Raw genomic sequence first — 55162 nt, 5'->3', positions numbered from 1 at the left:
ATCGTCATCTTCGTCGTCATCGTCGTCGGCGGCGGAGCTATCGTCATCGATGTCGTCGTCGGCATCGTCGCCGGCGGCAGACGAATCATCGTCACCGCCGCCGCAAGCGCCGGCCGCGAAGAAAGCGGTCAACACCGTCAAGGCCGCAAGACACGCCGGGATGATTTTCATCGCCGAAGCCTCGGAATGATCGCGTAAAGTCCCCTCAGCCGCCGCAGCAACCCCCGTCATCGTCATCGTCGTCGTCATCGCCCGTGGCCGCGTCGTCGTCGTCATCATCGTCATCGTCATCATCGTCGTCATCGTCCGCCGCGTCGTCGTCGCCGCCCATGTCGTCGTCCGCCGCGTCATCGTCGTCCGCAGTGTCGTCGTCGCCCGTCACGTCGATGCCCGTGAAACGCACCGCGTCGATCGCCCAGTAGCCGTCGCTGACAAAGCCGCTCGTGTAGTGGAAACGCACCTGCACGTCGGGGTTCGTGTCGGCCCAGTCGCCGAGCGGCGCAATGACGACCTGCTCCGTGCCGTCGTCGTTGATCGTCGGGGTGAGCGCGGTGAAGCCGTCGGTCTCGTTGCCGACGAGCACCTCGGCCGCGTCCGCCGCGTCCTTGGACAGGAACGAACTTGCGAACACAAGCTGCACCTCGCCGAAGTTCGTGCAATCGACGGCGGCCGTGGTCAGCGTCGTGTCGCCGGTGCCGTTGGCGATAACGTCTAAGAAAAAGCCCGCGTCGGCGATGACAAAACCGCCGGCGATCTGCGCCCAGCCGGCCGTGCCCGCGCGGGAGCGGGGATCGTCGTCGCGCCAGATCACGCCGCCGGCAAGGGCGTCCGCGGCGACCCAGTCCGCCGGGATGCCGCTCGTGAATTCTTCGGTCGCGATGGTCGCGGCAAACGCCGGCGCCGCGGACAGGCAAATCGCGGCCACCGCCGCGAGCATCAGAATCGAATAGACAGAACGCATATTGGTATCTCCCAAAGGTTCGGCGAATCGTAAGCGCGGGGCGCGGTTGGGGGCAAGGCTCCCAGCCTCGCGTTGCCAAAAACCGCGCGGCGCGCCAAGTTAACGCGCGTTTCCTCAAGAGATATCGCGATGCCCGAATCAAGCGACGACAACGGCCGCCCGGACGCAGCCGGCATGAACATCGCCTCCGGCGAAGGCGCGGCGACGGCGATCGATCCCGGCGCGCCGGGCGCGGCGGGGCAGGCGGCGCCGGGGCCGGACTCGTGGCTATTGCGTCAGGCGCGGATGGTCCGGCCGTGGGTGGCACTCCTTGTCGCCGCGGTGCTGCTGCTTGTGCTCGACCGTGCGATGCTCTCGCTCGAAAGCCGACCCGGCCTTGCGCTTCGCAACGAATATCAATCGACCAACGCGCTTTCCTACATGCTCGCGCGCATGAAACGCGTCGATCCGTCCGTCGCGTTTCTGGGCGCGTCCGTGTTGCAGGGCGTGACGAACACGACGCCCGAGGAAACCGCGCCGGTGCTCGTCGAGGCGATGCTTCGCGAACAGGGCATCCAGGCGCACACCTTCAACACCGCGACGATGGGCGCGAACTTCGGCGATCAATACGCCATCGCCCGCGCGGCGCTGAAATCCGGCGCGGATGCGATCGTCCTGTCAACGCACTACAAACTCTTTTCGTCGCACATCGCGGTCGGCAATCCGTTGCGTTACCGGGAATTGGCGTTCCACGTGCGCGGGGATCCGAGTCTCGGCGATTTGCGCAAGGACTACGAGATCGACGCGACCGAATGGCTGCGCATCCGCCTGCGCGGCAACCTCGAAAACGTCTGGGCGCTCTACCGCCTGCGCAGCGTTTTCTGGAATTCCGTCACCGGCTCGATGGACTCGCCGTTTGACCAGCTCCAGGACGCGTGGGCGCGGCGCATCGGCGTGAACCTAGAGGGCGACGTGGGCCGCAATGTGCTGCGCAACCTGGATCCCGCGCGCCGCGACCGCACGAACATCTGGAAGGAGATGATCGAGTTTCACCACGAGCGCGAGCGGGAGATCTACGAACAGGTGCACCTGAACCGCTACAACGTGTACCTGCGCCTTTTGCGGCGGACGATCGCCCAGGTGCACGACGCGGGCGTGCCGATCCTTGTCTATCTCACTCCGATCAATCGCGCGTTGAACGACGAGCAGCGCTACTTCACGTGGCAGAGTTTCGACAACTTCCGCGAGGTCGTCGCGCGCGCCGCGAAGGATGAGGGCGCGCGCGTCGTCGATCTGTCGCACGCGATTCCGCCCGCGCATTTCACGGACCTGGATCACCTGACGCGGCGCGGACACGCGATGCTTGCCGAGGCGCTCGCGCCGCCCATCGCCGAGCTTCTGGCGGAGCGCAAGACGCCATGAAGCTGACGAGCCTTGTCGTCATTTTCTGGGGCATCGTCCTTTATCTCGCGCTGCGTTTTCTTGTGCCCGCGCGCTTTCGGCCGAAGATCCTGCTATTCGTCTCGATCTTCGCGATCTTCTCGCAGGGGCCGATCCTGCCGATCGGCTTCGCGTTCGCGCTCGTCACGTTTTTCGTCGTCGCGGCGGGGCAACATTTCGCCAGGCGCCTCTCCGGCCGCCCGCCCGGCGAAACGCGCACGCTGTTGCGCAACGCGATCCTCGCGATCGTCGCGCCGCTTGTTTTCTTCAAGGCGATCATGGCGATCCTGCCGCCGACGTTCGTGCGCCTGGCCGATGCGATGTTCCCGCACGTGGACATCCGCTTTCTCGCACCGCTTGGCATCAGCTACCTGACGTTCCGCGTGCTCGCCTACGTCTTCGAGGTGCGCGCGGGGCGGATGACGCCGCTCCCGTTCGCGAGGCTTCTGCACTATGCCGCCTTCTGGCCGACACTGATCTCCGGCCCGATCGAGCGGCCGCGGCCGTTCGACGAACAGGACACCGCGCCGCCGATGACCTCGCCCAACCTCGCCGAGGGACTGATGCGCATCGCGTCCGGCGCGGTGAAGGCGCTCATGATCGGCGAGTTTTTCGGACGGATCGCCAAGCCGCTGACCTCGCTTACCTCGCCGGACGGGCCATTGATCCTGATCCAGACGAGCGTCGACCAGATGTGGATCTCGACGATCGCGTATTACTTCCACATCTACTTCAACTTCGCGGGCTACAGCGACATCGCCATCGGGCTTGCGCTCGTGTTCGGTTATCGCATCCGCGAGAATTTCGCCTGGCCGATTCTCGCGACGAACATCGCCGCGTTCTGGCGGCGCTGGCACATGTCGCTGACGGGCTGGGTGCAGGACTACGTGTACATCCCGATGGGCGGCAACCGAAAGGGGCCGCGCCGCGCGACCGTCAACACGTTCGCGGCGATGGTGCTCGTCGGCGTGTGGCACGGATTCGGGCTGCACTACGCGCTGTTCGGCGCGTATCACGCCGCGCTTTTGACCCTCTTCCGCTGGTGGCGCACCGGCGGCCGCGACCGAATTCCGCTTCCCGAAGGACGCGGCGGGCGCTCCCTGGCGTGGCTGTTCACGTTCATCGCGATCGTGCTCGGCTGGCCGATCTTCGTGCTGCCGCTCGACATGGCGATCCACGTTTATATGAAGATGTTCGGCCTGGCGTATACCGGGTTTGACCCCAGCGTGTTCCTCGCGCCGGAGATGTTCGAGGCGCCATGACGCTTGACGCGCGTCAAGTCCCGCAAGATTTTCGATCCGGCGTGCGCGGATGGTGGTACGATCGAATCGGGGTGAGCGTCATGATGCCGGTCGGCAACACAAGGCAAGGCGCGAAACGTAGCAACGCGAAGAGGGAGGCGCGCGTGGCCCGGGTGAACGTTCTGATCACCTGCGTGCTGGCCGCCGTCCTCGCGATCGCCATGAGCGCGGCCGCGAAAGATGGCGCCACCGGGCCCGCCGAGTCCGGCAACGCATTGACGCTCGCCCCACGCACCAACGTCGACGATCTCTACATCACCGCGCCCGGAAACTTCGACACGTTCAGCACCGATAGCGGCGCGCTTTTCAAAATGCGGCGCGAAACGCTCTATCGGCGCGGCCCGTTCGATGTCGTTCTCGACGGCGGATCGTACGGAGCATTCTCCACACGCACGCCGTTTGCCTCGCCGTTCGGCGCGCCGTTCGGAACGGACGTCGGATACACCTCCGTCACCTGGCGCTATCACGGCCTGTTCGGCGGCGTCGTCCGTCCGGTCATGCGCATGACCGGCGCGGGCGGGACCGTGGCCCTTCCCGCGGACATGACGGCGAGCGCGTTTGACACCGGGCGCTTCGGCATGCTTGTGCCGGAGGCGGGCGTGGAGATCGTCTACAAGGGCTACGGCCTCGGCATGACGGTGAGCTACCCGCTCGTCAACGCGTGGGACGGAACCGCCGCGGACGTCACCGGCCACTTCCCCGATCCGCGCGACCGGCCGGATGGGGTGAGGTGGGAAGATTTGTGGAAGAACGTCTACCTTATTGTCGAGTGATTACGAATGGGGAATTGGGAATTGCGAATTGGGAATGCCATCGCAACGGGCATAATCGGGAGTTCGCGGTTTTTTGTGACGTGACGATGAGTTGAAAATCGCCGACGCCTCGCGCATCAAGACCGTGAGTCGTTGTTCCCGCTCAATATTACGCATCGCCCCTTATCCTCCTCTTTTTGGAAGCGGTTACTCGCGACGGCATTCCCAATTCGCAATTCGCAATTCCTCATTAATACTGGCTTGGCTGTCCGCCGATAAACTCCCTCAGCACCGAATCGCGCGGCACTTCCTCCGGGAAGATCGACAGGAAAAGGTCGAGGAACTCATAAAGACGGTGCGCCTCCACCCACGCCGGATCGTCCTGCGGCACCTCGAGCAGGAAACGCTTGGCGTACGTTGTCAGCACCGCGTGCTCGTAAACGAGCGCGGTGTTGAACATCAGATCCGCGTCCTCCTGGAACGGGAAGATATACCGCTCCTCGCCCGCGCGCACCGACGCCCACGTGTGGATCGTCTGCGCCGCGGAATAGCCGCGATACAGCCGGTCGCGCACGATGCGGCGCACCAGGCGCGTGTCGGACGTGAACACGCGGTTGTGCTGATCGATCATGAGTTGCGTCAGCGCGGAGACGAAAACCTTGTACTTGCGTTCCGCCGGCACCAGCTCGTGCAGGCGGTCGTTCAGCGCGTGGATGCCCTCCATGATGAGCACCTGGTCGGATTCCAGGCGCAACGGAATCGTCCGCGTGCCGACGCGTTGTCCCGACAGAAAATCGAAGATCGGGCTTTCGACGTCCTGCCCGTCGATGAGGCGCTTTAAGTGCTCGTTGAAGAGCGGGATGTCGAGCGCCTCGATGTGCTCGAAGTCGTACGAGCCGTCCGGGTGCTTGGGCGTCAGCTCGCGGTTGACGTAGTAGTTGTCCATCGACAGCGTCACCGGGCGAATGCCGAGGATGCGCAGATACGTCGCCAGGCGCCGCGAGAACGTCGTCTTGCCCGAACTGCTCGGGCCGGCGATGAGGATGACGCGAACGCGCTTGCGCTCCTTTTCGATCAGCGCGGACGCCTCGACGATGCGTTTCTTGAATAACGCCTCCGCGCCCTCGATGACCTGGTTGATCTGGCCGGAAACGCACGCATCGATGAGCTGCGGCACGTTCGACACGCCGAGGATCTCGTCCTCGCGCCGCGTCTGGACCATGGTGTCGAACAGTTTGGCCTGCTCGCGTTCCGGCGGCGGCGCGGGCTTTCCGTTGCGCAGCGGGAAACGAACGATGAATCCGTGGCGGAACGGCTCGACGGAAAAGCCACGGATCGAGCCCGTCGCCGTTGCGATCGGCCCCCGCAGAAGATCGAAAAATCCGAGCAGCTCCACGATGGACAGGCGCGAGCGCGGCATCTGCGTCACGTACCGGACCTTCTCCATGTGCCCCATCGCCGTAAGGATCTCGACGGCCTCGTCGGCGTACACGGGCCGCGTCTCGATGCGCACGTTGTCGGCGACGATGCGCTCCATCTCCGCGCCGATCTTCCGGACGATGGCGGGCGTCGCCTTCTTGCCCGAAAGCTCGAAAAAATACCCGTGGTGGATGCTCTGTCCCGTGTGGACCTCCGCCTCGGGCCACAGGCGGCGCACCGCCGCATAGAGGATCAGGCAGCACGTGCGGCGGTAGATGAACGCGCCTTCCTTCGTGCCGTAATCGACGGTGCGCGCGGTGGCGTTGCCGCTGATGGTCCGCGCGAGGCTCTCCAGGCGGTTGTTCATGATCGCGCCAAGGGGCGCAAGCTTGCCCGGATGCGGCGCCATGTGCAGATAGTTCTCGATCCGGTCGCCGCGCCTGGCCTTGAAACGCACGCCGTTGAGCGTCACGTCGAAAAGGCGCGCCTCGGCGATCGCGCTCACGTCTCGGATTTCCTGACTCATACGCCTCCAGTTCCCGCGATCCGTGCGGGGGAATCTCGAAGCGTAGCACGAGGGCGTTCGCTGCGAAAACGCGCGGCGGATAAACGACGGCCCGGCCTTGCGTTATCGCAAGCCGGGCCGCGTTGGTTTTCGCGATCGCGCGCCGCGCGCTATTGATCCTTGGTCAGGAACTTGTGGTAGCTCGCCATCCAGTAGGCCGTGATGTAATCGACGCCCGGCCGCGTGACGAGCGGGTTGTCCGATCCGCAAGGCTCGTTCCGGTACGGGCTGCGCTGCCACAGGAAGTCCGTGGTGCACTGCTCGAGCACCGGGTGCGCGTCGATCGACTGTGGATCGACGCTGCCGAAAAGTTCCTCGAGGAACGGATACTGCGTTTGCAGGTTGTCGAGCAGCACGGAGACCGGATCGATCGGCAGGTCGGTCGGATCGACGTAATACACGGTGTTCGGCGCATCGCGGAAATCGCCGAGGTCCTCCTCGAGCTGATCCTGATATTCGGTGTCCGCCGGATTGTAGTCGCCCTGGCTCATGAAGATCGTGTTGAAAAACGCATTGTGCGCCAGGCGGTTGAACGTGTGTGTCTGCGTCTCGAACATGTCGAGAATGTTCGCGTAGTCGTCCGGCGACAGGTACACCTTCCCCAGGCGCAGCAGCGAATACATGTTCTGGTGGCCGAGGTTGTTGCCGTAGAACTGCGCGTAGCGGTTCATGAACGAGATATTCATCAGGCGCAGGAACCCGCGGCGCGAGTCCTCGACCCAGTGACGCACGACATCCGCGAAGCGCTCCTCGCCCGTGATGTGATAGCCGATGAGCGACCACGTGAGCTGCTGCGACGGCAGCACGTTCGGCCCGGCCGTCGTGGGGACGCCGTCCACGTCGGTGATCCACCAGTCCTCGGCGATCAATTCGTCGAGCACCTCGGCCACGTCGTCGGCGATCTGGTCGCGCATCGCCTGATCGTCGATGAGGTCGTACGCGGTCACCATGCCGAAGAACCAGCCGGTGTATTGGTCGCGGCTCGTGTTGCCTTCCCACCAGTCGCCCGCGTATTCGCCGGTTTCGATGTGGTGGCAGTGGTCGCGGCCTTCGCACCACGCGTCGCTCGGGTAGATCAGCGGATCCTGCGGCGCCACGTAGCGCGCAATGAAGCCCGTGCGTCCCGTGACGTGCAGATGGCGCGACAGCGAGGACGCGGTCTTGAGCGCATTCGTTTTTGCCTGCGCGTCGCCGGTGACGTGGTAGCGGAACGCCTGGCCCGACAAGTACGTGCCCGACCAGATCGAGCTGTCGCCGAAATCGCCGTGGCCGGTGATCGTCGTGTGCGTGTCGTCGCTGTAGCTCGTCGTGCCGACGGTGCTGCCGTACCAGGGCTGATGGTTCGCGAGGTGGAAGTCGTCGTAGTCGATCGCCTTTTCGCGCATGGGGCCCGCGGCCGGCGCCTCGTTGTAGGTGTCCGGCTCGATGTTCGACTGCGGCCAGTCCGCGACGAAATCGTCGGCGAAATCGTCGTCGCCCGTATCGTCATCGCCGGTATCGTCATCGAACGTATCGTCGTCGGACGTGTCGTCATCCGCGTCGTCATCGGACGTGTCGTCGTCGGCGTCATCGTCCGTGTCGTCATCGACGCTTGTGTCGTCGTCGGCGTCGTCGTCGTCAAACGACGTGTCGTCGTCCGGCGCGGCGTCATCGTCGTCATCGTCGTCATCGTCGCCACACGAACACGCGGGCAGCGCCGCCGCGACGAAAAGCATGAGCACCAAAAGCCACGGCGTGGCGGTCGCAAGTCGCATCATGAGAGTCCTTTGGTCGAACGCGCGTTTTGCGAACGGCGTTCGTGGTCGTTGAAAAATGCCAAGCCGCTAGGAAGCGGGATAGGGATTTTAGCGGAAGTGAGTCGTAACCGGAAAGAGCGGAACTTTCATGGCGAGGTTTTTCACTCAAAACAGGCGGGATCCGCCTTCGCCAAGGCTACGCCGCCAGGCCGCCTGCGCTCCCGGCCTCCGCGCTCTATGCGCCTTCGCGTGAATCCCTCAATCCTCCGGCGCGAGAAACACCGTCGAAAGCGGCGGGAGCGTGAGCGAAATCGAGTACGGGTGACCGTGCATGGGGATGGGCTCGGCCGCGACACCGCCCCAGTTGCCGGCGCCGCTTCCGCCGTAGGCGTGCGCATCGCTGTTCAGCACCTCGCGCCAGAAGCCGGCACGCGGCACCCCGATGCGATAGCCGAAACGCGGGACCGGCGTGAAGTTGCCGATGACGGCCACCTGCCGCGCGCCGTCGTGCGATGTTCGCAGGAACGACAGGATGGACTGCTCGGTGTCGTTGCAGTCGATCCAGGAAAATCCGCCGGCGTCGAAATCGCGCCAGAGCGCGGGCTCGCTTTTGAGCAGGTGATTCAGATGGCGCACCCACTCCTTCAGTCCGCGCTGGAAGTCGAATTGCAAGAGCCCCCATTGCAGTTCGCCATCGTGATTCCACTCGTCGCCCTGTCCGAACTCGCAGCCCATGAACAGGAGCTTCTTGCCCTGAAAGCCCCACATGTAGCCGTAAAGCGCGCGCAGGTTCGCGAACTTTTGCCAGCCGTCGCCGGGCATCTTTCCGAGCATCGAACCTTTGCCGTGGACGACCTCGTCATGCGAATACGGCAGCACGAAGTTTTCGTGGTGCGCGTAGATCATCGCGAAGGTCAGCTTGTCGTGATGAAATTTGCGGTGAATCGGATCGCGCGAAAAATACTGCAACGTGTCGTGCATCCACCCCATGTTCCACTTGTACCCGAACCCCAGGCCCCCGACGTACGTCGGCCGCGACACCGCCGGAAACGACGTCGATTCCTCCGCGTACGTCGTGCAGCCGGGGTGATACTGAAACACCGCCGCGTTGAACCGCTTGACGAACGCGATCGCCTCCAGGTTCTCGCGCCCGCCGTGGCGGTTCGGGATCCACTCGCCCGCCTTGCGCGAATAGTCGAGGTAGAGCATCGACGCCACGGCGTCCACGCGAAGGCCGTCGATGTGGAACTTGTCGAGCCAGTAAAGCGCGCTCGAGATGAGGAAGTTGCCCACCTCGTTGCGGCCATAATTGAAGATGTACGTGCCCCAGTCCTTGTGCTCGCGCTGGCGCGGGTCCGCGTGCTCGTAGAGGTGCGTGCCGTCGAAATACGCCAGGCCGTGCCAGTCACGCGGAAAATGCGCCGGCACCCAGTCGAGGATGACGCCGATCCCCGCGCGGTGCAGCTCGTTCACGAGATGCATGAAATCCTGCGGCGTGCCGAATCGCGACGTCGGCGCGAAATAGCCGATCGTCTGATAGCCCCAGGAGCCGTCGAACGGGTGCTCCGTCATCGGCAGCAGCTCGACGTGCGTGAATCCCATTTCCGCGACGTATGGCGGAAGCACCTGCGCCATCTCGCGATAGGTCATCCATCGGTTGCCCTCGTGCGGCACGCGCCGCCACGAGCCCATGTGCACCTCGTATATCGAAATCGGCGCGTCGAGGGCGTTTCGCCGCCAGCGGCACTCCGCCCACTCGCCGTCGGTCCATCCATACCCGGCAATATCCCACACGACGCACGCCGACTTCGGCCGAAGCTCGAACAACGTCGCGTAGGGATCGATCTTCTCCGCCGCGAAATCGTGGACGTTCGACTTGATCCCGAATTTGTAGAGCGTGCCCGCGCCGACGCCGGGGACGAATCCGTCCCACACGCCGGAGCCGCCGCGCGAGGAAAGCGGCGTCGCGCCCCAGCGCCAGCCGTTGAAATCGCCGATGACCGACACCTCGCGCGCGTTCGGCGCCCAGACGGCGAATCGCGTGCCCGGAACGCCGTCGCGCGTCGTGACATGCGCGCCGAACTTTTCGTACGAGCGGTAAAAATTCCCCTCGCCGAAAAGGTGCAGATCGTAATCGGTCAGAAACGACGGGTCGTTCATAAAACAAATCGCCGGAATCGAGCGCGTGAATCCACGTGCCTTAATGCACCGAATCGCGCATCGACACAACGCGCGACCGGGAAAAACGCGGCGGCGGGCACGGTTTTCAGCGGTTTGTCGGCCGGAGTGGGTCGACGAGGCGCGCGGATTTTATGTGTTGCCCGACGACTTCGTTCGGAAATGCGAAACGGCGGATAAATCGCCCGTTGGAATGGGGTTATGGGGGAGATCGCGTTTGAACGCGCGTTTCGCGTGAATGTCGCTGTTGATGTCGATCGCATTTGTCGCATCGAGCGCGTCGATCGCGTGCGTCGGTGGACGCGGGGTGCGATAATTCCGCCGGCAAGGCGTCCTGTGGCGACGCATTTGCCGACGCGATCGTGGAACGTTTCAACGGACGGTGTGTACCTCGAGACGCCAGGATCTGAAAATGACGGCAAAAGGCATGCGGGTGCGCGGCGATGTCGGTCGGAACCGGGAGTTGCGCATGCAGGTTCTTTCCAGGCTGTCCGTTTTCGCCCTGATTTTCGCATTCGCGCATGCCGTTTCGATTGGGTGCGACGGCGGCGACCACGGCGTGTCGCGTGACGAAACGGCGGTGGATGACAATGACGACGCCGCGGCCGCGCTACCGGAGGACCAGCCCGAGCCCGGCGGATCGGGTTATTGCTGGGACGGCGTTTGGGAGATCGTCGTCGAATGCCAGACCGTCGCCTTGATTACCGGCGCGCACGAAGTGACTCCCGAGCAGTGGGTCGAGTTGTGCGAATCCGGTGAGGAGATGATCCTTTGCATGGTCGATTGCGCGTGGGCATCCGATAATTGCGGCGACCTGGGATGGTGCGTGAACGACTGCATCCTGGAATATGCGGGAGTCGGTGAGGATATTCCGTGCGACACGGCCATGGAGATCCTTTTTGACGATTGCGGCTGGGAGTCGCCCTGGCCGAGTTGGCCGTTTGACCGCGACCAAGCCGAGGACGGGTGCTGGCAGCAGGATTTGTTCATGGAGTGCCTCGCGGGTTGCGCCTTGAATGGAGACTCCTGCGATACGGTCGAAGACTGCATCGACGAATGGTGCTGGGATCCGGATTAATCAAGGCGCGCCTGCGTTATGCCTGGAGCCGCGGCGTTGCGCGACGGACCGGCCATACGCCCGCGGTGTTGGGCGAAACGCGAAAATTCCGCTAAATTGCACAGTCGGAATGGGGCACATCGGGGGATACGCCATGAGCGCGCGTTTCGTGTGGTTGACGCTGATGATTTCGATCGCGTTCGTTGCATCGAGCGCGTTGATCGCCTGCGTCGGTGGGGGCGGGGACGACGACGACGAGGACGACGAGATCGACGACGAGTTTCCCGGTCCCGGCGGCATCGGCGGCGACGACGACGACGATGACGACGACGATGACGGCGCGGACGACGATGACGATGACGACGACCTGGGCGATGACGACGACGGCGCGGACGATGACGACGCCGTCGATGATGACGACGCGCTGGATGACGATGCCGTGGACGACGATGGGGCCGATGACGACGCCTCCGACGACGACGCGACGGATGACGACGTGTCGGACGACGATCTCTCCCCCGCCACGTGCGCGGAAATCGCCGACGACATGGTGAACGGCTGCCTGGTGGGATTCGGCGGCGAGGACGCGGCTTATCACCAGGACTGGTGCGAGGAGCTCGAAACCTGGCTGGCGCAATTCGCCAAAACGACGAGCCCCACGTGGAGCTGTTTTGACGACTGCGCGCAGACGACCTGCGAGGTCGATTGCTTCAATGCCTGCCTCGACGTGGAGCCCACGGGCGGCTGCACGGTTTCCGTCGACAAGATTTACGACTGCGGCATCGGGTTCGTCATCAACGGCACGGACTACCAGATCTTCGAGGCCGAAATGATGAAGGTCTGCGGCAAAACCGGCCATCCGTGGTCGTGCTACGAAATCTGCGCCGACACCTACTGCCCGGGCGACATCGACACGGCGATCGACTGCATGAATCTCTGCTGAGGGGATTCACCGCGAAGGCGGAAAGAACGCGAAGGTCTTTCGGAAACAAGGCATGGGTCCCTCATCCGTGCTCGTCGCATTGTCGCGGCGATAGAATTCGCTGGCAGAACCCAAGGGAGGGGTATAGTGTGACGTCGTTGCAATGATCGAGGGTGGCCATGAGTCGCTACTTGGTGCTACGGCTTCTCGTCGCTTTTTCGTCCTTGATATCCGTTCCAGTTATTGCGTCGATTGAGCGGTTCCCCCAAATATCGGAAATTTCCAGACTCTCGGACGTATTCGCCGAAAAGAACGTTAGTACGCCTGCCGACGCGAAAGCGAATCCAGGTCTGTCTTGTGCAGGGCGATACTGGGCGTTTGTCCCCATACCGGACGCCGAAAGAGCGACTTGGGCTTTAACGTCGTTTTTAGCGTTTTATGCCTGGTGTGAGACCGATTTGGCACGGACAGACTGCACTCGCGTCGCGTTCGACATGTTTCTCCTCAGTGTCGGCGCGCCCTTGTATCCAAACATTGAAACGATTTTTGACGTTGACGATATGACTTGTCGTGATTTCGCCATGGTGAACTACGAAACGAATTACGGAGAAGCTTCCGCCCATTGTAATCCCGACGATTTTCTCAACTACTTCGCGTGCACCCTTGAAGCGTCGATGACCTCGTTTTTCGAATTACCATGCGATTACTACGAGTGCGTTGGCGACTGGCCGGATTGGCTGCCCCCGGAAGGGTTTACGGTTGCGGCCGCGATCGCGTCGCCGCCGCAAATCAAGCCAGACACACGTTATTTGTTTGAATTCGAAGTCGAAAACACGAGCCCGATGGGAAACGGCAATTGGATCGACGCGGTCAACTTATTGGCGCCGGACCGGTGGCTTCTTCAGCCGGGCGACGCGATTAATCCCCCTTCGTTGCATGGCGAAGGCGACTGGATCAATTCCCTGTCTTACGATCCGCCCGCGATCCGCTGGGAATACGTGCCCTACGACTCCTCGACCGGCGGTGACGTTCGCGAAGGCGAGAAGCAGACGTTTTTGTTCTACGCGACGACCGACAGTCTTCCGGGGCGAAAATTTGAATTTACCGCATGGTCGTACCTTGGACCGTGGTCGACCGGTAATTTTTCCTTGCCTCGCGACCCAGACGACGACGCGGTTGACGACGACGCATCCGACGACGATACGCCCGATGACGATTCCGCGGACGACGATGAAATGTCCGACTATGACGATGACGACGATGCCGCGGCTTCCGGCGACGACGATTCGAGCAACAACGATTCCGCGGACGACGATGACGACGACGATGGCAACGGCGGGTTTTTCAATTGCTGATCTGGCGTTTCACCCGAACGACCGAACCTTCTCAGCGTCCTTAGCGCCTTCGCGGTGAAAACCCTGGCGCGATGAATCGCGCCCCTACGACGTCTCCACCAGCTTCCGGATGCTCGCCTCCGACGGCGGCTCGGCGACGCCGCGCTCGGTGAAGATCGCGCGCACGAAGCGTGCGGGGGTGACATCAAACGCGGGGTTCCGCGCGGCGACGCCTTTCGGCGCGATGACAAGCCGGCCGCGCACGTTCGTCACCTCGTCCTGCGCACGCTCCTCGATGGGGATGTCCGCGCCGCCTTTCGTGGCCGGGTCGATCGTCGACAGCGGCGCTGCGACGTAGAACGGCACGCCGTTTTCGCGCGCGAGCACCGCCACGGTGTACGTGCCGATCTTGTTGGCCACGTCGCCATTCGCCGCGATGCGATCCGCGCCGGTGACCACGAGGTCGACTCCGCCGCGCGACATGATGTGCCCGGCCGCGTTATCCGGGATGATCGTCACATCGATGCCGTCCGCGGCAAGCTCGAACGCGGTCAGCCGCGCGCCCTGCAGAAGCGGGCGCGTCTCGCAGGCGAACACGCGCACCTTCTTCCCCGCCTCGGCCGCCGCGCGCACGACGCCGAGCGCCGTGCCGTAGCCGCCGGTCGCGAGCGCGCCGGCGTTGCAGTAGGTCAGGATCGTCGCGCCGTCGGGCACGAATTTGGCGCCGAACGCGCCCATGCGCCGGCAGGCCGCAATATCTTCCTCGTGGATCGCGCGCGCCTCGTCGATGAGCGCCTCGCGCGCCGCGTCGGGGCCGTCACCGATCGTCCCGGCGTAACGGCGCGTCATGCGTTCGATCGCCCAGAACAGGTTGACGGCGGTCGGCCGCGTGGAGGCGAGAAGCGCCGCCGCCGCGTCGAAGGTTTCGCGCAATTTCGCCGGATCGTCCGGCCCGCGCACGACGGCCTGCGCGAGGCCGTACGCCGCGGCGATGCCGATCGCCGGCGCGCCGCGGACCGCGAGCGTGCGGATCGCGTCCGCGACCTCGTCCGTGTTCTTGCAGGCGAGATAGATTTCCTCGTCCGGCAGCGCGCGCTGATCGATCATCACCACGTCGCCGTCGTTCCATTCGATTGTCTTGACCAACGGTCGGCTCCCCCAATTTCGCGGCGTGATGTGCCGCGGACATGGACAATATGGACAGGATGGACGGGATGGACAACATATTCCGTGCCCAGGCCTTCGACATTTCCCGCGCGCGCGACTATAAGATTCACCACGTTGCCCTTGCTGCCGATAGATACGGGCCGGACTTTTTCGCCGCATTCATGGAGGTGTGCGTGGCGGGGCCGCTGAGCTTCGATCTCGTCGAGGACGACGCGGGCTTCGACCGTCTGGCTGGCGAGTGGGCGTCGCTGCTGGCCGATTCGCCCGCGGACCCGCTTTTTTCCTCGCACGCCTGGTGTCGCGCGTGGTGGCGGCATTACGGCGCGGGCCATATGCTGCGCCTCGCGATCGCGCGCGACGAGGACGGCCGGCTTGTCGGCCTCGCGCCGATGTACCGGCGCACGATGACCGCGCGCGAACTCGAGCGCGAGATGGTCGGTGACGTGCGCGTTCCGATCGCAACGCGCGGCGGGGCCTATCGCGTGCTACAAGGCCTCGGCAACGGCGAAAACTGCTCGGACCTTCTCGGCTTTATCGCGGCCAACGGGCGCGTGGACGAGGTGTGGTCCGCGCTATACGGATTTCTTTCGCGCGACGCCGGCGATTGGGACATCCTCGATCTGGCCGACGCGGACGACGAGACGCCGGGGCTTGAGGCGCTGCAATACGCGGCAATGTCCGGGCGCGTTTCGCGCTATCGCGTGCTGTACGGCGCGCCGTACGCGGACCTGCCGGGCGGCTACGACGCCTACCTAGATACGCTCTCGAAAAAGAGCCGCTACAACGCGCGCAAGAAGGTGAAGCAGATCGGTGTGTATCACAAGATCGGGCATCGCTATCACGAGGACCCCGCCACGCTGCCCGCCGCGATGACGCGCCTGTTCGAATTGCACGAAGAGCGCTGGAAAGCCGAGGGCGGCAGCGAGGCATTTGCCACGGACGCGATGCGCGCGTTTCATCGCGAGTACGCGGCGGGCGCGCTTTCGCGCGGCGAGTTGCGGCTCGGGTTTCTCGACATCGACGGCGAGCCCGCGTTCGTGACCTACGCGATCCACGCCGGCAACCGGTACTACCTCTATCAGCAGGGCGGATCGTCGAACTATCCGAAATACAACCTCGGTTACGCGGCGCTTTCGTTTTCGCTTCAGGACGCGTGCGCGCGAGGCGCGAAACGGTACGAATTCCTGCGCGGCGAGGCGGAGTACAAGCTGCACTGGTCGAACGGATCGCGGCGGCTTGTGCAATTCCTGTCGGGCCGTACGATTGCCGCCATGCGGTTTTTCGCGCGCGCGTTCATCAACACCGACCCGGCCGTGCGCCGCACGCTCAAGCGCGTGATCGAGCGAGGACGCCGTTGACGCACCCATTCCGCACGCTTGTCGCGACCTTCCTTGTCGCCGCCGCGGTGCTGGCGACCGAGATCATCCTCACGCGCGTGTTCAGCGTGGTGATGTGGTATCACTTCGCGTTTCTCGCCATCAGCGTGTGCCTGTTCGGCCTCGGGCTCGGCGCGCTTGCGCTGCACCTGTTCGGCTCACGCATCCGCGCCGGCGAAATGCCACGGCACCTCGGGCGCGCGGCGGTCGTCATGGCGCTTTCGCAGATCGCCGTCGTCGCCCTGCTGCGCACGATGAAGCTCGGCGACATGGATCTTTCCGTCGCCTTCCTCGCGAAGATGTCCGTCGTCTTTCTTGCCGCGTCCGCGCCGTTCGCGGGCGCCGGGTTTTTCCTTGGCCTTGTCTTTTCGCGCGGCGCCGACCGCATCGGCGCGATCTACCTTTCCGACCTCGCGGGCGCGGCGGCGGGGTGCGTCGCGACGATATTCCTTCTGGATGTCCTTGGCGGCGAGGCGGCGCTGCTTGGCACGGCGCTCGTCGCGATCGCGGGCGGGCTGGTCGCGTGCGCCGGTATCGCCCCGCGCGAGGAGACGTATTCGCTCGCCGGCGCGGCACTCGTGCTCGCCTCGATCATCGGCGTCCATTCGGCCACGGGATTTCTGACAATCCATCACTCCAAGGGCAACGACGAGCCGGATCCGATCGTCGTGCGCTGGAACACGTTCTCGCGCGTCATCGCGTACCACCGGCCCCAGATCGGCGACATCATGCTCGAGATCGATGGCGTCGCGCACACGCCGGTCACGCCGTACACGGGCGACGCCCAGGCGACGCAGACGCCGGACGCGAACCTGCAGCGCCTGCCGTACGAGTTTCTCGAAAACGAGGACGTGCTGGTGGTCGGCTCCGGCGGCGGCGAGCACATCCTGACCGCTCTCGCGGCCGGCGCGCGGCACGTGCTTGGCGTGGAGATGAACCCGATCATCATCGGCATGGTCGAGCAGGAGTTCGCGTCCATGGCGGGCGGGCTTTTTCAGGCGCCGAACGTGGACGTGGTGCTCGCGGAGGGGCGCTCGTATATCGCGCGCGCGCCAAAGAAATTCGACGTCATCAACTTCACGCTTGTGGACACCTGGGCCGCGACCGCCGGGGGTGCGTTCGCGCTGACGGAAAACTACCTGTTCACCAAGGAAGCGTTTCACGAGTACTTCGACCACCTGACGCCGCGCGGCATGCTCGCCGTGAAGCGCTGGCGCGACGCGCCGGAATACGTGCTGCGCATGGCGGCGCTCGGCCGCGCGGTGCTCGAGGAGCGCGGCGTGGATTCGCCGGAAAATTGCGTCTTCGTCGCCACGAACGACAAGTTCGCGAACGTGATGATCCGCAACACGCCCTTCACGCTCGACGACATCCACGAATTGCACGCCGATGCCTTGGCGCTCGGCCTTGAGATTCTCTACTCCCCGTACACCGAGACGGGACTGGCCGCCATCAAGCAGATGCTGCGCGCGCCGGTGCTGGCCGATTGGCTTCGCGCGCAGCACCTCGATCTTGCGCCGCCGACCGACAACCGGCCGTTCTTTTTCAACACGCTGCGTCTGTCGGACCTGGCCGAATCGTTCAAGCTGGCGTGGAGCGCGAAGATCCGCAATGTCGGTCTGCTCATCGTTTTCGCCCTGTTCGGCATCGCGTCGGCCTTTGTTGCGCTGCTGATGCTGGGGCCTCTTGTCGTCATCCGCCGGCATCGCCTGTTGCTTTCCGGCCACCTGCGCGCGGCGTTGTTTTTCGCGGCGATCGGCGTCGGTTATCTCGTACTCGAGATCGCGGTGATGCAGTCGTTCATCCTTTACCTGGGCCACCCGACGCTGACGCTCGCGGTGTTCCTGGCGACGCTTTTGGCGTCGAGCGCGGCGGGTTCGGGCGCGTCGTCGTTCCTCGGCAAGCGAAAACCGCGTTTGTCGCTTGTTGTCGTCGTTGTGCTGCTGATCGGCGCGGCGCTGCTATTGCGCGCCGGTTCGCCGCGCGTGTTCGCCGCGACGCTCGGGTTGCCTGTCGCGCAGCGCGCGTTCATCACCGTTTTGCTGCTTTTCCCGCTGGGATTCCTGATGGGCATGCCGTTTCCGCTCGGCGTGCGCGCGGTCAATGAAGACGAGACGGTGCCGTGGATGTTCGCGGTCAATTCCGCGGCGTCCGTGCTGGGCTCGGTGGCGGCGATAGTTCTGGCGATGTCGTTCGGCTTCACCGCGGCGACGCTCGCGGGCCTGGCCGCCTACGGTCTGGCCGCCGCGGTTTATCCCGCGGACGAGGGGTAGCGCTTTCCCTGGGTCCGCCGAACACCCGTTCGGCCGGGCCAATCGCCCGCGAGCGGCGCAGCGATTTCCCCGGGAACGGCGAACACCAGTTCAGCCTCGGAGTCCGCAAACGAAGTCGCCGCAGGCGGCGAAGTGCGCGGGCTGCAACGTCGCGGTGAAGAACGCCTCTGCCGGTGGCGCCACGAGCCCGCTCGCTGGCGCTCGCGGCCACCGACATCGCAACGCGCCTTTTGACGCGGCGGCGCGGTGTGGCGGTTCGTGGCGGACCGCTGGCTGGCGCTCGCGGCACCGACATCGCAAAGCGGCGGTTGTTTGGCGATTCAACTACGTTTCGTTGGGCGCCCCCTTGATGGTGCGCAGGGCACGGCCCAGGCGGCTGATATCGCCGTCGGCGTGCGCGGCGCAAGCCGTCAAACGCAAACGGCTCGTGCCGGGCGGGACCGTCGGCGGTCGGATGGAGCGGGCGAGGACGCCCGCGTCGGCCAGCGCGGATTCGGCCGCGACCGCGCGCGCCTCCTCGACGAGAACGATCGACATAATTGCGCCCGGCGGATCCGGCGTCTCGAATCCCGCCGCGCGCGCCCAACGCGCCATGGCGACCGAATTTTCGCGCAGGCGCGAAACGAGCGGTTCGCCTTCATCGGCCAGAATGCGCAGAGCCTCGCGCGCCGCGCCGACGGCCGGCGGCGGCAACGCGGTCGAAAAAATTGCGGGCCGGGCGGTGTTGATCAAGAGTTCGCGCAGCCGCGCGTTCCCCGCGACAAACGCGCCGAACGATCCGAGCGCCTTTCCGAAGGTGCCGACGACCGCGAAGACCGCGCCGGAAAGCCCCAGCCCGGCGACGCGCCCGCGGCCATCGTTCGTCACGCCAAGGGCGTGCGCCTCGTCGACCACGAGCGCGGCGTCGTGACGCCCGCATAGTCCGGCGATGGCGGCAAGATCGGGCGCGTCGCCGTCCATCGAAAAAATGGACTCGGTGACAACGATGGCGGAGCGCGCGCGGGCACGCTCGTCTTTCAGCTTGTTTTCCAGGTCGTCGAGGTCCGCATGGCGGTAGACGATGCACTTCGCGCGCGAAAGGCGCGCTCCGTCGATGATGCTCGCGTGATTGAGATCATCGGAAAAAATGACGTCGCCCGCGCCGGCAAGCGCGGGTAGAAGGCCGGTGTTCGCGTGCCAGCCGGACCCGAAAAGTAGCGCGGCGTCCTTGCCGACGAAGCCGGCGAGGGCGCTTTCCAGTTCCTCGTATCCGGCGGGATTGCCGGTGACGAGACGGCTCGCGCCCGCGCCCGCGCCGTGGATCTCCGCCGCGCGCGCCGCCGCGTCGATGACGCGCTGATCGTGCGCGAGACCGAGGTAGTCGTTGCCGCAGAAGTTGACGAGATCGCGCCCCGCGACGCGGATCCACGGCCCCGCCGCACCTTCGATCGGAAGCAGCGATCGCCGCCGGCCGGCGGCGTCGATCGCGCGAAGGATGTCGTCGATGCGATCGTCGATTCGCATGGGGCGAACAATAGCGGCGTGTCGCCGGGATGTCATCGCGCGGCGGCGCGCTTGAAATGCGCGGCGGCTTGCCCGTATCCTCGCCGCTTCCGTGGCGTCATTCGTCCACGCAACGCCATGAATCGAATCCGAGCCTTGACGGGAAAACGCCCCATCATGTTCCGAAAATTGTCTTGCCTTTCCGCGGCGGTTTGCGTCGCCGTCATGTTCGCCGCATCGGTTTCGGCGTGCCGTCCCCGGCACGCGGCCAAGCCGCCGCCGGACGATCCCGCCGACCCCACGCTGGCGACCATTTCGGATCACAAGATCACGCGCGATCATCTGGCCTACGTCATCGCCGCGCTTCCGGAAACGGGCTTGAAGGAAGCAAGAACCGAGGACGGCCTGAAAGAAATTCTCGAAACGCAGATCGACCTTGTTGCCTACGCCAAGGAAGGGCGGCGGCGCGGGTTGCAGAACTCGCCCGCCTTTCACGAGGCAATGGATGTCGCCTCGAAGATCATTCTTATCGACATGGCCAAGGACGCCGTCTTTCGCGGTTTGCCGGAAGGCGCCGACGCAGCGGCGTTTCGGGAAGCGTTGAAAGAGCGTGTCGCGGCGCTTTCGCAGGAATACGAGGTCACGATCCACGACGACACGCTCGAAAAGAATCCGCTCGATCTCGAAGGCTCGGCGCCGGTGATCGCCGGGAGGGCGTTCGACCTGGAAATGAATGAATTCATCGAGTGGATCAAAACCCTGCCCAAACCGTTGCGCGAACTGGTCGGGTCCGCGCCGGGGCGGCGCTATCTTGGGCGTCTGTACCTGGAGCAGGAACTTTGGCAGCTCGAAGCGGTCGCAAATAAACGCGACAAGACGCCGGAGTTCAAGACGCGACGCTTCGTGGCGGAGACGAATCTGCTCGGGCACATCACGGCCGAGAAGATCACGGGGACGAACGTCGTGGCGACCTCGGTCGAAGCCGAGGCATATTACTCGGATCATCCGGAGGAGTTCGACAAGCCGTTTGCCGAGGCGAAGGAGGATGCGCGAACCCGGGCCACCGAACGCAAGCGCGCGCGGGTGCGCAAGGAACTCGCGTTCGCGCTGCGCCGCGATCGGTACCCGGTGCGTTATCGGGAGGACGCCATCGCGGCGTTCGACGTAGCCGCAGCCATCAAACGCGTTGGCGACGCGCCCGACGCGCCGCTTGTCTCGGCGGCGGTGGAAGGCGTGGACGAGTCGGAATTGGTGTTGCCGATTTTGTCGCCGGGCGGATAAGTCCGAGATTTGAGGATCGAGGTTCGTCGACGGCGCGAAGCGCCCAGATGGCGAGCGTCCGCGCGTTGACCTTGATCCTTCCGCGCCTTGCGCGAAGCCAGGGACGGGCTCGGGCGGTTGCCGGCGCGGAGCCGGCATCATCGCTTTTTCTCCGGCGCCGCCACGTGCGGCGGCGAGCCGTTGGCCGCGACGCGATCCGGTTCGGCGGACGCGAGCACGGATTTTTCGGCGGCGCCGGCCGCCGATTCGCCGCGGGCGGCCGCGGGCGCCAAAGCGCGCGGCGCAACGAATAGCCCGTCGCCGAGAATGGCCATGAGCGCCGATGCGAGCTGGCCGACGCGCGGGCTTTCGTCGCGGCTTTCGCCTTCCAGAAACCAGTTCATTGCCTCCTTCACGGCGCCAAGTACCGCGTAGGAGGCGATCTCGATATGCAGTTCGCGAATCGCGCCGAGGTCGCGCCCGGCGACGAGTTGCCGAAACACGACGATGCGGAAGTCGTGGAAAAAACGGTCGGCGCGCTCGCGCAAGCGCGCGTCGCCGTCGATGGGCGCGGACACCAGCACGCGCATGAGGTCGCGCTCGGACAGCAGGATGCGCAGCACGCGCGACAGCGTCACGCGAACGCGCTCGCGCGGATCGACGCGCGTTTCGGTGAGCGCGATGCGCCCGGCTTCGTCGGCCAGGCATTGCAGAAGCTGCGTCAGCATCTCGTCCACCACGCCGTATTTGTTGACGAAGTATTGATAGAAAGCGCTGCGGCTCATCCCCATTTCGGTCTGCAGATCGTGGACCGTCGTGTTTTTGTATCCACGGTGTGCAAAAACGCGTATCGCGGATTTCATCAGGTCTTCCCGTCGCTGGCGTGCTTTGTCGCTCATTCGGCTTGCGTGATCCGGTAAAAATTGCGGGCGCCAAATCGACGGGCGCGGCTGCGTGTAGACAGCCATGCGAGCCTCCTCGTTGATTTTCTTGCCTGCCGTGGGCGCCCGGCTGGCGATTGCCGTCAATAACTGCAACCGCGGTGCCACGGCGCGTGGCCCGTCGAATACCACGGAATTACGCCCCTGATGCGACAGAAGGGGTCGTTGTGTCGTTCGAAACGGCGCGGTGACTTGTTTGATTTTCGGAGCCTGTATCCGGAAATCGAATGCGGAGGTCAGCGCGGGTTTGCGTACCCGCGCCCTCACGGTCGCGGTTCCAACCGTATTGGGGACGGGAACGCGAACGGAATCGGGATTGGGAACAGGATGGGGGACGGAATCAGATGAAAGGATGCGCCGGGCCGGGTTCCGGGCCGATGACGCGCGCGACGGCCGCCGCGTCGACGACCGATGCGCCCGCACGCTTGAGCGCCGCGGCGCACGCGGACACGGTGGCACCCGTCGTGATGACGTCGTCGACCAGCAGCACGCGCGCGCCTTCGGGGATGGGACGCGCCGCCTCGAACGCCATGCGCACGTTTTCGCGTCGCGCCTTTCGCGGCAGCCCCACCTGCGGCACGGTGGGCCGCGTGCGGACAAGCGTATCGCGCCGCAGCGGCAAGCCCGTGGCCGCGGTCAGGCGCCGCGCGAGAAGGAGGGACTGATTGAAACCGCGTTCGCGCAGCCGCCGGGGATGCAACGGGACGGGGCAGACGAAATCGTATTCGCGCGGATCGAGACCGAGCGGCAGCGCGTCGGCCAGAAGCGACGCCAGCGGCGGAGCGCAAGCGACGCGGCGGCGGAACTTGAACGCGATCAGCGCCTCACGCAGGGGTCCTTCGTATCGCCACGCCGCGCGGGCGACATCAAACGCGGGCGGCGAGACGATGCACTCGCCGCAGGGGCGATCGCCCGTGCCGCCCTCGAACGGCCAACCACACGCGCGGCAAAACGGCGGCGCCACCGGGCGCAGTGCCGCGCGGCATTCGACGCAAAGCGAGGCGTGCCCGCCGCCGGCGAGCCTCCCGCAAAACGCGCAAACGGGCGGCATGACAGCGTCGAGCACCCCGCGCAGGGCGCGCCGGATCGGGGATTCGCGATAGAGAAGGGGGGCCGGCCGCACGGCGGAGGGTCAGCGTTTGAGGAAACGATCGAACAGGCCGCGCTTTTTCTGCTTGCTCTGCTGTTCCTTGAGCTTGATGAGACGAAGCTCGCGCAGCGCCTCGATGGAATTGGGGTTGCAGATCAGCGCCTTTTCGTACTGCTTTTCGGCGAACTCGGCGAGGCCCTGCTGTTTGTAGATCGCGCCGAGGAAGAGGTACGCCTTTTCCGTTCGCGGGTTGATGGAGATGGCGCGGTTCAGCGACTCGCGGGCCTCGAACTGCAGGTCGGCCATGGAGTCCTTGGGACGCAGCGTCATCTCCTCCTCGTCGGGGTCCTTCTCGAAGGGGATGTTATAAAGCGCCCACCCGTAATACGCGACGTATTCGGGTTCGTTCGGCGAAACCTCGAGCGACTCGCGGAAGGCATGGGAGGCGCGCGTGAAACGCTTGTCTTTCAGGAATTGCAGGCCGGCCTGGAACCGCTGTTCGGCCATGATGACGCGCCGCACGCCGCTGACGCGATCGCCGGCTTGATCTTCTTTCGTCTTGCCGCCCGCCAGTTCGCTTTTGTACTGGATGATCTTTTCCTGCGTGTTCAGCCGATCGTACGCGTCGCTGACCGCGCGGAAGATGTCCTCGACCTTCGCCTTGATTTCCGGGCTCGACTTTCCGAAAAAGCGGTCGGGGTGGAATTCCTTGGCGAGCCGATGATACGAGACGCGAACCTCGTGTTCGGTCGGATTGTCGCCGACGCCGAGAACCTGAAAATCGCTCGCGTCCGCGAGCTTTTCGTAGAACCTGATGACGCGCTCGCGCGTTTTTGCCTCGTCGCCGGCGCGTTCAGATTCGCGAACATGCGAGGGAAACGAGGTGATCGGCTTGCCTTCGGGCGGTGTCATGTCGCCGCCGGCGTCCGCCGCCGCGGGCGAGTCGGCCGCCGGCGCCTGCGCCTCGGAAACCTCTTGCGCGAGCACGTCGGCCGCGGAGACCGGTTGCGTCATGGATTCGGCCAGTAGCTGTGCGTCCTGGTCGTCCACTTCCGCGCGCGTGAAAAAGCGCGTTTGCGGCTCCTCCCTTGATTCCAGGACGGTCTCGACCATTCCGCTGACGATCAGTGTGTAGACAATCTGGTACGATCGCTCGACCGGCAGCGGCGTGACGCTCATGAGATCGCGGACCGTGCGCGTGCCGTCGATGCTGGCCAGAAGCTGCGATTCGGTGGGCGTCAGGTCGAGGTCCTGAAAGCGGTAACGCCGGTCGGCGCCCAGATGCAGGAACTTGTCGGCGTAGCCCTCGATGATCGGTTCCAGGCGGTCGAAGCGGTAGTGGCGGCGGATGCCCTCGTTGATGATGTTCGCGACCGACATATCGACGTTCTGGATATCGCCGGTGACGCTGTTGTCCTCGGCGAAACGATAGGTGCCGGCCGACCAGGAGAAAATTTCGAACAGCTTGTCGCGCACCTGCATGCGCAGGTAGTTGACGACCTGCTGCGGGGACATCGCGTCCATTTCGATGAGGACGGTTCCGATCAGGCGTCCGCTTTTTTGCATGCGCGAGACCGCCTCGTCGCGCTGCTCCTCGGTGACCACGTGCTGGCGAACGAGGTAGTTTCCGAAAAACTCGTCCTCGATGTTCGTCGTGACGGAAACGGGGTAGCCGCTCATCACGTCGATGCGCTTTTCCTTGCCGTCCGAACGCACCGTCAGGCGGCCGGACTTGTTGAGCACGTAGAGGTCGTGAAGGAGTTCGGGAAACGGGACGGACGCCAGTTCGCCCTCGAGCACGACGGGCGGCAATTCCGGGCGTTCGACCTCGGCCGGCATCACGGGTTCCCCGGCGGCATCGATTTCCCGCGGCAGGGGGGTCTGGTCGCGGCTGGCCAGGAAGCGGTTGACCAGATCCATGAGGCGCGAAAGCTGGAACGGCTTTTCGACGAACTCGTCGGCGCCGTATTTGTTCTTGGCCTCGAGCTGCATTTTGGGGGTCTTGTAAACGGCGCTCATGAGGACAATGGGCGTGATGCGGCCCTCGGGCGTCGCCTTCAGCCGGCTGCAAACCTCCCAGCCGTTCATCTTTGGAAGCAGGACGTCGAGCAGGACCAGGTCGGGACGGACCTTGGCGAATTCGGTCAGGGCATCCTCGCCGTTCCGCGCGGTGAAGACTTCATAGCCCTTCGCGGAAAACGACGCATGCAGGATTTGACCGATGTTGCGGTCGTCGTCCACGACCAGGATTCTCGGCGGCATATTCCCCCACTTGTTCGGCACGTCGCACCAAGACCGCCAACCGGGCCCCCTGTCTCGACAATCCGGGCGCGAAGGGGCGCATTATAGGCAGCCGCGCTTGGAGCGCGCAACAGCTTGGCCTGATGCAAATCGTTGCTTCGTGCCAAAATTGTTGGCGCCTTGATTCCTCGCCTACTCCGTGCACCACGTCCCGGTGGGATTCGTCGCGTAGACGCTTTCGGGATAGACCACGGGCGCGACGGCGACCGAGCCGGCGGGGAGGTCGCCGATTTCGTGGACGAGCGCGTTCGCATCGGCGTCGATCGTCAGTTCGTATGCGCCGGGCGTGAGGTTGAAGGCGAAAAACACCGGCGAGTCGGGGTTGGTCCCCTCGCCGTTGTACGGCCCGCCGGACGAAACGTCGCTATCGTTGTTTAAAGGCAAGCCGGTCTTATCGACACTCAGGCAGCGAAGCGCGGAGATTGCGGGATCGAACGTCGCCTCCGAGCAGCCCACGGTTTCGAATGCGTCCCCGTAAAAAAACGCGAATGGGCGCGCCGATCCGCCGCCACGCTGGGAAAGCCTGTCTCAACGAACACGAAGACACCGAACACATCGCAAGGGCGCCTTTGTACGCACACCGGACGACCCCTCGCGTCCGATTCCCTACTCTCCAAACTCGAATCTACCGTCAACCGCCGACTCCGACCAATGCCCATCGGAAGACCGAAGGTAAAGCAAAAATAGGTGACTGTCCCCTATATTTTATGCTACGTGAAAAACGCGATCTGCAAAGTGACGAAACAGATGTTTTGTGGTTCAGCCGTGCGGTTTCGACATGGCCGGGAAAAACAAAATATCCTGATGGTTCTCCAAACTATAACGAAGATTTGTATGGCACGTCTGTGTTTCATGGTGTACTCAATTTCTGCGAATTGCGTAAAAATCTCAATGGCCCATCCGAGGATTGCGCGAATGATTAGCATGATCTAGAATGAACATCCGCATCCTATATTGGATTCTTCGTCATCATCTTCGTTTTTACCTTCGCCGTAAAATAATCGATCGGCCCCGTTGTCGCTGTTGCCATCTGTTGGTTGCGTCGTTGTCGTATTCGACTGGACGGTTGTGGAAGTAGTCGTAGTTGTGGTAGAATTAGAAACGTTTCCTGACTCATAGCCGAATACCCAAAAGTATATTTCACCCGGTATAAACTCCGAGTAGTAAATACCGACATAGTGCAAGTCATCGGATCCGTCTCCGTTAACGTCGCCACTGGCTGCATTCGAAATGGCAAGTTGCTGCGGATCACTAATAAGAGCGGACCAAGAAATATCATTTTGAATGCCGGACGCAGAGCCGGTGATGTATCCGAGATACGGCACCAGATCTTTATCATTAAGCCAAGTTACTATTAAGTCGTCAAATATATCGCCATTAAAATTCGTGGAATTACTTCGATTGCTGTAAAATAATGTGGCAGGTCCAACTGGAGAGCCGTCATCGGAGAATAGATTTAAGGTTTTGGAGTATGAGAGGTCGTCGAATCTCAAATTATTCCCGTAAAATATATAAATAATATCTGAGTCGGTGCTCGCTAGGTCATCAACGCCATCGCCATTAACGTCGCCGAGGTGGAACACGGATAGCCAATCATGGAAATATTGATTGTCACTATTTATAATAACATTTGGTGATTGAGGTAAGCCGTATTGCGATCCTAGGAAAAATAAAATCTCTGCAGGATTGGCAAGTCCACAAGTAATTGCTATGTCGTCGTATCCATCGTTGTTGAAGTCGCCCAAGGGAGTAATCTGCGCCCATAGTGCATCACAATCATCGTACGAATATATCCAAGAAGGTGTGTTGGAAACGCCCGCATTGGTGCCATGATAAGAAGCTTGGACGACGACTTTTTCTGCGTCGGTGCGCGTGCCTTCGAGAGACTGATACTGAATGATTAAATCGCCAAAACCGTCTCCGTTAACGTCAATATTGTCGGCGACGACTTGGCCATAATTCCGACGACTGGCATCGCCCGTGAGAATCGTTGCTGATTCAATTTGAAGCGAATCTCCATACAATATAACGACGCGGCCAGCTGCTCCATTGTTGTCATGCAATAGATTCCAGCCTGGATTGGGCACTACTAAATCATCATACCCGTCGTTATTTAAATCGCTCCCAATAATAGCGTAGCTGCCATGCGCGGATTGTAGAAATATGTCATAATTATAATCACTGGTTAAACCTTCAGTTGACCCAAAAAAAATTAGCAATCTATCGCCACAATCAATGACGAGATCTTCGAAATCGTCCCCATTCAGGTCGAACCCTCCATATAAGAAAGCACAATCATATCCTCCGTCAAAATCCCAATTCGGATTGTTTGGTAAAAGGAATTCGGCGTTTGCGGCGACGGCCAACATGCGATAAACTATAAAAAATCCCAATAGAACTTGGGGAAAATGGGACAAGCACCGACTTTCGCGCACCGATTTTTGACGTTCTTTCGGCGTCCGCGAATTCGCCCGCAACGCGGATTTCGGATCGGCTGCGTTTCTCACGTTCCCGCCCCTCCCGATTTTTCGGGTGAATCTTACCGCATTTTGCCGAGCGAGGAGAGAACGGATGTCCGGGTGATGTGCGCGTTTTTGCGGTGTTTATCCCGATCCGGGCGCCGAGGCCTCGCCGGACTCGGGTTCGGGGGGCTCCTTGCCCTGACCGGCGGCCTTGGCCGCGCGCGTGAAAGCAGCCTCGTCGATGCGTTCCTGCTCGTATTCGTCGATCCACCATTCGCCGTCCTTACGCATCATGCGCGTGGCGATGATGGCCCATTCCACGACGTCGTTTTCGCGGCGATAGATCAGGATTGGGAAGCGGCAGCGGCCCTTTCCCCGGTCCGCCGCTTCTACTGCGCAATACGGCGCCTCGAACAGGTGCGGGATGTCGTAGGCGGCGATCGGATTGCCGCGCTTTTCGACCCGCTCCAGGTTTTCCTTCCAGGACGCGCGCTTTTGCGGATCGAGAAACAGCACCGCCGCGTCGCCCGCCCGGCCTTTGGCGATCGACTCAAAAAACTCGCGCATCCGAAGCATCAGCGTGCGCTCGGGATTCGGATCCGGCGCGTCGGACGCCGCCGCCACGGGCATTTCGCCCGGCATCGGTGTTTCCCCGGCCGCGGGAGCGGCGCTCGGGGATTCGATCGCCGAGGGCGGCGCGGCCTTCCTCGGCTGGAAGGCGCGATACGTCACGAAAACGCACGCCACCGCGAGCACGGCGATCGCGGCATCCAGGCCGCGTTTGACGCGCGGGTTCATGGCTCGCCCGTCTCGCCCGCGGCGGGCGGCGTCTTCGCGGGCGACCCGGACCAGTCCGGCGCGGCGACGAGGTGGAACAGGAGATAGATCGCGAGCACGGTGGCGATCGCAATGCGCGCGATAAACCCGCGGTCGCGGGGACGCTGCCCGGGGATTTCGCCCTCGGCGCTCATCAGCGAGCGGGCGATGTTGTCGAGCGGGTTGTAGGCGACGACCTTCCTTGGCGCCGGATCGCCAAAACGCACCGCCGCCATGGCGATCAGGTCGCCGTCAGCCTTCTCGCCGCCGCCCGTCTCGTCGTCCACGTTCGCCGCCTCGATGCACAGCATGTCGCAGGCGGCCAGCAGATCGCCCTCGGCGATGCGCGAACCCATGGCGGTATTGTCGACGCGGCGCACGAGCCCGCCGGAGCACAGGACGTAGTGGTCGCCGCGCTTGACCGGCAGGGGCCCCTGCGACGCGACTTCGATGACCGGCTTGGCGCCGATCGTCCGAAGCAGCGTCCGCGCGAACGGGTGGTTTTTGGCCTCCTGGGGCTTGAGCAGCGCCTGATCCACCATCTGCTGCGCCTTGGTGTGGTCTTGCGTTACCTGCTGGAAGAGCCCGTCGCGAAGGAGGTAGAGCCGCGCGTCGCCGACGTGGGTGTAAGCCGCGCGATCGCCGGAGATGAACAGGCACACGATGCTTGCGCGCAGGCCCTCGTCCTGCATTTGCTGGCCGGCGGCGAACAGGGCGCCGTTGACCTCGCCGACCACGCGCGTCAGGAAGCGGCGCGCGTCGTCCATGGGGATCTCGCGGAAGGCCCGCTCAAAGCGCTCGCGGATGAGCTTGAAGACGCGCGGCAACTCCTCCGCCGGCGACTGCGGCGTGCACAGCCAGATCAGCGTGCCCTGCGGCGACTCCAGGACGCCGGCGGCCTCCTCGGCGCCCTCGGCCGCGGCCGACGCATGCGTTTGGGTGAGGGCTTTAGCCACCTCGGATCGTCCTTCGCCAATCGGGTTTCGAGCGCTCCGCGCGGCCTGCCGGCCGAAACGGCGCGCGCAACTTAGCACGGGCGGGGCGGGGGATGAAGGGCGCGAAACGGAGCCGCGACCGCGCTCCGAGCAGGGGAGCGGGGTCACATGCGGGCGCCGCCTAGATCAGTCCTTTCTCACGGAGGATCGCAATCCATTCCTCGCGGCTGATCGTGCAGCGGGCAAGAGCCTTTGCCTGGTTTTGCGAGACGTGAATTTGCGCGGCGACGAAATTGTGCCCCAAATCGCGACGTGAGCCTCGCCGGATTCCAAACTGGATCACGTTTCGGCCGTCAATCCTGATACGCGCGATGTCGTGCCTGCGCCCGGAGACGATTTCGGCCTTCAGTTTTTTTGCGATCGCGTTTGCGTCGTCCGTGGTGATCACAAACTAACGCCGCGAAATGAACGCACGCAAAATCGCGAACTGACGTTTGGGTTCCGGGCCGAGCTCGCCGTCCGGCGTTTCCGACAGCGTGTCGAAAAAATCGAGGATGAGCGATTTCAGGTTGTCCACGGCGTCTTGGGGCGTTTCGCCGGACGTGCTGATATTCGCTTCCGAAAATGTGGCGACGTACCCGCTTTCGTCGGCGCTGACCACAACCGGGATCGGCCGGGCGATGGAATACGGCTCCGGCGCGAACGAGTCGATCGCCGTACGCGTTTCGCCCTCGCGCGAAGGGATTTCAGCAACGTTACCCACGACGGCCATCCTTATGATTACACGCCAACGCACCGACGGCGGCGCCAAAAAGCAATATAACACGAATTCTTCTGAGCCAGGCAGCGGCATCTTTCTCGCCTTCCCGGCAATCGGAGCCACGACCGAAAGAGAGCAGGTCGCATGCGGGCGCCGCCCGCCGTCGTCATGTTCCGGTGCGCGCATCGGTACGCGCGCCTTGTAACCCCGACCACGGCGGACGCCGTGCAAGGCTTGCTAACGTCAGGTTGCGCGCACGTTCGCGCGGCGTTTTTTCTCAACGTTTCAGGGGATTTTTTCTATGAAAGGCCAAAAACACACCGCCGCCGGCGCCAATGGCGGCACCGAACTTTTTCCGGAGGATATTCAGGAATTGCGTGAATCGCGCGGGCTGACCCGCGAGGAATTCGCGCGCGTGCTTGGCGTGCGTCCGGGCACGCTGGCGCGCTGGGAGGAGGGCTGGACCAAACCCCACGGCGCCACGCGCGCGGTGCTGAATGCCATGCTCGCCACGACTGCGTGGACGGGGCTCAAGACGCTCTCGCGCGTCGGACCGCTGCTTGGCGTCGCGTTCGGCGGGTACGTGCTGTATCGCCTGATCAGGGAAAGCAGGAAATAGAAAGTAGAAAAGAGAATAGAGAGAGCGGCCGTGCCGTTTGGCGCGACCGTTCTCGCGCATGGGTTGTTTTCCTTCCCGCGCCGCGCCAGACGGTTTGAACGATCGTTCAAATATTTTGAATATCCGTTCAAGCTCACACGCCGCGGATCATGATCATGCCGCGGACGATTCGACGGTGCGGCAATAAACGCATAACTTGGCGAAATCAAAAGTGATTTTACTCGCGCAACAAGCGCTTGACACCGGGAAAAAAAAAAATGGGTAAATGTCACTATGCAATGAAGGCGAAGCGGCGCGTGGACGCCGGATTTGGGCGAGTCACCGAGGCTAAACGAAAAACCGGAAGGAGCGGGTTATGGCAGACTTTTATGTTAGTGCGGACCGGCCGGACGACACGGGCGATGGCTTAAGCTGGGCCACCGCGAAGCAGACGTTCACGGGCGTTTTCAGCCTGATTACGGGGCTGATCACGGACGTGACGACGATCCACGTGAAGGCGGGCACGACCAACCCCTATACCGGCGACGCCACGCTTCGTGGTATCCTGTGCGTCGGCGAAAGCTCCTTATTGAGGATCGTCTGCGAAGTGTTCAACGAGAACAACTACAACAGCACGGACGGCAGCCCGTTCAATCCAACGGACGGCGTGGGGACGTGGAACCCCAAGGAGACGCACACGACGGACCTGCGCCTGAAGCTTGAGATCGTCGATTCCAACGGCGTGCAGATCGACGGGCTGGCGTGGAATTCCGAAGACGGCGAGGCGCCGCTCAAGATCGAAGGGCAAAGCAACGTCTTGCTTCGCTATTGCGAGTTTCGCGGCCTGGAATCCGGGCTTCAGGGCATCTTCGGCGCTCTGGTGACGGCCGAGAACTGCTATTACGTGGAGAATGGAGTCGGCATTATCGCCGGGTTTCGCGCGATCGTTCGCATAGTCGGCGAGTCCTACGTCGAAAACCCGCTAGGAATGGGCGCGTGGGCGGCCGGCGACGCCACGCTGTTTTTCAACGCGTGGGACAACCACCCGCGCACGAAATATAAGACGCTGATGCAGGTGACCGGCCCGCGCAACGCGGATTTTTCGATGATCCTGGCGAACACGGGAGCGACGGTGTTCGTTCACGGCCAGGACTTCAACCGAAATACCACGGAGATCGGGCACGTCCAGATCGACTTCGCCGTGACCTCGCTGAATCCGGGCGTCACCGGGATTCGGCTGGAGACGGGCGCGCTTCTCGCGGGCGGGGAGAACATTTCGTACACCACGCGCGACCCGGACGGGAAGACGATCGAGTTGCCAAAGGCGCAGCAGGTGCGGTCGGAATCGAGCCGCCTGACGACCTCGACCCGAAACAGCGATTCGGGCTTCTGAGGCAAGCGCGATGACGACGAAGTACATTTCCCTGCAACCGGGGAAGAAGGTGTTCGTGTCCGTCCCCCCCGAAGAACAAGGCTTTGTGAAGGCGGGGGACGGGTTGGTTGAATTAAGCAGCATACAATCGCAACTTAAAGAAACCACTCGAAAACAACGAATCGCAAACATTCTTGAATATTTGCAACGACGAGGTCTCGCCGAATTAGCTGAATCCGAACTCGTTAATGTGCCAAGGTTAGAATTTGAAGTTATTATGCCGCATCCTCCATGGTATATGGGGTTTGTTCAACACACACATATATCGGTGACGTCTCAATGTAGTCGATCTAATGCACTGGGCTCAATCATTTTCGGTCATAATTCGATTCACGGGTGTGCGCGCGAAATGCGAGTTCGATTTCCGAGCGGCGGCGAAGAATTCGTCTATCATATAGCGACAAATGTAACAAATCGCGTTAATCAACCATCGGCACAGGAGTTGAACATCATATTTCAACAATTGACCACAACTGGAATCGACGTCGATCCAATAATTTACGAGTTTATCCAGCAGGGATCGGGTGACAATCTTGGCAGGCCCGTAACCAGTTACGGCGATGTTGTTGTTTGGAATCGCGACATTTGGGAGGGTTGTTATGAAGATCTTACGCGTTATAATCGATTGTTTGACCTGAATCCAGACGAGTTCTTGTCAGGATTTCCTCCAAACGCTATGGGGCTTTTCGGCGATTTTTTTGATAGCATTGCATTTAAAGCTCACGATCAGGGCGATGGCTTAAGTCTGCCCATAACGATTTATCGGATTGAAATAGTACTAAATAATATAACAATATTTGATTACGATGCCTTGGGCAACAGTTCCCTTGATCCAATTGTACTGCTGCCCAGAGACAACATTCCGCCTGTGTCCTTTAAGGACGGGATTCGGCGATATCGACTAAACACCCTTCTGCCTAGATTTTATGAGCCGTCCACGAGCAATAATAGTGATCACGCTATCAGACCGGAAATACTCGTTGGTCAAGCGTATGCGAGCCCCATCGTGCAGTCGTTTGTTAAAGAACTCGGATGTTCGTGGCTACCCAAATACGGCGATGAATGGTTCAATTTTCAAAATTTCCCTCCGTATCGCGGCGGACCGAGAAACTGGAGTTCCGAGGGAAGTATTTACTTTCTATTGAAGGTGGCCGCCGAGCATGATTTTATCAGTCGCGATGTTATTAATGCGATAGTTCGGCGAGAAGAAGTAACGTGGCCAAGAACCTACGGTTATGGCGACTTGATGGATGAATATCATGATCTCGATCGGTATATATCACCGAGAACTCTGCGTTGGGATCGACTGGGACAATTTGTATTGCCCGGTTTCCCGGCGTATACGAACGGCAACCCCGACGCCGAACCTGGCGAGGCTGGCCCGATGCACATGGGTATATTTTTGTATTGGCTGAAGCCGCCTCATGTCCCTATCGTCTCGTTTCCGGGTCATCCCTACAACGATCCCTACAACGAAGATACGTCGTTGCCTTTCGCAAAATTTGGAGACCAAATGGCGTCGTATTTTGATCCAAATGCTTCGGTAAATCGATTTTTGACAATAGGCGCCAATCAAGGCGGCAACATTGGGCGAACGGTATCTTATGCCGTATTTAATATTGTCCGCGTCAACGATATATTTTCTCACCGGCTTTGGTTTCAGCAAGCGCGTAATAATCCGTATCGCAGGACACTGATCTGGGCAGAGTATCGGCAAAGTGACGAGTATAATCGCGAGGATGGATTTGCCATGCCGTTTGGGCCGCCGCTTGAGCCGCATTTAAGGAGGCGGTGAGGATGTGTTGGCGAATGGTAATAGCCAGTTCTATGCTAATCTTGTTTGTCTGCGGCGGCTGTATTGATGCAAAAGAAAACGGTGATAAAGACGATGACGAAGGTGAAGGCGATGAGGGCGATGCAGATGGTGAGAATGTCGATGACGATGAATGGGAGGATTGCAATTACGGGATAGTGATTGGCGTAATTCGAGTGTTAAACGAACAAGCGGTCGATAAATACAATATTGAACCCGGTCCTCTGGAGAAGGTGCTTGTCCAAATAGGGGACGCCAAAGAGAATATATTGTTCTGGAGTGGATATAGTGATGAGTTGGGTATGGTGAACTACGAATTTGATGGTTTATCGTGGTCGTATCGAATGGACTTTAATTGGGTTTACGAGCCACCTAATGGGGATCCATGGTCTCGATGCTGCGGCGGCAAAATCATCCATAAAGATCTGAAGTGCGATGCGGAGAATGACGATATTGAGGTCGTGTTGTCGATCTGGTGCGATACGGAAATGTGCTAAGGGATAACAGGGACAGTCCCGAATGGCGCTAAGATAAGCCTTTTGCGTATCGGCTTCGGTGCTGGATTTCGCGGAGTTCGTGTCGGGCGTTTGTTGAGGATTTGGTAGTTTTTCGGTCGTCGTTTAAGCGTTCAGGGGTTCGGTTCGGTTAGGCCTGTCGGGGACGGGGTCGCGGCCTATTTGAAACAGCGCTTTGTTCGCGAGTAGAAAAAATTCTCCCTGCGGTCGGATCGCTGTGCGGTTGGGGAGGCCGCTTGCTCACGCGTGCGGCTCTGTTTGCAGTGCTGGCGCACGGGCGACGTGCGACTCTGTTTGCGCCGCGTGCGCTTTGCTATCCTGCGCCGTCTTTCCTTTTCGGGAGAGGGTGCATGAATCCGCTTCGATCCGCGGCGCGGCGCGCGGCGCTCCTACATCTGCTCGTATGGCTTGGCGTCCTTGCGTTGGTCGCCGCCGCCGGGTGTTCGTGCGGCGACGATGACGACGACGATGATGCCTCGCCCGACGACGACACCGCCATCGATGACGACGACACCGACGACGACGACGCCGACGACGACATCGACGATGATGACGACGCCGACGACGACGACACTTTCGATGACGACGATGCCGACGACGACACCGGCGATGACGACACCACGCCGCTTGGCGATCCGACCTACGGCTTCATCCTCCTGGACGACAATCGCGAGCACATCTCGGAGGCGCTTTCCGCCGCCGTCGAATACGGCATGGACAACGTGCAGCTCTCGCACGACATCATCATGGACATCGACGAGATCAACGAGAGCCCCGCGAAGGCCGTCGAGATCAAGGACATCGCCGATGAGGCGCACGCGCTCGGGCTTAGCGTCTGGGTGTGGGCGCACGAGTTCGCGCGCGAGTTTTATGTGTTGTGTCTCGATCCCGACGACAAGCTCTGGGAGAGGAGGCGCAAGGCGTATCGCGACGCGCTTTCCGCCGTGCCCGAGATCGACGGCGTCATCCTGATGTTCGGCAGCTCCGACGTGGAGCCGTGGTATGCCGTGTGTTTTTGCCAGTGGTGCGTGGATCAGCCGGACACCGGCAATCCGCTGCTCGATCTCATCAATTCCGATCCGCCCGCGCGCCTTAAGCAGATCTACGACGAGGTCGGCGGCGTGGTGATGGACGAGTTCGGCAAGGAGTTGCGCGTGCGTACGTTCATGCACCAGCGCGCGGAGATCGAGTGGCTGCGTGAGTCGCTTTCGACCTACGGCGATCATCGCCTCGCGGTGATGAGCAAGGACGTGCCGCAGGACTGGCAGCCGTATTATCCGGACAACCTTTTGATCGGCAACGTCGGCCACCGGCACCAGATCATCGAGATGGATCTCGGCAACGAATATTGGGGCGCCTCGCGCATCCTGAACGGCCAGGTCGATTACATCCGCTGGCGCTGGCAATACGACGTCGCCATCGGCGCGCTCGGCGCGGCGGCGCGCATCGAACGCGGCGGCAACCACGCGCTCGGCGACGCGAACGAGGTGAACCTGTTTGCGTACGCAGCCTACATGGACGACGCGGCCGCGACGCCGGACGACGTGTATCGCGCCTGGTTCGACGAACGCTACGGCATCGCCGCGAGCGACCCCGCGTCCGGCACGCTGAAGGCGATCTTCCGCAATTCGCACTTCGCCATGCGCAAGATGTATTACTCGCTCGGCATGTGGACGCTCGAAAAAGGCTCGGACGTCACCGACTCCGCGCGCTTCCCGGCGATGCTGCTCGGGCGCAACACGACGCTCTACGACGCCGTCTGGCGTCCGGTGTTCGATGCGCTCATCGTCCCCACGGTGCAGACGCTCGTCGATCTGTGGCAGGAATCGACCGAGGCGATCGAGCTGGCGGAGGACAACCTGGCCGCGCTCGAATCGATCGAGGATGCGTTCGCCGATTCGGACGATTACGACGAGCTGCACGACAAGCTCGAACTGCACCGCGACATCGCGTACGTCTGGCGCTTGCTCGACGACACCGTCTTCCGCTTCCTGCACAAGCAGTACGGCCACCCGGAGGACGACGACATCCTGGAGTGGAACGCCGATACGCTTCTCGACCTCGCGGATTCCATCGAGGCGCGCTGGGGCGCCGGGATTTCGCCGGGCAACCCGAACCGCATCCGAAACTTTGTCGTCGACCTGCGCCAGGGCTTCCCCGAACAGGTGGACTCCGAGGCGTGGGAGCCGACGACGCTCTACGATATCGAGGCTACCGACCACGGCGACGGCACGTACACGATCTCCTGGATGTCGACGAGCGGCGCGTCGTCGTTTGTCGAATGGGGCGAGCGGCTTCCCATCTACACGCACACGACGCCCGGAACGGACGAGTTGCAAACGCTGCACGAGGTTCTGATCAACCCCGGCGATCGCGAGCGCCGCCCCTTCCGCGTCGCGGGCCACGACGGCGACGGACAGCTCGTGCGGTCGGGCGATTTCTGGCTTGGCCTCGATCCCTGAAACGCATTCGACGGTACACGGAGAACACGGAGAAGACACGGAGGACACGGAGAAAAATTCTGAGCCATAAATTCTCTGTGCTCTCTGTGGCTCCCCTGTGCCCTCTGTGTACCGTCGAATGCGTCGTCAATCGTCATTGGAGTTCCCATGCCGTGGATTCAACTTTTCATCGCCGGCCTTCTCGAAACCGGCTGGGCGATCGGCCTCAAGCTGACGCACGGCTTCACGCGCCCGGTGCCGTCGGTCCTCACCGTGCTCGCGATGATCGGCAGCACGTGGCTGCTTGCGCTCGCGGTGCGTTCGATCCCCATCGGCACGGCGTACGCGGTGTGGGTCGGCATCGGCGCGACGGGCGCGGCGATCCTCGGCGTCATCGTCTTCCGCGAGCCGCTCACCTTCGCGCGCGGCTTTTTCATCGCGCTTCTCGTCGCGTCGATCGTGGGCTTGCGCCTCACCGCTCCGGAGTGATTTTTCACCGCAAAGGCGCGAAGGGTCGCAAAGACCGCAAAGAACGAAAACTTTGCGCTCTTCGCGTCTTCTTGGCGTCTTTGCGGTAAAAATAACGCCATCGATACCCGGTCAATCCGCGAAGGATGACGGAGGTATCGATGATCAAATTCACCGACACGCTGCGCGACGAATACAACCACCTGTTTTCGACGTGCGTCGTCCGCCCGGAACGCGCGCACGAAGTGGCGACGGTCGTGGAAAAAATTCAGGGTGCGCGCGCGCGATACGAGGCGGTCGCGCCCGGCGGCGCGCCGCCCTGGTTTGTGATCGGCGTCATCCACGCGATGGAGTCGGGCTTGCGTTTCGACCGGCATCTCCACAACGGCGATCCGCTCACCGCGCGCACGCGGCACGTGCCGCGCAACCGCCCGCGCGAGGGCGATCCGCCGTTCACGTGGGAGCAAAGCGCCGCGGACGCGCTCGCGATGACGGGGATGTTCGATTGGGACGATTGGTCCGTCGCCGGCGCGCTGTATCGCATCGAGGGCTACAACGGCTGGGGCTACCGGCGCTATCACCCCGGCACGCTTTCGCCGTACCTGTGGTCGTTCTCCAATCACCACACGCGCGGTCGGTACGTCGCCGACGGCCGCTTCTCGCCGACGGCCGCCTCCCGGCAGCCCGGCGCCGCCATCCTCCTCGCGCACCTCGCGGATACCGGTGCGTTGCCGGATGAGTGGCGCGAACGCCGCGACGAACGGAGCCGCGCGCGTCAGCAAGCGGCCGCCCCTTCCGTCCCGCGAGCGGGCTCCACGGAATATTGACGACGCTCTCACGGTGCCGATGGACTTGTAGGAGCGCCCCTCCAGGGCGCGATATTCAAATTTGATCCAAATCAATTTTTATTTTCTTGACGGTGCGTTTCAACGGGCGTACACGTCAAGACACTGGTGAAGGAGGCGCGCAATGTTCGAAGCTGCAAGCTGCAAGCCGCAAGCCGCAAGCCGCAAGCCGCAAGTATTCTTCTAAGGGTGATATTCGCTGCGGCGTTAGTCCTCGTGCCGCAAATTGCACCGGCGCACGAATTTCGGGCCGACGATCCGACCCCAATGGGCATGCTCAACGAAGCGGGCATCGTCGCGCGCGGCGTTGTGAAGAGCGTTGACTGGGAATACGTCGAAAATTCTCAAGGCATACGAACTCCCTATAGCATCGTTACATTGGCGGTGGCGCACGCCTATCGCGGCACGAACGAAGGGGTCGATCTGGTTTTTTACACCGGCGGCGGAAGATTGGAGAACGGTCGAAATTTTTTCATATCCGGCCAGCCGGATTATCACGCTGGCGAAGAAGTGATTGTTTTTTTGAATCCGCGCAAATATCCACTTTGGGCGACCGTTCATGGCGACGCGGGCGTGTTTCGCGTCGCCAACGGTGCCGGAAAGACGATCGTGTTCGATCACGATTGGCGGGCAATCACAGCGTTCGATTCGGCGAAGCGCAAGTCCCAAAAACAAATTCATTGCTGGACCGAAAAAACCGACAAGCGGTCTTGTGTCAAATGGGCGAGCGAGTGGGGAACATATTCAACGGAGAACGATGCCGTGCGAACCGAGGCAATGGTATTGGATGCATTTGAACTCACGATCGACGAAATGATTTCCGTCTCAAATGAATCACCCGAGAACGTCGAAATAACCAAGGATAAGTTTCTTGATGAATATAAGGCGTTCTTGCAGCCGTGACGGCGTCGCATCGCACGGGCCGTCAATTTTTGTGCGAGCCTTATCGAAGCGGACGGAGGAATAAATGAAAACGATCGGCATGATACTCGCGATCATCGCTGCCATAGTCGCAATAAATTTCCCGTCCGACGCACAAGCGTGGAATTGCTGGTGGCGAAACTGCGGATGTGTTAAATGGGAGTCTGATCCGAATTTCGAGATTATTACGAGTGTGGGTCAATACAACACGCAAGAAAGACGCGACTCAATAACAGAAATACTCGAGCGAGTCGGCCCGATCGCGGGCGTATGGATTAGTCCAACTTGGAGTACAAAGACTGCGGTGCCGAGTGACGCAAACGGGATTTCGGAAATCTGGCTTTCTACAGGTAGCAGTTCAGCTGGTTGGGCGAATTGGACAACGGACGCGAATGACGACTGTAAAATTGTCGAGGCTAATATCCACTTGAATTCCGGCATTGACTGGGTATGGGACGTTCCAAGTACGTATTATAATCCAAGCGCGACTGCTGACGGTGGCCAACGATATGCACGCATGGAACACGTCCATGAATTAGGCCACGCGATTGGTCTAAAACATGAAGATGACGTTTTGTCATATATGAATTACCGTACACCCAGTACTACGGGGCTGTTTACAAATAATCCTTCTCATGAAATGGTCGAGGCGTTGCCTAACGATAGGTTGGGATTACGCATTTTGTATTGGGATTCCTCAGACTACCTTGACGAGCGAGATTTGGCATTGGCAAATTTTTGGATAGACATATATGAAGTTATCGGTACGTGTGAGGAAGCGGAAGGTGGTTACGTTTGCGATATGGTCCGGCTTTGCTGGCCATCAAGCGGCTCAAATTATTACACGCTGTTAGGTGATACATATTGCTCTATTCCGGCAACGACAACCGGGTTGTGTCCGGGAGACAACGTAAAAATTGCCGTTGCTTCTCAAAATAAAGGCATCGTGAGCGAGACTGTAAATTTGCAATTTTGGCTTTCGACAGACGAAAACTGGAACTTTTTTCAAGACAAAAAATCTACGACGACATTTACTCAGAATATTGGCGGCAATCAGTCGCAGCTTATACATACACAATACTCGATCCCGAGTAGTGTGTCCTTGGGAGCGGAATATTACGTCATTATGCGTATCGACCCATTGCTAAACCCGTCAGAAGACAGCGTGCAGAACAACTGGATTCCGCTGCGGGGTAAAATCACGATCGCGAACAGCTGTCCGTAAACTTTGGCGCCCGTTCAAGGAGGATCGAAATTATAATGCGAGTTGTGGTAAAATCGTCCATAAAAAGAGCTTTGAATTCCGAGCTCTACCAGCGTTAATTCGAAAAGCCTTGCGGAATCGCGCTTAAGTTGGGAGGAATCGAAAATGAGTTTGACAAGTACTAGGCACGCGCGACCGTCGTTTTATGTTATGCTCCTTGCAATTACGATGTTTAGTATATATTCTTTTACGGGTGCGAATTCAGTTGAGCAGCAGCAAAAATCTCGCGAAGGCGAACCGGGCGATGTCTGCTACAGTAGTCTCTTGGGGATTTGCTACATCAACTGCGCGTACGAATTCTTTGTTTGTGTAAATGACGACTGCGGAGGTGATTTTTCAGGCGAGCAATGTGTCTTTAATGAAGAAACTGGAACGTGGCAAGGCGTCGCACCCGAATACGGCGAGTATTGCATTTGCTTTAACCATTGTGACATTGAGCTCAAGGGAGCCTGCCAAGCGGACTGCCGCGAGGAGTTTATTGACTCCTGCCCCACGTGCGACAATAAAAAGGGGGTCTACGGGAACTTGGAAGTACGCTCCGTCAAGCAGAAAGATACGCCGTATTCGTGTCAAGATCTGGAAATCGGCGAATGTTACGTCGGTTGTGAATACGATTGGTTCGACTGCGTAGAAGAGCAGTGCGATGGCAATCATGTCCTTGAGTGGTGCGTCTTTGACGATGATAGCCACGGCTGGAAAGGGGCGGAGCCGCAATATGACGAGTATTGCGATTGCGCCAATGAGGCATGTAAGCTTGATCGCATCAATTGCTTTCTCGCGTGCGATACCGATACAGAGATCCGTTGCCCTTCCTGCAACGACGGCGATCTTGACGACGACGCGACCGACGACGATTCGGCCGCCGATGACGATGACACGGGCGCGGCGGGTGACGATGACGACGACGATTCCGGCAAAAGCGCGTGCGGAGGCTGATCGATGCGGAGCATAAAAAGTGATTCGTAGTGCGCACTATACATTATTTGCGTTCGCCGTTGGGTTTGTGGTGATCGGCGCTTTGGCGGTTACGGTGACACACTCGCGGAATTCTTACGCGCACGATCAAAAAGCGCGCGGAGGCGCAGCGGGTGAAGAATGTTATAGCGTGCTTTTGGGTCCATGTTATCTCGATTGTGAATATGAATTCATTGGTTGCGTCGATGACGAATGTGGCGGCGACTATGCCGATGAACGGTGTATCTATAATGAGGATACGCAGGCGTGGGAGGGTGTCGCGCCGGAATACGATGATTATTGTTCCTGCTATTCCGTGTGTGACTTTGAGATTAAGGGCAATTGCCGTATTAATTGTCAAAACGAGCATCGTGATTTCTGCCCATCATGTAACGAAAATAAAAAATGCGGCAGCGATAATGCCGCTTCTCGTGATAGAAAGAGTAAATATTCTCCGAATGTATGTTATGAACTAGAAATTGGGGAATGCTATGTCGACGTCGAGTACCAATATTTGGATTGCTTAGACGATATGTGTGGCGGAAATTTCGTGGATGAACGATGCGTCTTCGACGAAGTGAACGGAGAGTGGGTCGGCGTCGAAGCGCAATATGACGATTACTGCAACTGTATTTCATACTGCGAGGGATACAGATATTCGAGCTACGGTGAGTGTCAACTAGATACGGAAATCGTGTGTCCTTCGTGCGGCGACGATGATTTGGACGACGATGCGACCAACGACGATTCCGCGAACGACGACGACGATACCGGTACGCCCGTTGACGATGACGATGACAACGCCGATTCCGGGGGCGCGTGCGGGTGTTGAGGTAGGTGTGCGATTCGTCGCGCCACTTTCGCGCGACTTGATATCCTTTAAATCTGTGCCATCTGCGTAATCTGCGGATTCCGTTCAAGCGGTATTGAAGCGGGCGGGCCGCCCGCGGTCCCAGGGCTGAACTGGCGTTCGGCGCTCCCAGGCGGCTTGACTTTGCGCTGACCTTCCAGCCTTCCAGTCTTTCAGACTTTCAGACTTCCAGTCTTTCAGACTTTCAGACTTTCAGTCTATTCTGCGTTTCCCATGACCATCCGCACCGACTTTCTCGTCATCGGCACCGGCATCGCCGGGCTATCGTTTGCCATCAAGGCCGCCTCGCTCGGCGAGGTCATCGTGCTCGCCAAGCGCGAGGCGGCGGATACCAACACCGCCTGGGCGCAGGGCGGCGTGGCGACGGTGGTCGCGGACGACGACGACATCGAGCTTCACGTCATCGATACGCTCAACGCGGGCGCGGGGCTTTGCCACGAGGACATCGTGCGGCTGACGGTCTCGTCCGCGCCGGATCGCATGCAGGAGCTGATCGCGTGGGGCGTGCGTTTCACGCGCGCGCATAACGGCCGAGGGACGCACGGCGGCTTCGGCGAGGATCAATACGACCTGCACCTGGAGGGCGGGCACACGCGCCGGCGCGTGTTGCACGCGGGCGACATCACGGGCGAGGAGATCCAGCGCGCCCTGCTGGCTCGCGCGCGCAACGAGCCGAACATCCGCATCGTCGAGCACCACATGGCGATCGACCTTTTGACGCGGCGCAAGCACCTGGGCGGCTCCGGGCCGGATCGCTGCCACGGCGCGTACGTTTTGAATGTCCCCACCGGCGAGGTGGAGACGATTCTCGCGCGGCACACGGCGCTCGCGACCGGCGGCTCGGGGAAGGTCTATCTGCTGACGACCAATCCCGATGTCGCGACGGGCGACGGCGTCGCCATGGCCGCGCGCGCGGGCGCGGAGATCGCGAACATGGAGTTTGTGCAGTTCCATCCCACCGTGCTTTTTCACCCGCACGCGAAAAACTTCCTCATCAGCGAGGCGGTGCGCGGCGCGGGCGCGGTGCTCGTCAACGAGGAGGGGGAAGAGTTCGTCAAGCGGCACGACCCGCGCGGGAGCCTCGCGCCGCGCGACATCGTCGCCCGCGCGATCGACCACGAGATCAAATCCTCCGGCCGGCACAACGTGTTCCTCGATTTCACGCGCGTCGCGGCCGACACGATCCGCGCGGAGTTCCCGAACATCCACGCGCGCTGCCTCGCGTTGGGCATCGACATCACGCGCGACCGCATTCCCGTCGCGCCGGCCGCGCATTACCAGTGCGGCGGCGTGCGCACGGACGACATGGCGCAGACGTCGATCCCCGGGCTGTCGGCGATCGGCGAATGCGCGTGTACGGGGTTGCACGGGGCCAATCGCCTGGCGTCGAACTCGCTGCTCGAGGGCGCGGTGTTTGCGCATCAGGCGGCGGAGTATGCTCGCGCGCACCAGCACGAGTGGCCCGCGCCGCCGGACGCGCCCGCGTGGGATATCGGCGGCGCCACGCCTTCGGACGAGGAAGTCATCGTGACGCAAAACTGGGACGAGATCCGCCGCTTCATGCAGAACTACGTGGGCATCGTGCGCACCGACCGGCGGCTCGAGCGGGCCAAGGCGCGCATCGACCTTTTGCGCCGGGAGATCAGCGAGTACTACTGGAACTTCCTGGTCACGCGCGACCTGCTGGAGCTTCGCAACATCGCCGTCGTCGCGGACTTGATCATCGTGTCGGCAATGCAGCGCAAGGAATCGCGCGGCCTGCACGACAACCTGGACTGGCCGGACACGAATCCGGCGCGGCCGGCCGCGGACACGGTGCTGCGGTATCGGTGGTAGCGGTTCAGGAAGTAGAAAACAGGAAATAAGAAATAGGTCATTGCATCACCGGGGTTTGGTTTTCCGCCATCCTGAGCGACGCCAAGGTTTCGTATCGTCGGTGCTGACGGCCACGCGGAAGCAGCGCCGTCGGTGACGGTCTATTTCCTGTTTCCTCTTTTCTATTTTCGTCCATTCGGGCGAAGCCCGAACAGCCATGTCCCAAATCAATTTCCATTTCTTGACAGGGTGCGTCAAAACGCGGAAAAGACCATCGGACAAAGTTGTCCGGCATCTGGATTTGGAATTCGCCTCAGGGAGCTCCCCGTGCCCGCCGTCCGGTTTTCGACCTTAGGTCGCAAGGAAATCGTCGCCGCCTCCGGCATCGCGCTGATCCTGTTCCTGGTCGCCCACGTCACGGGCAACAGCACGATCTATTTCGGCGCCGAGCACTTCAACGAATACGCCGAACATCTGCACGGCTTCGGCATCCTTTTGAACTACATCGAGGTCGGCCTGTTCGCGGCGTTCATCCTGCACATCGCCTCCGGCCTTTGGGTGACGGTGAAAAACCGGCAGGCGCGCCCGGTGCGTTATCAGGGCGGCAAGCAGAACAAGACGAATTTCATGAGCCGCTTCATGGCGGCCTCAGGCATCTACATGCTCGTTTTTCTGGTCATCCACCTCGTCAACTTCCGCGCCAAGCGCGGCGACGCTCTCATTTATAACCAGACCGCGGGGCTGTTCGAAAATCCGGGCTGGGCCGCCTTCTACACGTTCTCGATGCTCATCGTGGCGCTGCACGTGTCGCATGGGTTGTGGAGCTCGTTCCACACCCTTGGTTTCGGCATGGAACGCAATCGCATCTTCGGGGCGGTGCGCGTCGTGTCGGTGGCGCTCGCGACGGTGTTCGGCATCGGGTTCGGGCTCATTCCGTTCTTCGTCTACTTCACGAACTGACCGTAAGGACCGCAAGCCATGACCGCGCTCGACGCGAAGATTCCCGGCGGACCGCTCGACAGGAAGTGGGAGTGTCACAAGTTCGAGCTCAAGCTCGTCAATCCCGCCAACAAGCGGAAATTCCGCATCATCGTCGTGGGGACGGGCCTTGCCGGCGGCGCGGCGGCGGCGTCGCTTGCCGAACTGGGCTACAACGTGATGTCGTTCTGCTTTCAGGACAGCCCCCGCCGCGCGCATTCCATCGCCGCGCAGGGCGGTATCAACGCCGCGAAGAACTACCGCAATGACGGCGACTCGGTCCATCGCCTGTTCTACGACACGATCAAGGGCGGCGATTACCGCTCGCGCGAGGCCAACGTCCACCGCCTTGCCGAAGCGTCGGTCGATATCATCGACCACTGCGTGGCGATCGGCGTGCCCTTCGCGCGCGAGTACGGCGGGCTGCTCGACAACCGCAGCTTCGGTGGCGCGCAGGTTTCGCGCACCTTCTACGCGCGCGGCCAGACGGGCCAGCAGCTTCTGCTCGGCTGCTACGCGTCGATGAGCCGGCAGGTCGAGGCCGGGCGCGTCAAGGTGTTCGCGCGCCGCGAGATGCTCGATCTGGTGCTCGCCGGCGGCAAGGCGCGCGGCATCGTGTGCCGCAACCTCGTCACCGGCGCGATCGAGAGCTACGCGGCGGACGCCGTCGTGCTGGCGACCGGCGGCTACGGCAACGCGTTCTATCTTTCGACGAACGCGGTCAACAGCAACGTCACCGCGAGCTGGCGCGCGCACCGGCGCGGGGCGTATTTCGCGAATCCGTGCTTCACGCAGATCCACCCGACCTGCATTCCGGTCCACGGCGAGGGGCAATCAAAACTCACGCTGATGAGCGAGAGCCTTCGCAACGACGGGCGCGTGTGGGTGCCGAAAAACGCCGGCGACACGCGCAAGGCGTCGGACATCCCGGAGGCGGAGCGCTACTACTATCTGGAAGAGCGCTACCCGAGCTTCGGCAATCTCGTGCCGCGCGACGTGGCCAGCCGCAACGCGAAGATGGTTTGCGACGACGGCCTTGGCGTCGGCGAGAGCAAACAGGCCGTGTATCTGGACTTCCGCGACGCCATCAAGCGCGAGGGCGAGGACACAATCCGCAAGCGCTACGGCAACCTCTTCCAGATGTACGAGAAGATCACGAACGAGAATCCGTACGAGAGACCGATGCGCATCTACCCGGCCATCCACTACGCGATGGGCGGGCTGTGGGTGGACTACAACCTGATGTCCACGATCCCCGGCCTGTTCGTGCTGGGCGAAGCGAACTTCTCCGACCACGGCGCCAATCGCCTGGGCGCAAGCGCGCTGATGCAGGGCCTCGCGGACGGATTTTTCGTCATTCCCTACACGATCGGCGGCTACTTCGCGGGCGAGAAGCTCGACGCCGTTTCGACGACGGACGCCGCGTTCAAGGACGTGGAAGCCGACGTCGAGGCGCGCGTGCAGAAGTTGCTCGCCATCGGCGGCAGCCGCCCGGCGCGCGACATCCATCGCGAGCTCGGCAAGCTGCTTTGGGACCACTGCGGCATGGCGCGCAACGAAACCGGCCTGAAGATGCTGCTCGAACGCATCCCCCGGATTCGCGACGAATTCTGGCAGAACCTGAAAATCACCGGCACGGGGCAGGAGCTGAATCAGGACCTCGAGCGCGCCGGGCGCGTGGCGGACTATCTGGAATTTGCGGAGTTGCTGGCGCGCGACGCGCTGACGCGACGGGAAAGCTGCGGCGGCCACTTCCGCGAGGAAAGCCAGACGGAAGACGGCGAGGCCCGGCGCGACGACGCGAACTTCCAGTTCGTCAGCGCGTGGGAGTGGAACGGCGCGGGCAAGGAGCAGACGCTCCACAAGGAGCCGCTCGTGTTCGAGAACGTTACCCCCACGACGCGCAGCTACAAGTGAGAAGAAAGACATGAAGCTGACGCTGAAAATCTGGAGACAGGCGGGCCCGTCGCAAAAGGGCGCGTTCGAAACCTACACGGTCGACGGCGTGTCGAGCGACTGGTCGTTCCTGGAAATGCTCGATCACCTGAACGACGATCTCATCCGCAAGGGGCAGGCGCCCGTCGCGTTCGATTCCGACTGCCGCGAAGGCATCTGCGGGACGTGCGGGTGCGTCGTGAACGGCCATCCCCACGGCGGCGAGCCGGGCACCACGCTTTGCCAGCGGCACATGCGGCATTACTCCGACGGCGAGACGATCACCATCGAGCCGTGGCGCTCGGTGGCGTTTCCCGTGTTGCGCGATCTCATCGTCGATCGCGCCGCGTTCGACCGCATCATCCAGGCGGGCGGATACATCTCGGCCTCCACCGGCGGCGCGCCGGACGGCAACGCGATACCCATCGCGGCCGACGACGCGGAAGAGGCGATGGACGCGGCGGCGTGCATCGGGTGCGGGGCGTGCGTCGCCGCGTGCCCGAACGGCAGCGCCATGTTGTTCGTCAGCGCGAAGGTGTCGCACCTCGCGATGCTGCCGCAAGGCCGGCCCGAGTCCGCGCTCCGCGTGAAGAACATGGTCGAGCGCATGGACGAAATGGGGTTCGGCGGCTGCTCGAACCATCGCGAGTGCGAGGCCTACTGCCCCAAGGAGATCCCGATCCGCCACATCGCGCGCATGAACAAGGAATTCCGCAAAGCCTGGTTCGCCGAGCGGCGGTAGGCGATTTCTCCCGGGCGCGGCCGGCCACGCCTTGGCAAATTCCGCGGAAATCGGAGATGCCGGGGCGGTATCAACCGCGCACTCCGTCCCGCTTGGAGCGGGACTCCGTTTGCGGCCCTGACGGAGGGGCCCCTGACGGGCGGCGGTATCAACCGCGCACTCCGTCCCGCTTGGAGCGGGACTCCGTTTGCGGCCCTGACGGAGGGGCCCCTGACGGGCGGCGGTATCGACCGCGCACTCCGTCCCGCTCGGAGCGGGACTCCGTTTGCGGCCCTGACGGAGTAGCCCTGACGGGCGGGGCGCCTGACGCAATCCCCTACTGCAAATAGCCCAGTGAACGCAGGCGCTCGATCGTCGCGGGATCGAGTTCGATGTCGTGCGCGCGCTCGGTTTCCATGAGGCTTTTGTTCGCGTCGGCCAGGGCGGATTCCAGCTCGGGCGCGGCGCCGGGCGCGTAGAGGTTGAGGCGTTCGAGCGGATCGTCCGCGAGGTCGTAGTACTCCCAACCGCGGCGATAGAACTCGAGCGCGGGGTCGGGGGGCTCGTAAGGCTCGATCAATTTTGCGCCCGGCGAGCGCGCGGCGAATCGGTGCGTGCCGCGGGCCTTGAGCTCCCAGGCGAACTGCGTCTCGGCGAGGATCGGCGACATGTCGATCATGTCGTCGATCGCCGCCGCCACGCCGCCGGCGCGGCAATCCAGCATCGGGTTGTCCTTGCTCGGGCCGTTCGCGGTTTTCAGGATCAGGTCGGCGATCGCCGTCAGCGGCGCGGCCTTCCCGGCAAGGCGCGCCGGCCCGCACGCGCCGCGCGGCAGCTTGACGATGAGCGGCACGCGCAGGCTTTCCTCGTACAGATACTGCGAATGTCCCCAGGAGCCGTGGTCGTAGAATTCCTCTCCGTGATCGGACGTCACGATGATGAGCGTGTTATCCCAGCGCCGCTCGTCGCGGAGTTTCTTGAACAGGCGGCCGAGGACGTCATCGACGTAGGCGAGCGTCTCGTCGTATCGGTCGAGCGCGACTTTCGCGACCCAATGGGGGTGCTCGTTCGCGTAATTGAGAAAAGCGCCGAAGTCGACCGATTGCGGGGACACGAGCATCGGCGAGGCCGGGCCAAAGCGCGTGTAGTACTCCGGCGGCGGGTGGTACGGGTAGTGCATGTCGAACAGGTGCAGGAACAGGAATGACGGCTGCCTCGATGCGAGAAACCAGTGCATGGCGTCGATCGCGGTGTCGGCGGCGAGACGACGATCGCGGAAGCGGAATGTGTCGAATCCGCGGTCAAAGCCGAATCTCCGCGAGACGAGAATGCCGGTGACGAACGCGCCGGTCCGATAGCCTCTCTGGAGCAGGCGCTCGGGAAACACGCGCATGTCCGGCGGCAAAGGGCGATCGGGTTCCACCGCGCCGTGCTCGTAGGGCAGAAGGCCGGTGAACATCGAGGCGTGCGAGGGCAGCGTCCAGGGAGCGTGCGCGATCGCCTGCTCGAACATCACGCCTTCGCGGGCCAGGCGGTCGATGTTCGGAGAGGTCTTGCGTTCGTTGCCGTAGATCGACAATCGGTCGGCGCGCAGTGTGTCGATGCTGACGAGAACGATATCGGGCGATCCGGGCACCGGCGTCCTTGCCGGGGCGCCGAGAAAAAAGCCGAACCCGGCGACGGTCAGAAACGCGAGCGATGTCACCACGCGCGAGGGCCGCTTCGAGGGAACGGGCGCGGCCGGCCCGCGCGCGCGGCGCGCCACGTACCACGCCGCGAACAGCGTCGCGAGCGCGATGAGGCCGACGATCGTTACGCGGGCGGCGATCCGGGCAAAGGGGTCGTCCTCCTGCCCGAGCCACACGATGGAGCGCAGGATCTGCGGGAGCGATCCCCAGCGCAGCATGAAACGCACCGCCACGAGCGCGCCCTGCGCGGCGACAATCGTGCGCAGGATTGCGATGAACACGACGATCGGCACGATGATGGCCGCGACGGCGGCCAGCCGGGCGCGGTATCGCCCGCCAAGCGCGCGTGAGCAGAGGACGAGCAGGGCGTTCCAGAAACCGGCCAGCGCGCCATGGCGCAGCGCCGCGCCAATGGGCGCCTTGAGCGAGGCGTAAAAAACCGCGTCAAGATCGCGGGAGAGGTAGTCGTACGGCCAGACGTTCAGAAGGCCGGTCGCGAGGCCGAGCGCGCCGAATACCGCCACGGTCATGAGGCTAACGTTGAAAAACCTCCAGAGCGCGAACGCGACGCGCTCGGCGCGCGTGGGCGCGGGGGAGGCGACGGCGACGGAAATGCGATCGTCGGCGGTTGAATCGGTGTTCAAGTTGGCGGCGTCTTCATGTCGGAAACGAGGCCAACATACGTTGCGCGGGCGGGCGAAATCAAGGCGGGGCCGAGCGGCGCGAAGGGCGCGGCCGGGCGCACGAGACGCGCAGGGAACGGAGCGTGTATCCGAAAACGGCGGATTATGCTAGCCTTGGGAAATGAAAATCGATACCCAAGACCGTATTGACGAAAACGTCCCGGAAAAACTCCCCCGGCTCGCGCAAACGCGAAAGATGCTTCTGCGCCGGGCCGCGGCCTTCAAAACGCGATCGTCCGCGGACGCTCCCACGGAATCAGACGCGCTCCGGCTGCTCCGGGGCACGGTCCGTCTTCAGCACGACTGCGGGCGCAAGCTTCTTCCCCAGGGCGAGGTTTTGCCGCGCGAGATGATCGACACCTACGTGGAATGCTCCGCGGCGGCGACCGAGGCCCTCGGCGCGTTCGCGCTCCGGCTGACATCGGGAGGCGAGCGAACGGTCTAGCGGCCCGCGCCGCCTCCTAACGCGCGTCGTTCGCCGGATCAAGGCGCGCGGTTTTGACACACGTCCCGCGCACCCCTAGCATTCCCGGCCATGAAAAAGCTTGTTCTGGCCCTTACAGTCGTAGTCGCCGCGCTGACGGCGGCGGTGGTGTTTCGGTACGCGCGGCCGCGCGCGCCGATGAGCCGTCCGCACATCGTTTTGATCATCGTCGATACGCTGCGCGCGGATCGCATGGGAGCGTACGGCTATACGCGGCCGACCTCGCCCGTTTTCGACAGGCTCGCGTCCGAATCGCTCGTTTTTGACAACGCGTTCGCGCCAAGTTCCTGGACGGTGCCGAGCGTGGCGACGATGTTCACGGGTCTTTGGCCGCGCGAGCACGGCGTCACGGAAGGCTTGCAGTTCATGGGCAAGGTGAGCTTTCAGCACCAGCTCCCCGAGGCGTACGAGACGATCGCCGAGCGCCTCGCCGGCGCCGGCTACGAGACGTACGGATATTCCACGAACGCGCACATCACGCGGCAGACGGGTTTCGGCCAGGGATTCACGCACTTCGAGAGTCCGGCGACCGCGAACGCGGAGATGATCGAGCAGCTCATCCGCGAGGACTTCACGTCCCTGTCCGAGCGGGAAAAAGACGGGCAACCGTATTTCGTCTTCATGCACTTTTTCGATCCGCATGCACCCTACATCGTGCGTGAGCCGCAAATCACCGCTGTTGCGCCCGGCTTCGACAACGAGGCGTTTTTGTCGGTGAACGCGGATCACGGCGACGTGCAACTCGGCCTGGCGGACGACTACTTCGACCGGCCGGAGAACGCGAAGCAGCTTGCCGCGCTTTCGGACGCGTACGACTCGGAGATCGCCGCCACCGACGAGGTGATCGGCCGCATCCTCGCCGATCTGCCGGGCGCGGATCGCGCGGCGATCGTCTTTGTCTCGGACCATGGCGAGGGTTTCAACGACCACGGCAACATGTTGCACGGCTTCGATCTCTACAACGAAACCGTGCGCGTCCCGCTGTTGGTCCACGTACCGGAGCAAGGCGGCGAGGCGATCCCGGCGCGGCGTGTCACGGAGCCGGTCGCGCTCGTCGACGTGTTGCCGACGCTTCTTACGCTCGGAAAGGCGCCGCTTCCGCCGAACGTGCCGGGCGTGGACCTGCGCGGAAACATTCCCACCGGCCGCGCGTTCCCCCTGCATTTGAAGCGCGGACCGATCGAGGCGCACGGAGCGATCGCCTGGCCGTACAAGCTCATCCACGACACGTTTCGGAGCACCCGCGAGATGTACGACCTTGCGGCCGATCCCGGCGAGCGCACGAATCTGCTGCCGGATACATCGCCGCCGGAAGATCTCGCGGCCGCGGCCGACGCCGCCGCGACGCTCGCTCCGATCGTGACACCGCAGCTCATCGAAAATCCGGAGGTCACTGATCCGGAGCAACTGCGTTCGCTGGGGTATTTGACGGGGCCGGGCGCCACGCCAGCGCCGGAAACACCGGTGTCGTGGGTTGTCGAGCTCGACATTTGCCCGGCGGTCGAAAAGATCGAGGCGGATTGCGGCGCGAAGCCGGAGGCCGAACGGATCCTGTGCGTCGATAGCGCGCTTGACGGGCTCAAGGCCGAGCGTTGCGCGAAGGCCTCGAATTTCAATTACCGCAAGAAATGCGAATTCATGCGCCTTGCGACGGTGAAACGGCTGTGCGCGGGGGCAGGAAACGGAAAGTAGGAAATAGGAAATAGGAAAGAGGAAAGAGGCGCCATCGCGTCGGCTCCGCGACGACGAAGCGATCGTCGACGGAAAATGCGGCGCGCCTTCACGAAAGCGACGGGCACCATCGCCGCCGGCGCGCCCACGCGGCACGTTGCGATGCGCTGTTTTCTATCTCCTATTTCCTATTTCCTATTTCTTACTTCCGTGTTACGACCTTGGCCGAAAATACAGCCAGGATCACGGCCCGCGCGCGGGCGCGGTTTTCGCGATTCCATTGACCAGGCCATGAGGAGGGAAATCATGCGGTCGAAATTCACGGCGGCGGCGATATGCGCCGCGCTGACGCTCGTGTTCGCAACGGGCGCCCATGCGACGTTCTGGACCGAGCAGCACCAACTGACGGGGTTCGCGGATTACGGATCGATCACGAAAATGTATCCGCAGTCGGAGTCGACCTTCGTCGGTGTCGGCGAGGCCTTTATCGCGCCGTCGCTCATCACGGCGAAGTTCCTGATGAAATCGGTGGATAGCGGCGTGACGCTGACCTATCCGTTCGAGGTGAATCAGTTCCCGGGTCCGGACTTCGGGTGCCGCGCGTACCTTTACGTACGCGACACGCATTTCTTCGACGCGAACAACGGCCTGGCCTTCGGTTCCTGGGGCAACGGCTACACGGGATGCAGTCTTTTCGATCTCAACGCTCCGTACCCGTACATCGCGAACACGGCGACCGGCGGCGGCGACTACACGACCGAATGGACGCCGATCGCGCTGACGGGCGCGCCGCAATCCGCGACGCTGACGGCGGCGGGATTCGCGGATACGAACCTCGGCGTGGCGGCGGGCGAGTTCGACAACCTCTGGATCACCGGCAATGGCGGCACGAGCTGGTCGCTGATGGCGCCGGCGCTGGTTTCCGACGAATCGACGGCGACAAGCGTGTCGGTCGTCGATAATCAGACCTTCTTCATATCGTTCGAGACGCATGACGAATACGTCGAATTCGAGGACGTGCAAGGCGTCAACGGCGAGATCATCCGCACGGATAACGGCGGCGCGTCCTGGAACATCATCGCCTCCGACGGGCCGCGCGGTATCCGCAAGGTTCAATTCCTGGATGCGAATACGGGCTGGTACCTGGCGTCGAGCCTGTTCTCGGCGTCGTTCTCGCTGAATTACACCACCAATGGCGGCGCGACGTGGGACGAGGCAACGATGCCGTCGGTGCCGGGCATCGGCGATCCCAATTCGTTCTACCTGATCGCGGATTTCCAGATGCTGAATCCGCAGGTCGGCTGGGGTGTCGGTTTCTCCTACAGCAACCAGGCCGTCATCGTCAAAACGGAAGACGGCGGGCAGACGTGGCAAGCGGACGACTACAGCGGCGCGGGCGCGCTGCTTTCGGTCGGCTTCTTCGACGGGCGAAACGGCTACGCGGGCGGGGCGGATCTTCTGGTCCTCAAGTTCTTCAACACGTCGAACACCGAGCCGGTCGCGGACGCGGGCGACGACGCCACCGTGCCGATCGGCACCGTGGTCAATCTGGACGGCACCGGCTCGTTCGATCCGGATAGCGATCCATTGACCTTTATCTGGGATCAACTGTCCGGCCCGGAGACGGTGATTCTGTCGGATGCGACCGCCGCGGCGCCGAGCTTCACCGCGCTTCTGTCCGGAACGTACGAATTCGAGCTTGTCGTGTCCGACGGCATCGACAGCTCGGCGCCGGATACGGTGTCGATCACGGTCGAGGGCCCGGACGGGGACGATGACGACACGGACGACGACGACGCGGACGACGACGACAGCGACGACGATGACGCGGATGACGATGACGCGGCGACCGACGACGATGACGATGACGATGACGATGACGACGATGACGACGACGGCTGCTGCGGCTGCTGATCGAAGGATCTGACGCAAGAATGATGCGCCCGCGGGTTTGTCGCCCGCGGGCGTTTTGCCATTCATGAACGATTTCCACACGACGTCGCGAGACTCTCCGGCCGGCGCGACGGCGCGTGTCACGGCGCGTGTCCTGGCGCGCGGCGGCATCGCACGCGTGTTTTTCGGCGGCTTCGCGGTCCTTGCCACCGTCGGCTTCGCCGCGCGCGGGCTCGCGCTCATCGACGACGCGTACATCACGCTCGTCTACGCGCGAAATCTCGGCGAGGGGATCGGGCCGGTTTTCAATGCGGGCGAGCGCGTGGAAGGCTGCACGGCGTTTTTGCAGATGCTATTGCTCGCGCCGTTCGCGATGCTCGGCCTGGACCTTCGCGTCGTGACCGTCGTTGTCTCACTCGCGGCGCTCGCGCTTGTCGCGACGCTCGTACGCGCGCGCATTCTCGCGGATCCTTCGACCGATGCTAAGGCGACGGAGGTCGACCGGCGCGCGGCGGATTTCGCGTTTGTCGCGGTGATCGCGAATCCGGCCCTGGTGCATTACGCGCTGTCGGGCATGGAGACGATGTGGTACGCGGCGGCGGTGCTTCTGGCCGTGCTCATGGCGGAGCGCGACGAGGACGCGACGCCGGCCGCCGCGGCGGTGA

Annotated in this window: 43 protein-coding genes; 28 read left to right on the top strand and 15 right to left on the bottom strand. The window is 62.1% G+C overall.

From position 1 onward, the window contains the following. Positions 1–205 precede the first annotated feature (205 nt). Complete coding sequence (locus K8I61_02300) at positions 206–961, bottom strand: hypothetical protein (GenBank protein ID MBZ0270840.1); 756 nt, start codon at positions 959–961, stop codon at positions 206–208. A gap of 129 nt (positions 962–1090) precedes the next feature. Between K8I61_02300 and K8I61_02295 the strand changes: the two genes are divergently transcribed. The 3 genes from K8I61_02295 (at position 1091) to K8I61_02285 (ending at position 4454) form a co-directional block, all read left to right on the top strand. Next, on the top strand, positions 1091–2362 hold the full coding sequence (locus tag K8I61_02295) for a hypothetical protein (GenBank protein MBZ0270839.1): 1272 nt from the start codon (positions 1091–1093) through the stop codon (positions 2360–2362). Next, positions 2359–3642 (top strand): hypothetical protein, encoded by a 1284-nt coding sequence (locus K8I61_02290; protein MBZ0270838.1) that lies wholly within the window; start codon positions 2359–2361, stop codon positions 3640–3642. The genes K8I61_02295 and K8I61_02290 overlap by 4 nt, the downstream gene beginning before the upstream one ends. A gap of 143 nt (positions 3643–3785) precedes the next feature. Further along, positions 3786–4454: a hypothetical protein gene (locus K8I61_02285; GenBank protein ID MBZ0270837.1), complete on the top strand. Its 669-nt coding sequence runs from the start codon at positions 3786–3788 to the stop codon at positions 4452–4454. Between the two features lie 229 nt (positions 4455–4683). On the opposite strand, the gene K8I61_02280 is transcribed toward K8I61_02285, so the two are convergent. The 3 genes from K8I61_02280 to glgB form a co-directional block, all read right to left on the bottom strand. Then, complete coding sequence (locus K8I61_02280; protein ID MBZ0270836.1) at positions 4684–6357, bottom strand: nucleoside kinase; 1674 nt, start codon at positions 6355–6357, stop codon at positions 4684–4686. A gap of 170 nt (positions 6358–6527) precedes the next feature. Further along, the gene (locus K8I61_02275; GenBank protein MBZ0270835.1) at positions 6528–8174 is read right to left on the bottom strand and encodes a hypothetical protein; all 1647 of its coding nucleotides are present in this window, start codon (positions 8172–8174) and stop codon (positions 6528–6530) included. Positions 8175–8411: 237 nt separating this feature from the next. Next, on the bottom strand, positions 8412–10313 hold the full coding sequence (glgB, locus tag K8I61_02270) for a 1,4-alpha-glucan branching protein GlgB (protein ID MBZ0270834.1): 1902 nt from the start codon (positions 10311–10313) through the stop codon (positions 8412–8414). Positions 10314–10743: 430 nt separating this feature from the next. On the opposite strand from glgB, the gene K8I61_02265 reads away from it, so the two are divergent. The 3 genes from K8I61_02265 to K8I61_02255 all read left to right on the top strand — a co-directional run bounded on the left by K8I61_02265 (position 10744) and on the right by K8I61_02255 (position 13665). Next, complete coding sequence (locus K8I61_02265) at positions 10744–11409, top strand: hypothetical protein (protein MBZ0270833.1); 666 nt, start codon at positions 10744–10746, stop codon at positions 11407–11409. Positions 11410–11542: 133 nt separating this feature from the next. After that, the gene (locus K8I61_02260) at positions 11543–12331 is read left to right on the top strand and encodes a hypothetical protein (protein MBZ0270832.1); all 789 of its coding nucleotides are present in this window, start codon (positions 11543–11545) and stop codon (positions 12329–12331) included. A gap of 560 nt (positions 12332–12891) precedes the next feature. Continuing rightward, positions 12892–13665, top strand: coding sequence for a hypothetical protein (locus tag K8I61_02255; protein MBZ0270831.1), 774 nt, complete (start codon positions 12892–12894; stop codon positions 13663–13665). Positions 13666–13749: 84 nt separating this feature from the next. Here the strand turns inward: K8I61_02255 and mtnA are convergent, their stop codons facing one another. Beyond that, on the bottom strand, positions 13750–14970 hold the full coding sequence (mtnA, locus tag K8I61_02250) for an S-methyl-5-thioribose-1-phosphate isomerase (GenBank protein ID MBZ0270830.1): 1221 nt from the start codon (positions 14968–14970) through the stop codon (positions 13750–13752). Between the two features lie 14 nt (positions 14971–14984). Here mtnA and K8I61_02245 point away from each other — a divergent pair, with 14 nt between their 5' ends. Together K8I61_02245 and K8I61_02240 are read left to right on the top strand one after the other, a co-directional pair. Then, complete coding sequence (locus K8I61_02245; GenBank protein MBZ0270829.1) at positions 14985–16169, top strand: GNAT family N-acetyltransferase; 1185 nt, start codon at positions 14985–14987, stop codon at positions 16167–16169. Next, positions 16166–18460, top strand: coding sequence for a hypothetical protein (locus K8I61_02240; GenBank protein MBZ0270828.1), 2295 nt, complete (start codon positions 16166–16168; stop codon positions 18458–18460). Before K8I61_02245 ends, K8I61_02240 begins: the two co-directional genes overlap by 4 nt. Before the next feature lie 324 nt (positions 18461–18784). Here K8I61_02240 and K8I61_02235 read toward each other — a convergent pair whose 3' ends face one another. Then, positions 18785–19963, bottom strand: coding sequence for an 8-amino-7-oxononanoate synthase (locus tag K8I61_02235; protein MBZ0270827.1), 1179 nt, complete (start codon positions 19961–19963; stop codon positions 18785–18787). 156 nt (positions 19964–20119) lie between these two features. On the opposite strand from K8I61_02235, the gene K8I61_02230 reads away from it, so the two are divergent. Beyond that, a complete protein-coding gene (locus tag K8I61_02230; protein MBZ0270826.1) occupies positions 20120–21223 on the top strand; it encodes a hypothetical protein in 1104 nt (367 codons plus the stop codon). A 137-nt stretch (positions 21224–21360) separates the two neighbouring features. On the opposite strand, the gene K8I61_02225 is transcribed toward K8I61_02230, so the two are convergent. The 8 genes from K8I61_02225 to K8I61_02190 all read right to left on the bottom strand — a co-directional run bounded on the left by K8I61_02225 (position 21361) and on the right by K8I61_02190 (position 30510). Next, positions 21361–22065 carry a TetR/AcrR family transcriptional regulator gene (locus K8I61_02225; protein MBZ0270825.1) on the bottom strand — a complete coding sequence of 235 codons (705 nt, stop codon included), beginning with the start codon at positions 22063–22065 and terminating at the stop codon, positions 21361–21363. A gap of 418 nt (positions 22066–22483) precedes the next feature. After that, the gene (locus K8I61_02220; protein ID MBZ0270824.1) at positions 22484–23266 is read right to left on the bottom strand and encodes a ComF family protein; all 783 of its coding nucleotides are present in this window, start codon (positions 23264–23266) and stop codon (positions 22484–22486) included. Positions 23267–23275: 9 nt separating this feature from the next. After that, entirely contained in the window at positions 23276–25495 is a 2220-nt protein-coding gene (locus K8I61_02215; protein ID MBZ0270823.1) for a response regulator, read from the bottom strand. Positions 25496–25666: 171 nt separating this feature from the next. After that, positions 25667–25918, bottom strand: coding sequence for a hypothetical protein (locus tag K8I61_02210; GenBank protein MBZ0270822.1), 252 nt, complete (start codon positions 25916–25918; stop codon positions 25667–25669). A gap of 545 nt (positions 25919–26463) precedes the next feature. Then, positions 26464–28041 (bottom strand): hypothetical protein, encoded by a 1578-nt coding sequence (locus K8I61_02205; GenBank protein ID MBZ0270821.1) that lies wholly within the window; start codon positions 28039–28041, stop codon positions 26464–26466. Between the two features lie 96 nt (positions 28042–28137). Continuing rightward, positions 28138–28794, bottom strand: a complete 657-nt coding sequence (locus tag K8I61_02200; protein ID MBZ0270820.1) for a hypothetical protein — start codon at positions 28792–28794, stop codon at positions 28138–28140. After that, positions 28791–29768: a hypothetical protein gene (locus tag K8I61_02195; GenBank protein MBZ0270819.1), complete on the bottom strand. Its 978-nt coding sequence runs from the start codon at positions 29766–29768 to the stop codon at positions 28791–28793. Before K8I61_02195 ends, K8I61_02200 begins: the two co-directional genes overlap by 4 nt. 430 nt (positions 29769–30198) lie before the next feature. Next, complete coding sequence (locus K8I61_02190) at positions 30199–30510, bottom strand: hypothetical protein (GenBank protein ID MBZ0270818.1); 312 nt, start codon at positions 30508–30510, stop codon at positions 30199–30201. Positions 30511–30808: 298 nt separating this feature from the next. On the opposite strand from K8I61_02190, the gene K8I61_02185 reads away from it, so the two are divergent. From K8I61_02185 to K8I61_02115, 15 genes are all read left to right on the top strand, one after another. Then, positions 30809–31126 carry a helix-turn-helix domain-containing protein gene (locus tag K8I61_02185; GenBank protein ID MBZ0270817.1) on the top strand — a complete coding sequence of 106 codons (318 nt, stop codon included), beginning with the start codon at positions 30809–30811 and terminating at the stop codon, positions 31124–31126. A 355-nt stretch (positions 31127–31481) separates the two neighbouring features. Then, complete coding sequence (locus tag K8I61_02180) at positions 31482–32498, top strand: hypothetical protein (GenBank protein MBZ0270816.1); 1017 nt, start codon at positions 31482–31484, stop codon at positions 32496–32498. Between the two features lie 10 nt (positions 32499–32508). Continuing rightward, a complete protein-coding gene (locus K8I61_02175; GenBank protein ID MBZ0270815.1) occupies positions 32509–34332 on the top strand; it encodes a hypothetical protein in 1824 nt (607 codons plus the stop codon). 14 nt (positions 34333–34346) lie between these two features. Beyond that, entirely contained in the window at positions 34347–34847 is a 501-nt protein-coding gene (locus K8I61_02170; GenBank protein MBZ0270814.1) for a hypothetical protein, read from the top strand. A gap of 368 nt (positions 34848–35215) precedes the next feature. Next, entirely contained in the window at positions 35216–37327 is a 2112-nt protein-coding gene (locus K8I61_02165) for a hypothetical protein (GenBank protein MBZ0270813.1), read from the top strand. Between the two features lie 147 nt (positions 37328–37474). Next, complete coding sequence (locus K8I61_02160; GenBank protein ID MBZ0270812.1) at positions 37475–37795, top strand: multidrug efflux SMR transporter; 321 nt, start codon at positions 37475–37477, stop codon at positions 37793–37795. 140 nt (positions 37796–37935) lie between these two features. Then, positions 37936–38601 (top strand): peptidoglycan-binding protein, encoded by a 666-nt coding sequence (locus K8I61_02155; protein MBZ0270811.1) that lies wholly within the window; start codon positions 37936–37938, stop codon positions 38599–38601. A gap of 126 nt (positions 38602–38727) precedes the next feature. Further along, positions 38728–39522, top strand: coding sequence for a hypothetical protein (locus K8I61_02150; protein MBZ0270810.1), 795 nt, complete (start codon positions 38728–38730; stop codon positions 39520–39522). Between the two features lie 64 nt (positions 39523–39586). Continuing rightward, complete coding sequence (locus K8I61_02145; protein ID MBZ0270809.1) at positions 39587–40765, top strand: hypothetical protein; 1179 nt, start codon at positions 39587–39589, stop codon at positions 40763–40765. Positions 40766–41329: 564 nt separating this feature from the next. Beyond that, the gene (locus K8I61_02140; GenBank protein ID MBZ0270808.1) at positions 41330–41740 is read left to right on the top strand and encodes a hypothetical protein; all 411 of its coding nucleotides are present in this window, start codon (positions 41330–41332) and stop codon (positions 41738–41740) included. 568 nt (positions 41741–42308) lie between these two features. Further along, positions 42309–42590 (top strand): hypothetical protein, encoded by a 282-nt coding sequence (locus K8I61_02135; GenBank protein ID MBZ0270807.1) that lies wholly within the window; start codon positions 42309–42311, stop codon positions 42588–42590. A 252-nt stretch (positions 42591–42842) separates the two neighbouring features. After that, complete coding sequence (gene nadB, locus K8I61_02130) at positions 42843–44465, top strand: L-aspartate oxidase (protein ID MBZ0270806.1); 1623 nt, start codon at positions 42843–42845, stop codon at positions 44463–44465. A 306-nt stretch (positions 44466–44771) separates the two neighbouring features. Then, entirely contained in the window at positions 44772–45404 is a 633-nt protein-coding gene (locus K8I61_02125; protein MBZ0270805.1) for a succinate dehydrogenase cytochrome b subunit, read from the top strand. Between the two features lie 18 nt (positions 45405–45422). Then, positions 45423–47339, top strand: coding sequence for a fumarate reductase/succinate dehydrogenase flavoprotein subunit (locus K8I61_02120; protein ID MBZ0270804.1), 1917 nt, complete (start codon positions 45423–45425; stop codon positions 47337–47339). 10 nt (positions 47340–47349) lie between these two features. Then, the gene (locus tag K8I61_02115; GenBank protein ID MBZ0270803.1) at positions 47350–48099 is read left to right on the top strand and encodes a succinate dehydrogenase/fumarate reductase iron-sulfur subunit; all 750 of its coding nucleotides are present in this window, start codon (positions 47350–47352) and stop codon (positions 48097–48099) included. A gap of 316 nt (positions 48100–48415) precedes the next feature. On the opposite strand, the gene K8I61_02110 is transcribed toward K8I61_02115, so the two are convergent. Beyond that, positions 48416–50410 (bottom strand): sulfatase, encoded by a 1995-nt coding sequence (locus K8I61_02110; GenBank protein ID MBZ0270802.1) that lies wholly within the window; start codon positions 50408–50410, stop codon positions 48416–48418. 160 nt (positions 50411–50570) lie between these two features. On the opposite strand from K8I61_02110, the gene K8I61_02105 reads away from it, so the two are divergent. From K8I61_02105 to K8I61_02090, 4 genes are all read left to right on the top strand, one after another. After that, the gene (locus K8I61_02105; GenBank protein ID MBZ0270801.1) at positions 50571–50894 is read left to right on the top strand and encodes a hypothetical protein; all 324 of its coding nucleotides are present in this window, start codon (positions 50571–50573) and stop codon (positions 50892–50894) included. A gap of 90 nt (positions 50895–50984) precedes the next feature. Further along, complete coding sequence (locus K8I61_02100) at positions 50985–52625, top strand: sulfatase-like hydrolase/transferase (GenBank protein ID MBZ0270800.1); 1641 nt, start codon at positions 50985–50987, stop codon at positions 52623–52625. 285 nt (positions 52626–52910) lie between these two features. Next, entirely contained in the window at positions 52911–54518 is a 1608-nt protein-coding gene (locus K8I61_02095) for a hypothetical protein (GenBank protein MBZ0270799.1), read from the top strand. 64 nt (positions 54519–54582) lie between these two features. Further along, positions 54583–55162: hypothetical protein (locus K8I61_02090; protein ID MBZ0270798.1), on the top strand; the 580-nt coding region annotated here is incomplete at its 3' end.

This window comes from bacterium (assembly GCA_019912885.1).
GTDB lineage: Bacteria > Lernaellota > Lernaellaia > JACKCT01 > JACKCT01 > JAIOHV01.
Note: the sequence above shows the minus strand (reverse complement) of the source record. Positions and strands in the feature narration are given on the sequence as shown.

Bases quoted from the DNA above. Each gene is read 5' to 3' on its own strand.
- K8I61_02300 (MBZ0270840.1), bottom strand. From the start codon at position 961: ATGCGTTCTGTCTATTCGATTCTGATGCTCGCGGCGGTGGCCGCGATT.
- K8I61_02295 (MBZ0270839.1), top strand. From the start codon at position 1,091: ATGCCCGAATCAAGCGACGACAACGGCCGCCCGGACGCAGCCGGCATG.
- K8I61_02290 (MBZ0270838.1), top strand. From the start codon at position 2,359: ATGAAGCTGACGAGCCTTGTCGTCATTTTCTGGGGCATCGTCCTTTAT.
- K8I61_02275 (MBZ0270835.1), bottom strand. From the start codon at position 8,174: ATGATGCGACTTGCGACCGCCACGCCGTGGCTTTTGGTGCTCATGCTT.
- glgB (MBZ0270834.1), bottom strand. From the start codon at position 10,313: ATGAACGACCCGTCGTTTCTGACCGATTACGATCTGCACCTTTTCGGC.
- K8I61_02265 (MBZ0270833.1), top strand. From the start codon at position 10,744: ATGACGGCAAAAGGCATGCGGGTGCGCGGCGATGTCGGTCGGAACCGG.
- K8I61_02260 (MBZ0270832.1), top strand. From the start codon at position 11,543: ATGAGCGCGCGTTTCGTGTGGTTGACGCTGATGATTTCGATCGCGTTC.
- K8I61_02255 (MBZ0270831.1), top strand. From the start codon at position 12,892: ATGGTGAACTACGAAACGAATTACGGAGAAGCTTCCGCCCATTGTAAT.
- mtnA (MBZ0270830.1), bottom strand. From the start codon at position 14,970: ATGCGGCGAAAAAGTCCGGCCCGTATCTATCGGCAGCAAGGGCAACGT.
- K8I61_02235 (MBZ0270827.1), bottom strand. From the start codon at position 19,963: ATGCGAATCGACGATCGCATCGACGACATCCTTCGCGCGATCGACGCC.
- K8I61_02230 (MBZ0270826.1), top strand. From the start codon at position 20,120: ATGTTCCGAAAATTGTCTTGCCTTTCCGCGGCGGTTTGCGTCGCCGTC.
- K8I61_02225 (MBZ0270825.1), bottom strand. From the start codon at position 22,065: ATGAAATCCGCGATACGCGTTTTTGCACACCGTGGATACAAAAACACG.
- K8I61_02215 (MBZ0270823.1), bottom strand. From the start codon at position 25,495: ATGCCGCCGAGAATCCTGGTCGTGGACGACGACCGCAACATCGGTCAA.
- K8I61_02200 (MBZ0270820.1), bottom strand. From the start codon at position 28,794: ATGAACCCGCGCGTCAAACGCGGCCTGGATGCCGCGATCGCCGTGCTC.
- K8I61_02185 (MBZ0270817.1), top strand. From the start codon at position 30,809: ATGAAAGGCCAAAAACACACCGCCGCCGGCGCCAATGGCGGCACCGAA.
- K8I61_02180 (MBZ0270816.1), top strand. From the start codon at position 31,482: ATGGCAGACTTTTATGTTAGTGCGGACCGGCCGGACGACACGGGCGAT.
- K8I61_02175 (MBZ0270815.1), top strand. From the start codon at position 32,509: ATGACGACGAAGTACATTTCCCTGCAACCGGGGAAGAAGGTGTTCGTG.
- K8I61_02170 (MBZ0270814.1), top strand. From the start codon at position 34,347: ATGGTAATAGCCAGTTCTATGCTAATCTTGTTTGTCTGCGGCGGCTGT.
- K8I61_02165 (MBZ0270813.1), top strand. From the start codon at position 35,216: ATGAATCCGCTTCGATCCGCGGCGCGGCGCGCGGCGCTCCTACATCTG.
- K8I61_02160 (MBZ0270812.1), top strand. From the start codon at position 37,475: ATGCCGTGGATTCAACTTTTCATCGCCGGCCTTCTCGAAACCGGCTGG.
- K8I61_02155 (MBZ0270811.1), top strand. From the start codon at position 37,936: ATGATCAAATTCACCGACACGCTGCGCGACGAATACAACCACCTGTTT.
- K8I61_02145 (MBZ0270809.1), top strand. From the start codon at position 39,587: ATGAAAACGATCGGCATGATACTCGCGATCATCGCTGCCATAGTCGCA.
- nadB (MBZ0270806.1), top strand. From the start codon at position 42,843: ATGACCATCCGCACCGACTTTCTCGTCATCGGCACCGGCATCGCCGGG.
- K8I61_02120 (MBZ0270804.1), top strand. From the start codon at position 45,423: ATGACCGCGCTCGACGCGAAGATTCCCGGCGGACCGCTCGACAGGAAG.
- K8I61_02115 (MBZ0270803.1), top strand. From the start codon at position 47,350: ATGAAGCTGACGCTGAAAATCTGGAGACAGGCGGGCCCGTCGCAAAAG.
- K8I61_02105 (MBZ0270801.1), top strand. From the start codon at position 50,571: ATGAAAATCGATACCCAAGACCGTATTGACGAAAACGTCCCGGAAAAA.
- K8I61_02100 (MBZ0270800.1), top strand. From the start codon at position 50,985: ATGAAAAAGCTTGTTCTGGCCCTTACAGTCGTAGTCGCCGCGCTGACG.
- K8I61_02095 (MBZ0270799.1), top strand. From the start codon at position 52,911: ATGCGGTCGAAATTCACGGCGGCGGCGATATGCGCCGCGCTGACGCTC.